The sequence below is a fragment of the Rhodopila globiformis genome (genome assembly GCF_002937115.1).
GTDB lineage: Bacteria > Pseudomonadota > Alphaproteobacteria > Acetobacterales > Acetobacteraceae > Rhodopila > Rhodopila globiformis.
The window spans coordinates 1-55,942 of the sequence record NZ_NHRY01000254.1; the positions used below are offsets into that span (position 1 = coordinate 1).

Here is a 55,942-nt window from a genome sequence, read left to right on the forward strand (position 1 = left end):
TGGGAGGCGTGGGGGCGTGACGGCTGGGTGAGGCTGGCAGGCGGTGGACTGAGCGGGCCTGGCGCGGCGGTGCGTTGGTTGCCTTGGCTTTGGGCTTCCTGTCCCGGGGACGAGTCCGCTGCGACGGCTGCGGGGCGGGGCGGTGCCTCAGCGGCGGGGACAGCCTGGTTGATGGCGTATTTTTGTTCGCACAGAGATGGACTGAGGGACGTGGAGGGCCGCAGGGGATCAGGGGGATGTCGCGCGGGCTGGTGTCGTCGTGGCAGGCCGGCTGGTTGATCCGGCTGGGGGGCGATGGCTGGGGCACTCAACCCATCGGCCGCCTCCGAAAGCGGAGTGCAGTCAAATTGGCTTTTTGACGCAGTCCCCCAGCCCGCCCGCGGGCACCACGATGGGGCCCGTGCGGAACCGGGCTCGCAATGGCCGGAAGCGGATTTCCTTTGGGATAATGAACTGGTCAACAGCGAGTCCTGTACAAGTCGGCTAGGGACAGCGGCGAAAGGCAGGAGTCTTTCACTGGATCAACGCAACAAGCAGGGAATCAGCCGATATGACACAAGTCGAAGCAACCACGTCGCATGCCCTGGAACTGTCCCCGGAGGATCTCGACAAGATCTCCGGAGGAAAGCCGAAGGTGGACCTCACGATCGGCGTCTCGACTCCGATCAACACCACCACCGGCCAGGTAACCGTGCAGCCGTCGGTGGGAATTACAATTCACTTCTAAACGTTCTTGCCGGGTAGCGATCAGTGTGGCCAGTCGAGCCTCGGGCGTTGACTTGTTTGAAGCCAGTGCGGCGGGCGGGTTGCCTTGCCTGGAATCCGATGCCTGGAAACCGGTGTTCAAGGCAATACGCTGCCGCAAAGATGCAAGCCAGGTCGACAATCGACAGGTGGCCGGCCGCCTTGATTGCCGCCCTGTGGGTAAATGGCCGGTCGTGGGCAATGCAAAGCGGCCGGCTGGCTTCCATTGCACAATCATATGGATCGCAACAACGTGGAGCAAAGGAACAGACAACATGTCCCAGGTGGAGCCCGCCTCGTCGCCCCGGATCGAACGCGCGAAGAAGCGCGAGCTTGAAGCGCCGTTGACACTGTCCGCCGAGGAACTCGAAGCAGTCGCCGGCGGAATGGCCCTTTCGGTGGCCCTGATCGACCGCAACACAGGCGCGACCCTCGGAGCGGTACCGCCGCCGCCGCCGCCGCCGCCCGTCTCGGCGAAGATGTAGTTGCATCCATCATCAGTGGCAAGCGCCACTGATGATGGCCGGCGCTCTGAAATCGGAAAATGGAAGCGTCACATGCAGAAGAACACTGTCGCACCGCCGCGGATAGATTGCCCGAGTGTGCAGGCGACGGCCGAGGGTGCGCAAATTTACGGTGTCGTCACCGGCAGCCCCGAGGCCCGGCGCGTGGCGTATCTGACCCGCCTCCGGCCGGTCACGCCAGAGCTTCTTGCGCTGACAGGGGCGGCAAAACCGGCCGAAATCTATCGGGCCGCCGCCCCGTGCATGAACGGAGGCTGCCGGCACTTCGCCGGGAACACCTGCACGCTGGCGGAGCGCATGGTCGCATTGATGGAGCCGGTGGTGGGCGCGCTGCCACAGTGCCGCATCAGGCGCACCTGCCGCTGGTTCCGTCAGGAAGGCAAGGCCGCGTGCCTGCGCTGCCCGCAGGTCGTTACGGAACGACGCGCCGCATCGGACCTCGAGCTGAGCGTTGCCGGCGAAACCCCTGGCTGAGAGTCTGAAAATCAATCGGCTTTCTGGCCGATTCTAGAAACTGATGCGATATTTCCCAGGAGGTTATGGCAAACCGCAGGCCGGTTGAGACGAACGTGCCGGATCGGCAGCGACAGGCTGCGGCGTTGGCGGCCGATCGGCGATGTCGTACTGGCGGAAAATCCGCGGATTTCACTACGGAGTTGGCCAGCCGGCGGCGCCGGCACCGCTACGGCGGAAAAGAGGCGAGAGGTCCGTTGCCCTTCCGATAGAGGTCGGGAAGTTTCCTTCCTGCCCGGTTTGATGAGCGGGGAGGGGAAAAAGGGTCGCACCAGCGATACCGCGCCTCTCCTCGACTCTACCGGCGAATTCTTCGTCAGATGAAACAAATATCGGCCTTTGGCCCGTCGCACGTTCAGAATACGCCCGCTTGCCCCGCAGCTCGCCTCGCATGGCCGTCGGCTCGCCCCGGAAGTCGCCGCGGAGCGTCCGGCAACCGGCGACGGATCATCACGGCGGCGATCCCTGGCAGTCATCCCCGCCCGGAAGCAGGTCCCGCAATCCATCGATAGACTCATCCAGCGCGCCATCAAGCTGGCGGTGCATGAAGGTCTGGAACGGACCCAGGTCATTCGTCAGCGACGCATGCGCCAGGGCATCGAGATACAGCTTCCGGTCCTCCGGCCGCACCGACACCGCAACATACCCGTTGCGCACCAGCAGCAGGTTCATCAGCAGCCGCGCGGCGCGGCCGTTAGCATCGCGGAACGGCGAGATCGCGGTCAGGCGAAAATGCGCGTCGAATGCGGCCATCGGCGTGGCCTCGGTGCGGTCGAGCTGACGGCACAGGTCGCCCATCATCTCGGGAATGCTCAGCGGATTCGGGAACGCCGCCAGCGGCTGGGCATCCGGGATGTGGCCGGGGCGCGCGCGGTCGGGGGCATAAACGCCGGCGATGTCGGGGTCGCTGTGCGCGACGATGCGCCGGTGCAGCTCGCGGATCACCGCCTCGGTCACCGGGATCGGCTGCGCGGCCTGCCGGCGCATCCACAGCACGGCATCGTGATGGCCGATGGCCTCCAGGTGCGGCTTCAGGCGCTTGCGGTTGATGGTGGCGCCGGCGCCGATGACCTCGGCGGTTTCCTGAAAGGTCAGCGGATTGCCCTCCAGCGCGTTGGAGGTGTAGGTCAGTTCGATGTCGGATTCCTTCTGCAGTTCCACCACGGCGGCGGGCGACAGCGGTCGCAACCGGTCGAGAAGCTGCTTCTTGTGCGCAATGGACTGCAGAAGCGCGTGCATGCGGGCCTAGACTTCCTCCACGTGATCGACGCCCGGCAGCGATTTCAGCGCCTGCGCCAGTCGCGGGGTGACATTGTATCCGCCTGGCAACGCAATTTCCACATCCTGTTCCGCATCGATCCGCGGCACCAATGTGACGCGGCCGCGGCCGCCGTGCTCGCGCGCCAGCACGTCGCGGATGTGCGGCACGGCGGCGGTTTCATGTAGCCAGACCCGGATGGAGGCCCCGACGGCGGCGGCGGCCTTGTCCAGCGGCGTGACGTTCAGCGCGGTGATTCGCACGGAATCGCCGTCCTTCTTCAGTTCGGCGTCGACCAGCACGTTCGATCCGGAGGTCAGCATCTCGCGCGCGCGGTTCAGCACCTCGCTGAAGCAGGTGACCTCGATCGAGCCGGCGGCATCCGAGACCCGCACCCAGGCCATGCGGCTGCCGGTGCGGGTGATACGTTCCTTGACAGCAACGACGGTGCCGGCGATTTTCACCTTGCCGACGCCGGCACTGGCGCGCGCCTCGACGTGCACCGTCTGAGTGACGCCGAGGCGTCTCAGCGCCTGGGCGTAGGTGTCCAGCGGATGCGCGGTCAGGTGGAAGCCGACGGCCTCGGCCTCGAACGCCAGGCGCTCCAGCGGCGGCCAATCGGGAACGTCCGGCAGGCGCAACGGCTCCGGCTTGCTGGCGGCGCCGCCAAAAAGGCCGATCTGGCCGGAGGATTTCTCTTCCTGGGTGGCCTGGGCGCGGCGCAGGATGGTTTCGGCGGCGGCGAAGATGCGGGCGCGGTTGTTGTCGATCGCGTCGAACACGCCGGCGCGCACCAGGTTCTCGATCTGCATCCGGTTAAGCTGCTTCGGGTCCACGCGCGCTGCAAAATCCGCGAGGCCGGTGAAGGGTTTTTCGCCACGCGCCGCGGCCACCGCTTCCATCGCGGAATAACCCACCTTCTTGATCGCGGCGAGCGCGTAACGGATCGCCAGGCGGCCGTCCTCCAGCCGCTCGACCGAGAAATCAGCGCCGGACCGGTTGATGTCGGGCGGCAGGATCTTGATCCCGCCGCGCTCGGCTTCCTGCTTCAGCGACGCCAGCCGATCGGTGTTGTTGATGCCCAGGCTCATGCAGGCGGCGAGGAACACTTCGGGATGGTTCGCCTTCAGCCAGGCGGTCTGGTAGGCGACCAGGGCGTAGGCGGCGGCGTGCGACTTGTTGAAGCCGTAGTCGGCGAATTTCGCCATCAGGTCGAAGACTTCCTTGGCCTTCGCCGGATCGACGCCGTGCTTGATCGCGCCCTCGGTGAAGATCGCGCGCTGTGCCTCCATTTCGGCGGCGATCTTCTTGCCCATGGCGCGGCGCAGCAGGTCCGCGCCGCCCAGGCTGTAGCCAGCCATCGTCTGGGCGATCTGCATCACCTGTTCCTGGTAGACCATGATGCCGTAGGTCTCGGACAGGATGTCGTGGATCATCGGGTGCGGCGGTTCCCACGCCTCGCCCTGCTTGCGCCGGCAATAGTCGGGGATGTTGGCCATCGGGCCGGGACGGTACAGCGCCACGGCGGCGATCAGGTCCTCGATCCGGTCGGGCTTCATCTGCCGCAGGCAGTCGCGCATGCCCTGGCCTTCGAACTGGAACACCCCGCCGGCGTCGCCCTTCTGCAGCATCTCGTAGGTTTTCGGGTCGTCCAGCGGCAGGTGCGCGAGGTCCACGGGCGTGCCGAGCCCTTCCAGGAAGTTCTCCGCGCGGCGCAGGATGGTCAGCGTGGTCAGGCCGAGGAAGTCGAACTTCACCAGGCCCGCCTGCTCGACGTACTTCATCGAGTACTGCGTGACCAGGAAGTCGGATTTCGGATCGCGGTACAGCGGCACCAGTTCCATCAGCGGCCGGTCGCCGATGACAACGCCGGCGGCGTGGGTGGAGGCGTGGCGGTACAGGCCCTCGACCCGCAGGGCGATTTCGATCAGGCGGGCGATGCCTTCGTCCTCGTCGCGCAGCGCCTGCAGCCGCGGCTCGCCGTCCACGGCCTGCTGCAAGGTCACCGGCTTGGCGGGGTTGTTCGGGATCAGCTCGGCCACCTTGTTGACCTGGCCGAACGGCAGGCCGAGCACGCGGCCGACGTCGCGCACCGCGGCGCGGGCCTGGAGCTTACCGAACGTAATGATCTGCGCCACCCGGTCGCCACCGTATTCGTTGCGGACGTAATCGATGACCTTGTCGCGGCCTTCCTGGCAGAAGTCGATATCGAAGTCCGGCATCGACACGCGCTCAGGGTTAAGAAAGCGCTCGAACAGCAGGCTGAAGCGCAGCGGGTCGAGGTCGGTGATGGTCAGCGCCCAGGCGGCAACCGACCCGGCGCCCGAGCCACGGCCTGGTCCCACCGGAATACCCTGCGCCTTGGACCACTGGATGAAGTCCGCGACAATCAGGAAGTAGCCGGAGAAGCCCATCTTGGCGATGATGGACATCTCGTATTCCAGCCGCTTGGCGTAGGTCGCGCGGGTTTCCGCGTCGGCGCCCATCGCGTCCAGGCGGCGCTGCAGGCCTTCCACCGCCATGGCGCGGACGGTTTCCTCCTCGGTGGCGCCTTCGCGCACCTTTGGGCAGACCGGCAGCAGCGGCTTGCGGGTTTCCGCCATCACCGCGCAGCGGCGGGCGATGGCCAGGGTGTTGTCGCACGCCTCCGGCAGGTCCGCGAACAAAGCGCGCATGTCGGCGGCGGGCTTGAACCAGTGCTCGGGCGTGACACGGCGGCGGTCGGGTTCGGCGAGCGTGCGGCCCTCGGCGATGCACAGCAGGGCGTCGTGTGCCTCGTGCATGTCGGGGGTGGCGAAGTAGCAGTCGTTGGTGGCGACCAGCGGGATGTCGCGCGCGTCGGCCAGGCTGATCAGGCCGGGCTCGATGGCGGCCTCGACGGGCAGGCCGTGGCGGTGCAGTTCCTGGATGGTGCGGCCGGGGAATGCCTCGGCCATGGCGTCCAGCAGGCGGTCCGCCTCCGGCTTCTGCCCCTCGGCCAGCAGCCGGCCGATCGGCCCGGTGGTGCCGCCGGTCAGCAGCAGCAGGCCCTGGGCGTGGGCGGCGACCCGGTCGAACGGCAGTTGCGGCTTCAGGGCGGGGTCGGTGTCGAGGAAGCCGAACGAGGACAGGCGCTGCAGGTTGGCGATGCCGGCGGCATCCTGCGCCAGCAGCACGACCGGGTCCGGCGGCAGGCGGGGGTTGTCGGCGCGCGTCAGCGACACCTGGCAGCCGATGATCGGCTGCACCCCCTTGCCGGAGCAGTACTGGGAAAATTCCAGCGCGCCGAACAGGTTGCCGGTGTCGGTGATCGCCGCCGCCGGCATGGCGCCGGCCTTGGCCAGGGCCGCGATCTTGTCGGCGCGGATCGCCCCCTCGCTGAGCGAATAGGCGGAATGGGTGCGGAGATGGACGAAATCGGCGTGCGGCATTTCGGCAGGCTACCAGATGCCGCCGAGTCTGGGCAGGATCGGATTGCGGCGGTGCGAACCGAGTGGTATATTTTGACCAGTCGGATCGACCAGTTGAAAGGTGCCGCCGTCATGCGCGAAGTCCAGGCCTCCGAGGCCAAGACCCATCTGCTCCAGTTGCTCGACCACGTCGAGCACGGGGAGACGATCGTCATTACCCGTCATGGTAAGCGAATTGCGCACCTTGTTCCGGATGCCGAGAGGCGACGGACCGACGCAGCCGCTGCGGTTGCGGAGATCAAGGCATTGCGCAAGGGAAACCCCAAGATCACGGTTGAGGAGTTGCTGTCGATGCGGGATGAAGGTCGACGATAGGCCATGGCTTTCGTCGTCGATGCGTCCGTATCGGCTTGTTGGGCTTTGGACGATGAAGACCACGTCACCGCGACTGCGGCTTTGGACCGGTCGAAGACCGACGGCATCATCGTCCCCAGCCTCTGGTGGTTTGAAATCCGCAATCTTCTCGTCGTGGCCGAGCGTCGGAAGCGCTTTACGGCCGCGAAGACAAACACGTTTCTGCGCTCGCTGAAGCGACTTGATCTCTCAATCGACAACTCGCCCAGTAACGAGGCCGTCATGGATCTGGCGCGTCGACACGGCCTGACCGTTTATGACAGCGGTTATCTTGAACTGGCTTTGCGGTACGGTCTGCCACTGGCGACTTTGGACAAGAAGCTTGCGGCAGCGGCCGCGCACGAAGGCACCGCTTTGATTGTATAAAATTGGCGGTTCCGATAAGAAAATCCAGGACTCGGCAAATGGCCGTATCCGCGGTCGTTGCCTTCAACGCCTGCGATATGGCTTTCCGTAGCCGGAGTGCAACAACGCCCTTGGAAAAACTGGAACGATATCGGCAATAATGGCCGGCTCTTGAAAGACGGAGACATCCATGCCGCGCATGACCACCGGCGAAGCCGTCATCGCCTCGCTGATCGCACACGGGATCGACACGTTGTTCGCCCTGCCGGGGGTGCACAACGACCCGCTGTTCGACGCCGCGCACAAGTCGTCCGACCGGATTCGCGTCATCCATCCGCGGCATGAGCAGACCGCCGCCTACATGGCGCTCGGCGCCGCGCTGGTCACCGGCAAGCCGCAGGTGTTCGCGGTGGTGCCGGGACCGGGCATCCTGAACGCCTCCGCCGCGCTGCTGCTGGCCTATGGCATGTGCGCGCCGGTGCTGGCGATCGCCGGGCAGATCCCGTCCTTCGCCATCGACCACGGCCACGGCCACCTGCACGAGATCCACGACCAGATCGGCCTGCTGCGCCACATCACGAAACAGGCCGCGCGCATCCGCTCGCCGCAGGAGGCATCGGCCCGGGTGGCGCAGGCGATCGCCGCGGCGACGACCGGACGGACCGGGCCGGTGGCGCTGGAATGCGCCATCGACACCTGGGCGCAGGCGGCCGAGGTCGCGCTGGCGCCGCCCATCGCCACCCCGCCGGACATCCCGGACCCGGAGGCCATCCGGACGGCGGCGGACATCCTGTGCCGGGCGAAGCGCCCGCTGATCGTCTGCGGCGGCGGCGCGCTGGACGCCGGGCCGGAGGTGCTGGCGATCGCCGAGCGGCTGCAGGCCCCGGTCTCGTCGTTCCGGCGGGGCAGGGGGGTGATCCCGACCGGCCATCCACTGGCGGTGTCGTTCACCGAAGGCCACGGCCTGTGGAAGACCGCCGACGCGGTGCTGGCGGTGGGCACGCGGCTGTACTGGCAACAGGCGAACTGGGGCGTGGACGAGGCGCTGCCGATCATACGGGTGGATGCAGACCCGGAGGCGATCGGGCGGTTCCGGCCGCCGGCGGTGGGGTTGCTCGGCGACGCCGCGGTGGTCCTGCGGGCGCTGGAAGCGGAACTGATGGCGCGCAGCCATGCCGGGCAGCCGACTCCGGCGCTGCCGGCCGTCCAGGCGGCATTCGCCGAGCGGCTGGCGCGGCACGAGCCGCCGATGAGCTTCCTCCGCGCGATCCGCGCCGCCCTGCCGCCGGACGGCATCTATGTGGAGGAGGTCACCCAGGTCGGCTTTGCCAGCCGGCTCGCCCTGCCGGTGCACGCGCCGCGGACGTTTCTTTCCCCCGGCTACCAGGACACGCTCGGCTGGGGCTACGGCACGGCACTGGGCGCGCAGGCCGCGGCGCCGGGGCGCAAGGTGGTGTTGGCGACGGGCGACGGCGGCTTCCTGTTCCAGGCGGGCGAACTCGCCACTGCCATGCACCACCGGCTGCCGGTGGTGGTCGTGGTGTTCGACGACGGCGCCTTCGGCAACGTCCGCCGCATCCAGGCGCAGCAATACGGCAACCGGCTGATCGCCAGCGACCTGACCAATCCCGACTTCGTGAAGTTCGCCGAGAGCTTCGGCATGGCGGCGTTCCGCGCCAAGACGCCCGAGGCGCTGGAGGAAGCCCTGCTCCAGGCCTTCGCCCTGGATGCGCCGGCCCTGGTGCACGTGCCGGTGGGCGAGATGCCAAGCCCCTGGGACATGATCCTGTTGCCGCGCATCCGCGGTCCGGCCGGACGGCCGCCGCTGCCCTGAGCGCTTGACGGCTGCCTCGGCGCCCCACCTTGATAGCAGGGGAGCAGAGGAAACGCGGCCATGACCGAAATCACCCACCGCTTCATCGACACCAACGCCATCCGCATGCACATCGCCGAGGCGGGCTCCGGCCCGCTGGTGCTGCTGTGCCACGGCTTTCCGGAGTCCTGGTACTCCTGGCGCCACCAGCTCGGCGCCCTGGCGGCGGCCGGCTTCCATGCCGTGGCGCCGGACATGCGCGGCTACGGCCAGACCGCCGCTCCGGACGAGATCGACCAGTACACGCTGCTGCACCTCGTCGGCGACATGGTCGGCCTGCTGGATGCGCTCGGCGCGGCGACGGCGGTGATCGCCGGGCACGACTGGGGCGCCCCGGTCGCCTGGCACGCGGCGCTGCTGCGGCCGGACCGGTTCCCGGCGGTGATTGGCCTCAGCGTGCCCTACCGCCCGCGCGGGCAGGTGCGGCCGACGACGGTCATGCCGCAGACCGAGGATGCGGTGTTCTACCAGCTGCACTTCCAGACCCCGGGCGTCGCGGAAGCGGAGTTCGAGCACGATGTCCGCGCCTCGATCCAGGGCACGCTGGTGCGGTTGTCCGGCGACGCCCCGCCCGGCACGCCCGCCTTCAGCATGGTGCCGCGCGTCGGCGGCCTGCGGGCGCGCGGGTATGCGCCGCTGCCGGCGACCCTGCCGGGGTGGCTGACCGAGGCCGACATCGACTATTACACCGGCGAGTTCAGCCGCACCGGGTTCCGTGGCGGCCTGAACTGGTACCGCAACATCGACCGCAACTGGGAGCTTCTCGCCCCGTTCGCTGGCGCCAGGGTCACCGTCCCCGCCCTGTATGTCGCCGGCGAGCGCGACCTGGTGCTGGCGTTTCCCGGGGCCAGGGACCTGGTCGCCAACCTGACGGCCTTCGTGCCGCATCTGCGCCAGACCATCATCCTGCCGGGCTGCGGCCACTGGACGCAACAGGAGCGCCCGGAGGCGGTGAACGCGGCAATGATCGATTTTCTGCGCGGGCTGTAGAGCGGATGGCGCTGACCGAGGACCGCGCGGCGCGCTTCGCCACGATCGCCCTTGGCCATGTCACGCGGGAGTATCCGCACGCGCTGACCCATGTGCTGGACGGACCGGGCGACGTGCAGACTCCGCGCAGCCTGCATCCGATCTTCTACGGCAGCTTCGACTGGCACTCCTGCGTGCATGCCACCTGGATGCTGGCGCGGCTGCTGCATCTGTATCCGGCCATGCCGCCCGCTGCCGGCATCCGGGCGCTGTTCGACGCACAGATCACCGCGAACGCAGTGGCGGCCGAATGCGCCTATCTGCTGCGTCCCGCGGCGCGCGGGTTCGAGCGGCCCTACGGCTGGGCCTGGTTCCTGAAGCTCGCTGAGGCGATGCGGCAGTTCCCGGATCAACCGTGGTCCGGCACGCTGGCGCCGCTGACCGCGGTCTTCGTCGGCCGGTTCATTGATTTCCTGCCGAAGGCGACCTACCCGGTGCGCGTCGGCACGCATACCAACACCGCTTTCGCCCTGGCGCTGGCGCACGACCATGCCGACGACGACCTGCGCGCCCTGTTCCGCCGCACGGCCGAGCGCTGGTATGGCGCCGATGCCGGCTGCCAGGCCTGGGAACCGGCGGGCGACGAGTTCCTCTCGCCGGCGCTGATCGAAGCGGAATGCATGCGCCGCCTGCTGCCGGCCGATCGCTTCCTGCCCTGGTTCGACCGCTTCCTGCCGGACATTGCGCAGCGGCGGCCTGCGGCCCTGTTCGTGCCGGCCAGCGTGAGCGACCGCAGCGACGGCAAGATCGCGCATCTCGACGGGCTGAACCTGAGCCGCGCCTGGTGCTGGCGGTCCCTGGCACAGGCGCTGCCGGCGGACGACGCCCGGCGGCCGGTGATGCTGCAGGCCGCGGCGGTGCACCTGGAGGCCGGGCTGCCGCATGTCGCCGGTGACTACATGGGTGAGCACTGGCTCGCCAGTTTCGCGGTGCTGGCGCTGGATGCCTGACCGGGCAGGCCGCTCTCCAAGTTACAGCAGACCGCAGGTCGGTTGGGACGCACAGGTGGCCTGTCCTCACCGCCATGGCCGGGCGTGTCCCTACGGGATGCACACATCTCGGAAACGGTCCGCCGCTGCGTTTCCCTTTCGTCATGGCCCGGCTTGTTCGGGCCACCTATTCCAGCACGTGTGCCGCGACAGGTGGCCCGGACGAGCCGGGCCATGACGATGAGGGAGCGCCGTTGCCCTGTCCCAACCGACCTGCGGTCTGCTGTAGCGCTTATGCGGCTCGTCCGGGCCATGACGACGGGGGTCGCGGCCGGCCGGCGGGATTTCCCCGTCCCGGGCATAAATCCAATGCGGTGAGCCACGATTATCATCAGCGCCGGCTGAGCCACCTATCGATCCATCAAAGCGCCGCTTTTGCGACTTGAATGGATACAGACAGATGACCAGACGCCTGTTCACCGTAAAGAATTTGATCCGAGCCGCCCTGACCGCTTTCAGCCTGACCCATATGGGCATCGCCCATGCGCAGGTCGCGAACCAGGCCGATATCACGATCGTCAGCTTCGTTGCCGCCTCGCCTGTCCGTTAAGGGTCCCCTTCCATGACCTTTCGCGAGGCGGCAACCTCTGACCGCTGTCCCCTCGCGTCTCAGGCCTGTTCGGTCGGCCCGAGGTTCAGGAACAACTCCTGCGACAAGTCATCGAGCGGTTGTTCGGGAAGCTGGCCGAACATGAAGGCGTTGCTCTCGCGGGCCAGGGCCGCATGGCAGTGCTCGCAGACAAAAACCGTGCGCTGATCATCGTGCGGGATGCCCAGCATGGCTTCGCCGACGGCGAAGGGCGATTCCGGAACCGGATCGTCCAGGTCGAGCTCTCCTGACAGAAACAGTGGGTGAAGATCAGCCGGGTCAGGATAGAGATGACTGGAAGGCATTTCAGTCTCCATGTGGATACGGACGCCTGACGCTCCCTGAGGCGCAGCAATGACATATGGCCTCATTGCGACGCAGCATTTTTTTCGTGGTGGCAGCCATGTGATCTTTTCAAAGGCTACCAACCGGTGTCCGGCCGGAACGGACGCGCACCGGCCTGTGTCTCGCGCACGGTTTCATTCGTCTCCGGTCGCCTCGCGCATCGCCGGGGCCGACAGGCTTGCGTTGTGGTGAAGCCCGGGCTGGTCGCGCGCCGGCAGGCGACAGGTGCCGGAGAGACGTTCGGCTTCCGGGCCTGTCGCCCTATCGCGGCAGCGCGCCGGCGGCCTGCATCAATATGGCGGCGGCGTCGCGGGCCTGCAGCGCGCCGGCTGGGTCATTTCTGATAAGCATTGACACGATAGCGCCTTCCAGCAGCAGCGCGATGTGGCCGGACAGCGCCTCGGGCTCGCCCGCGCCGGCCCGGGCGAGCAGGGCGGCGATGTGGCGGCGGCGCTGTTCCTTGTAATCGGCGGCAATGGCGCGGGCGGTTTTGCAGTCCTCGGCCAGTTCCGTGACGGCGTTGACGAAGGGGCAGCCGCGGAAGTCGCCGGCGGCGAAGCGGGCGTGCAACTGGTCGAACAGCGCCAGCACCTGCTGCGCGGGCGGGGCGTCGGATGGCGGCAGCGGCCGGATGCGCTGGCGCAGATAGGCCGCGACCAGCGCTTCTTTCGATGGAAACGTATCGTACAGCGAGCGCTTGCTGATCCCGGCCTCGGCGGCGACCGCATCCACTCCGACCGCGCGAATTCCCTTCCGGTAAAACAGCCGATCGGCTGCGGCCAGGATGCGATCGGCCATGGGCAGGCGGCGTGTCACGCGGATCAGTCCCTCGATGCGCGGTGGGATTTTAACTTGCGCAGGGCGGGTGCGCATCCCACCTTGCATTCCACACAGATCGGTGTGGAAAAGCCGATTGGCAAGAGGAGAGGATGCCATGGATGTCGTTTCGACGCTGCCGCAGGTGAGCGGGGCGGTTGTCTACCTGGCGAAGAGTGCGGAGCGGCCGCACACGTATACCTATGACCCACCGGCCGGGGTGGCGAAGAGCAACATCGTCGGCGAGCCGCATACCGTGCCGATCTTCGACATGCGGCCGATTGCCGATGGGCTGAATTTGGATGTGCAGGGATTTGCCCTGGTCGATGCGCCGACGTCGGTGCGGGATTTCTATGACCAGGCGGAACTGCGGGACGTCTATTATCGGGAAGCCGAGGACCTGGTGAAGCAGGCGACGGGCGCGAGCCGCGTGGTGGTGTTCGACCGCACGATCCGCCGGCGGGAACACGGGGTGGAGGACCGCACCCCCGGCACGCCCCGGCAGCCAGTGACGCGGATTCATGGCGACTACACCGAGGTTTCCGGCCCGCAGCGGGTGCGCGACCTGATGGGCACGGAGGCGGACGAGCTGCTGACGCGGCGCTTCGCCGTCGTCAACGTGTGGCGGCCGATCCGCGGGCCTTTGTGGGATGCGCCGCTGGCGGTGTGCGATGCACAGTCGGTGGCGGCGGGGGACCTGGTGGCGCAGGACCTGATCTATCGCGACCGGACGGGCGAGATCTACGGGCTGACGTACAATCCGGCACACCGCTGGTACTACGCGCCGGCGATGCGGGCGGATGAGGCGTTGTTGCTGAAGTGCTATGACTCGAAGACCGACGGGCGGGCGCGGTTCATGCCGCATACGTCGTTCGCGGACCCGAACGCGCCCGCGGATGCGCTGCCGCGGGAGAGCGTCGAGTTGCGGACGCTGGCTTTCTTTGATGATTGAGAGAGCAGGACCGGTTTGAGCAAGTAAGGATTGGAACCACAGATGAACGCAGATGCACACAGATAAATTTTTATGGCGGGACGCGCGGAACCACCTCGACGCAAATCCTATCTGTGTGCATCTGCGTGCATCTGTGGTTCCTTTTCCTGCTTGCGCACATCCAGGCTACGGCCTCACCCAGAACGTATTCGTCGCCCCAGCAACAAACCCCTGCTTCTGGTAAAGCGTCACCGCAGCCGTGTTGTCACGCACGACCTGCAGGCCGATCCAATCAACCCCCTGCTGGCCGGTCCAATGGGTCAACGCCTGCAGCACCGCGTTCGCCGCCCCTTGCCGCTGCGCCCGGGCGCTGGTGGCAACGCACTCGATCACCGCGCAGCCGTGGCCGATGACGCACAACGCCGTGGAAACGACCGCACATCCATCGCGATAGGCGAAGAACGCGTGCGGGGCGCGGATGTGGCGGATGATCTCGACGTTCACCACGCGGCGGTTCTGGGTGATGGCGTCCAGGTAGACCCCCAGCCATTCCTCGGACGGGTGGTCGTGGATTTCGACATCCGCGGGCATCTCGCTGCCGGGCTGCGGGTGGCGGAACATGGTCAGCGTCGGCTCGCCGTGCCGGTAGCCGCGGCGCTGCAGCACGTCCTTCAGCCCGGGCGGGGACGTTTCATCGAAGGTCTGGAATCGGGTGACCGCGCTGATGGCGTGGTAGCGGGCTTCGACCTCCCGCACCGCGTGCTCGACGTCCGTGCCGGTGAAATCGACGGTCGAGACCGAGTTGGCGCGCTGCGACCCGCCGCCGGACGACCGCCACAGCCAGCCGTCGATGTTTGCCGTGTTCAGCGCCGGCCAGGCCAGCACATGCGCACGCTCCATCCGCACGCGATCGAGATGGGTGATCCGCATTCATAACGCTCCAGACCTTGCCAGCCCGGATAGGCTGTCTCAGGATTGTCGCAATCATAGCAGGAGACAGTCCTTATGCCGAGATTTGATGTGGTTATTCGTGGCGGAACCGTGGTGGACGGCACCGGCAGCGCCCCGCGTGAGGCGGATGTCGGGATTATCGGCAACCGGATTGCCGCCGTGGGCACGGTCGGCGGCGGCGGGGCGGAGGAAATCGACGCCAGGGGCAAGCTGGTCACGCCCGGATTCGTCGACATCCACACCCATTATGACGCCCAGGCGGTGTGGGACAGCCACATGTCGCCATCATCGTCTCACGGCGTCACCACCGCGGTGATGGGCAATTGCGGCGTCGGCTTCGCCCCCTGCAAGCCCGCGGACCGCGAGCGGCTGATCGAACTGATGGAGGGCGTCGAGGACATCCCCGGCGCGGTGATGCACGAGGGGCTGCACTGGGAGTGGGAATCGTTCCCCGAGTACCTCGACGCGCTCGACCGCCGGCCGCGCGACATCGACGTCTGCGCGCTGCTGCCGCATGCGGCGGTGCGGGTGAACGTGATGGGGGACCGGGCGATCGCGCTGGAGAACGCCAACCAGGCGGACATCGCGCAGATGCGCGAGATCGCGCGGGAGGCGATGCAGGCGGGCGCGTTCGGCTTCTCGACCTCGCGCACGCTGTCGCACAAGACGCTGCGCGGCGACCCGACTCCGACGCTGCGGGCGCAGGAGGATGAATTGCGCGGCATCGCACTGGGCATGAAGGATGCCGGATCGGGGATGCTGGAGATGGTGTCGGAATGGGCGCCGGACCATCACGCCGAGTTCGCCATGCTGCGCCGGGTGGTGGAGGCGTCGGAGCGGCCGGCCGTGTTCACGCTGACGCAGCGGCACTCGCGGCCGGAGGTGTGGCGGGACCTGCTGCGCCATGCCGACAAGGCGGCGGCGGATGGTTTGCCGATCCGGCCGGTGGTGGCGCCGCGGGCGATTGGCGTGCTGCTGGGGCTGGCGGGGAGCCAGAACCCGTTCTCCGGCACGCCTTCATATAAGGAGATTGCCCTCCTGCCGGTGGCCGAGCGGGCGCGGCGGATGCAGGACCCGGCGGTGCGGGCGCGCATCCTGAACGAGGACCCGGCGGCGGGCAGCACCTTCCCGCTGTTTCACCGCATGTCGTACGAGTTCATGTTCCGCTTCGGCAATCCGCCGAACTACCAGCCCCGGATGGAGGACAGCATCGCCGCGATCGCCGCGCGGGAGGGGCGGAGCGCGCCCGAGGTCGCCTATGACATGCTGGTGGAGGACGACGGCGGCAACTTCATCTACCACCCGCTGGGCAACTACGCTTACGGCGATCTGTCGATGCCGGAGACGGTGCTGGACAACCGCAACTGCATCATGGGCCTAGGCGATGGCGGGGCGCATGTCGCGTTCATCCTGGATGCCGGCTACCAGACCTGGCTGCTGACACACTGGGGGCGGGAGACGCGGCGGTGGGACGTGGCGGAATTGATCCGGCGGCTGACCTCGGACACGGCGGCGGCAGCCGGATTGCATGACCGCGGCGTGCTGGCGGTGGGGAAGAAGGCGGATGTCAACGTGATCGACTGGGATCGCCTGGGATCTGGGGCACCGTATGTCGTCAACGACCTGCCGGCCGGCGGCAAGCGGCTGCTGCAGAAGGTCAGCGGGTATGAGGCGACGCTGGTCTCGGGGCGGGTGACGTTCCGCGGTGGCGAGGCGACGGGTGCGCTGCCCGGGCGACTGGTGCGCGGGCCGCAGATGGCGCTGGCGGCGTAGGGGGACCGCGGCGTTTTCGACCAGAGCGGGGCCCTTGCACTTTCGTCATGGCCAGGCTTGTCCCTACGGGATGCACACATCTCGGAAACGGTCCGCCGCTGCGTTTCCCTTTCGTCATGCCCCGGCTTGTCCGGGCCACCTATTGCCCCAGGGAGAACCCCCGGCTCTGCCGGGGTGGCTGTCAGAGTTCAACATTTCCGGGAGTATGTTCTTGGCCGTTTGGGCGCGCATCGCTTGCGTCTGTGCAGCGGCACTCTCTTGCGCCAGGGCCGGTTGCGAAAAGGCCCCTTTGAGGGGCCAGCAACCGTAAAGCCTTCGGCTCTGCCGGAGGATATTTACTCCAGCACTTGTGCCGCGACAGGTGGCCCGGACAAGCCGGGCCATGACGATGGGGGAACGCTCTTGGCGCCCAGGCAAGCACTTGATTTTACGGTCATTTCCGACTCTTTTCCAGGATATGTGCATTGCGTAGGGCTTGTCCCAGCCATCTACCCCAGCCACCGAAGCAGGGATAGGTGGACCAGGCCCCATTGGCACTGGAGCAGACCGCGGGTCAGTTGGGACAGGGCACCCTCATCGTCATGGCCGGCGCAGGCTGGCCATGACGATGAAGGAACGCCGTCGTCTCGTCCCAGCCGACCTGGATCTGCTGTAGCGCCCATGGGCACAAGCCCCGGCCGTGACGGTGGGGTCCTGGCGGATCACTTGCGGCCAAAGGCATCCAGCGCGGCCCGCAGCTCCGGATGCGCAACCGCATGCTCCGCCACCGGGATCCCGGCGGCGATTGCCTCCCACGCCTGGCGGATGCTGGCGGCACCCGCGGCCGGCCCCATCGGGTGCCCGAAAACCCCGCGCCCGGGGACGAAGCCGAAGTCGGTGCAGCCGACCTTACGGTAAACCCCCTCCAGCGTCGCCGCCGAATCGCTGCCACCGGGCACCGGCAAACACGGCGCGATCCGCCCCATCGGCTCCAGGCAGGCGCGCACGCAGTCCAGCACCTCCTGCTCGGGAGTCATCATGCGCGGGCCGAAACCGGGCATAATCACGACGTCGAACCCGGCCAGCCGCTGCAGCCGGGTCAGCACCCGCGAATGCACGCCATAGCCGGCCAGGCGGCTGAACGCGGCGATGAACGGGAAATGCGCGATCAGCGGCACCTTGGCGTGGCGGCGCAGCATCCGCACGCCGCTCAGGCCGACTGGCATGGCGTTGACCAGCAGGGCGTTGGCGCCTTTTGCCACCGCGAGGTCATGCAACTCCACCAGGCGATCGACCTCGTCGGTGATGTTGGCGAGGTAGATCTTCGGCACCCCGGTTTCCTCCTCGGCACGGCGGCGCGCCTCGCCCAGGGCGGCGGCGCGGTCCGCCAGCGGACACCACGGGATGTCGGCGAGCATCTCGTCGTCCTTGGCGATGTCGAGCCCGCCCAGCCAGCTCTGGTAGCCGAGCTCGGCGAAAGGCTCGGCCGGCAGCCCGATATTCGGCTTGATGACGCCAAAGAAGATCGGCCGATCATAGGCCTGCAGCCGGTCGCGCAGGCCGACGATGCCGAACTGCGGCCCCTGGAAGGCGGACAGGAAGGAGTCCGGGAAGCGAATGTCCTGCAGCCGGATCAGCGGGATGCCGGGGGCGAAGAACACGCCCTCGCCCAGCACCGCCGAGATCAGGTTGGGCAGGCGCGGGCCGAAATTGCCGTGCGGGTGGGCGATGGTGACGCGGCAGGCGTGCACCGGGCCACGCACGGCGCACTCTACCGGGATGCTGAAGCCGGACGGGCGGGGCTGCGACTCCAGGTCCAGCACCTTGGCGGCGAAGCGGGGGCGGAAATCCTCGTCGATGCCGACGCGGCGCCATTGTGCGGTGGATTGCTCGCTGCACAGGTGCGCCGCCGCCTCGCGCGGGTCGCCGGCGCACTCGAAGGTGAAGTCGAGCTCGATGTAGTCATCGAGATCAAGGTCGGTGCGCCGGGCGTGGAAGCCGGCGATGTCGTCCGGTGTCATGCGTTCAATCGTTTCCCAGGAGCTGCAGGTCGAGTCCCCGTCGCGGGCGCGGCCCGTCGAGCTCGATGAAGAAGATCGACTGCCACTCGCCCAGCATCGGCGCGCCGGCCGCCACCGGGATGGTCTCGGCGGTGTTCATGAACAGGCCGAGCAGGTGGGAATGGGCGTTGTCGCGGCCGTCGAGCGGGGCGAGGTTGTGCAGGTAGTCGCCGTCGCGCGGGACCAGGCGCTTGAGGAAGGTGACCATGTCGCGCTGCAGCTGCGCCTCGCGCTCGTTGACGTTGACCCGGGCGGTGGTGTGGGCCGAGATCAGGGTCAGCAGCCCGTCGGTGATGCCGCTTTGCGCGACCCAGGCGCGAACCGGGTCGGTGATGTCAATGATCTGGATCGGCTCGGCGGTTGCGAACTCGAGCCGGTAGCGGAGGATCTTCACGGCGGACACCTGCGGGTAGCGGACCCGGGGGGTCCGGGATCGGGGATGATTAGGTATCGTTTGGGCGCTGGCGTGGCAAACACCAAGATGGGGAACCGGCGACTCGGGATGCGGGCACGGTTCGCCTCGCCGGGCGGGTCGCCATCGGCGCCGGGAGCGCGCGGCGACGACTACGTTCGGCGGCGCGCTGCGCATGCGCCGCGTTCATGCCGCATCGATCGGGCGAAACCACCCGGACTGATTGTCCAGGCGGACGAGCCAAGGGTCAAGCAGGCATATTATTTCGCGTATCGAAATAATGCCGATCGCACGGGTGAGGACTTGATCCGATTGGGCGGCCGGTCGCCCGGTATATGTTGTTACTCAGATATTGTTGCTTCTTTCAGAGATATTCTTTGATTGACGTGCCGGCAGCCATTGCCGTTTGTTGCTGATGATTTCTTAACAATTTTTCTGGCGTTTACTGGCCGTGGATAGTACGTACCGATTTCTGTCTCGCTCCCCGCAAGGTTTCGCGGCACATCGCATGAGCCCGGCGCTATCATCCTTGGCAACATCCCGTCATCTGCGACTGCAGACTCTTTTCCAGTGTGGGCGGCGCTTCCGGTGGATGCGCGCCGTTCGCCTGCGGCTGCCGGTGACGGCGGTCCTGCTTCCCACGGCGATCCTGTTCGCAGCCGCAAGCCCGCATCTGCTGCCGCCCGGCTACGCGCGGCTGGCGCTGCCTCTGCTCGCGATCGCGGCGACTGCGCTGATCGCGGAACTGGTGGTCACCCTGCCATGGGGACGGCCCGTCGAGGCCGAGGCTGAAGAAGCGCCGGATGCCGGTCCGGCCGGCAGCGATGCCGTTCCGATCCCAAATCAGGCTGACGCCGCGCCGGCGCTGACCGAACTGCGCTACCGCGCCTTCTTCGACCACGCGGAAGACAGCCTGTGCGATATCGAAATCACGCCGGACGGCCGCTTCCTCTGCCTTGATATCAATCCGCATGCCGAAGCGGTCATCGGCAAGACCGCGGCCTCGATCCGCGGGCAGACGCCGGAGCAGATCCTGGGGCCGGAGGCGGGTGGGCGGATCGCCGCGGCGCTGCGGCGCTGCGTGGCACAGAACGGCCTGCGCTACGAGGAAATCTGGCAGACGGTCCGTGGCCCCCGGCTGACCGACACGATCATGGTGCCGCTGCGGGCGCCGGATGCGCCGTCCGGGCCGTATGCGCGCATCCTGTGCAGCATCCGCGACATCACCGACCGCCGCCAGTTGGAGACCCAGGTCGCGCAGGGGCAACGGCTCCAGGCCCTGGGGCAGCTGGCCGGCGGCATCGCGCATGACTTCAACAACGTGCTGCAGGCGGTCGAGGGCGCCGTGTCGCTGATCGAGCGCCGGGCCGGGGATGCCGAGTCGGTCCGGCGGCTGGCGCGCAGCGTGCTGGATGCCGCCGCGCGCGGATCGTCCATCACCCGCCGGCTGCTGACCTTCACCCGCGGCAACGAACTGCGGTCCGAGGCGTTCGGCGCGGCCGAGCTGGTCCGTGGGCTGCGGGAAGTGCTGGCCTCGACGCTGGAGGCCAACATCGCGGTGCGGATCGACCTGCCTGAGGATCTGCCCCTGGTCCAGGCCGACAAGAGCCTGGTCGAGACTGCGCTGGTCAACCTGGCGACCAACGCGCGCGACGCCATGCCGCGCGGCGGCACGCTGACGCTGGGCGCCTGGGCGGAAACCGTCGATGACGAAGCCCAGGCACCGCCGCCGCTGCGGCCCGGCGCCTATGTCCGCTTCGAGGTCAGCGACACCGGGCACGGGATGGACGCGGCGACGCTGGCGCACGCGACCGAGCCGTTCTTCACCACCAAGCCGCGCGGGCAGGGCACCGGCCTGGGCCTGTCCATCGCCCGCGGCTTCGCCGAGCAGTCCGGCGGCGCGCTGGCCATTGCCTCGGTGCGCGGGCAGGGCACGACGATCTCGATCTGGCTGCCGCAGGCACGGGCGGCGGGCGGCGCCGCACGAGCGGATGGCCCGGAAGCGGCCGAACCGCCGGCGCCCGCCGATGGTCGGCGCGTGCTGGTGGTGGACGACGATCCGCTGGTGTGCGAGACGGTCAGCGAGACGCTGCAGACGGCGGGCTATGTCGCCCTGTGCGCCGGGGACGCCGAGGCCGCCTTGCCGATGCTCCGGCGGACCGGGGAGGTTGACCTGCTGCTGACCGACTTCTCGATGCCCGGGATGAATGGCGTCGACCTGATCAAGGAAGCCCAGCGGCTGAATCCCGGGCTGCCGGCCATCGTGATGACCGGGTATGCCGGGGATGTGGAGGGCCTGTCCAGCGAGGCGACAGCGCATACCCGCTTCGTCCTGCTGCGCAAGCCGGTCTCGGCGCGGGCGCTGTTCGCCCAGCTCGCGACGCTGCTGCCGGAACCGGCGGCGCCGATGCGCTGACCGTGACCCTGGAGCAGGCCGATCGGCGGGTGGTTTCGTTGCGGGATGGGCGGGGCCGCCGGCGGCCGCGGCATGGGGCGCCGCGATGCCGCCGGGTGCTGCTGGCCATCGGCGCGGACGGGCGCGAGGCGTGGCGATCCCTGCTGCTGGCCGCCGGGCACCTTGTGGTCACGGTTGATGACGCCGAGGCCGCGCTGGACGCGCTGGCGGAGGACGCGTTCGACGTGTGCCTGCTGGACCTTGCGCTGCCGGAAGCGCTGGAGTCCGCCAGGCTGTACCGCTTCCTGTCGCTGGGCGACACGCCGGTGCCGCTTGTCGGGCTGACGGAGCGGATCGACGGGACGGCGGCGTGGCCTGGCGGGGCGCTGCGCGGCTGCCTGCCGCGCGACGGCGGCGCGGCCGCGCTGGCGGCGCTGGGATCGCTGCTGCCGGACCTGTTCCGCGCGGGTCCGGACCCGGGCGAGCCGATCCAGGTCGTCAGCTTTGCGACTTGGCGGCAGGCGCGGACGCCGCCGGGGTGAGGCGCCCGGAGCCGCGGGGCGCGCCATACCCCCCTCCTCATGGCCCGGCTTGTCCCTACGCAATGCACACATCTCGGAAACGGTCCGCCGCTGCGTTTCCCTTTCGTCATGGCCCGGCTCGTTCGGGCCACCTATTCCAGCACGTATGCCGCGACAGGTGGCCTGGACAAGCCGGGCCATGACGATGAAGACAGGCCGTCTGCGTCCCAACTAACCTGCGGTCTGCTGTAGCGCCCATGCGGACAAGCCGGGCCATGACGATCAGGGAAAGGCCGTTCTCCAACCGTCGCCCTATCCTGATACGCATGGGGACACGTCCGGCCATCACGAAGGGGAACGGCCTGGCCGTTGCCGTCAGGCGGTGGCGTCCAGCGCGGCGGGCAGGCGGCGGCTGCGGCGCTCCTGCGCGGCGGCGAGGCGTTCCATCTTGCGCACGTCGGCCTCGGTCAGCTGCAGCGCGGCCTCGACCCAGATGTCCACGACGTCCTGCAGTTCGGCATGGGTGACGGCCTGGACGCGGCGGCGGGCGCGGTAGAAGGCGACGTGGGCGTTGTGGCGGCGGCGCTTCTGGGCGATCAGGTCGCGCACCGCGGCTTCACCACAGCCGCTTTCGACCAGCAGGTCGACGGCGCCGAGGCGGTGCAACTCCTCGGCGGTGATGACGTCGCCGGAGAGGATCAGGCGCTCGGCCTCGACCGCGCCGATACGGCGGGACAGCAGGCTGAAGGCGCCCATGCCGGGGAACAGGTTGAACAGGATCTCCGGGAAGCCGAAGCGGGCACCTTTCTCGGCGACGATGATGTCGAACGACAGCGCGGCCTCGAACCCGCCGCCGAGCGCGTCGCCCTGGATCAGCGCGATGGTCACAACCGGCTGGTCGTAGGCCTGGAGGTTGGCGTACAGCGACGCGACGGTGGCGTAGGCGTAGCGGCGCAGGCTGGTGTCGTTTTTTGCCCGGATGCAGGCGGCGAAATGCGCCAGGTCGCCGCCGAGGTTGAACACGCCCGGGGTGCGCGAGGCCATGACGAAAAAACGGAACGGAGGCGCAGCGGGATCGTTTTGCTGTCGGAAGTTGTGGCGGAAGCCGTCCTGCATCGCGCCGAGGTCGCGCAGCATGTCGAGGGTGAAGCTGGGGCGGCCCTTGGGCTGCATGTGGCACCAGCACGCCTCGGTGGCGGGGTCGATCGTGACGTCGATTGTACTGAAGCTGGTCTGCGGGGCGGCGAGTGGCGAGGGGGCTTCTGACGTCGAGGCGCAGTATTCGCCGGACACGATACTATCGAGCGAGCCGGACTGGATAACCGAGCGGCGAAGCGCCAGGGCGTTCATATGGACCGTCACATCAACCTCCGTTGCTGCGCCACGCGGTGGCCTGCCGGCGGCTCTGGGGTCAGAGCGCCGCGCGATCATCGCCCGGGGCAGGCAGGGAAAAGAGCCAGGCCGTGCGATGACGACCAACTGGCGGCAGGGTAGGGGTGGGGTTACTCACAAACAAGTGAAAATTATGGATGCGGGTTCACGATTGGTTTCAGGGTGGAATATTATGGTGCCGATAGAAATAATTCGTTTCTGGCACATCAATGCCCTGTGGTGCAGGTTCTGGTCCCTGCATCCAACGAAACGGTGCAGGCGCCGCGCGATCGGGCAGGGCGTTGCGCCGGGATTGGTGTTGACTGGCGGAACGAAACCGCCGGCATTCCAGTCCGGATAGCCGCCCTGGCGAGCAGTGCGCCTGACGGGTTCAATCTGGTATCGCATCGGTCAGGCGGATGGCTTGTGGCACCCGCGGCCAGGCGGTTCAGGCCGGGAGGCCGCCGGCGTCAAGGAGGCGCCAATCCTGGACTGGCTCCGCGTCGCCATGCGGCTGCGGCACCTCGAGCAAATCGCCGGCGGTCTCCCGGCGGATGATCCGCCACGGGCGGCGAAGGCGGTGATCGTCACGGAGATCGACCGGCTGCACTGGCGGCTGTGGAACGGCAAAGCCCCATGCGTATCAGGATAGGGCGTCCGGCGGAGCAAGGTCTTCTCCCTCACCGTCATGGCCGGGCGTGTCCCGGCCATCTATCCCCCGCTGTCGAAGCGCAGATGGCCCGGACACGCCCGGCCATGACGGTGAGGCAACGGACCGGGTGCCAAATCCTTCTCCAACAGCCGCCCTATCCTGATAGCCATGCGGCAAAGCCAGGGACGCGCCGATCGGCAGCGATCGCGCCCGTGCGGGGATGCATCATTTTCGGGGCGAACAAGCTTGACGGAAGCCAGGCCCGGGGTTGTCCCAGTCAGCGAATCTGCACGCCGGAACCGCCCGCCGGATCGTCGCCGACGGGGGCGCCCGCCGCCGCCCCGCGCCAGAACGCCCCGAAGACACCGGCTTTGGTCCATTCCTGGAAGCGCCGGTGCGCTGACGAGCAGATCCGCGTCTCCTTCAGCGCATTCCATTGGCAGCCGGAACGCAGCACCAAGAAGATCGCATCCATGGCCGAGCGGTCGGGCACACGCGGATGGCGGCAACCCAGCTTGTGCCCGGGCCGCGGCGGCAGGCCAACGGGCATTCCCAATGCCGGTTGGCCCAACTTCCCGGGCGGCCCGCGGCCGCCCGTCCCACGCACGCAGCGTGCCGCCGCTACGCCGCCGCCCGCCGCAGCGCGATGTAATCGACGCAGCGCCGCACCGCCCTGTCCGCCGGAGCCAGGGCCGCCGCCCTGTGCGCCGCCGCTTCCGCCGCCGCCAGATCCCCACCCTGCAGATGCAGCTCCGCCAGCAGCTTATGCCCGGCCATCTCATGCGGCCGCCGCGCCACCGCCTTCTCCGCCCAGGCCAGCGCCGCCGCGTGGTCACCCCTGCGCGCCAGGCATTCGCTCATCCGGCGCATGAGGCCCGTATCCGCGGGCGCCAGGTCCAGGGCCTTGTGCAGCACCGCCTCGGCCTGCGGCAGGTCCCCGCAGCGCAGATACAGCGTGTGCAGATGATTGTAGCCGCCCGGATCCAGCGGACGCGTCGCCACCGCATGATTGGCCCAGTCAAAGGCCACGGCAATCTCGTCACGCTGCCACAGGATGTCGCTCAGCCGCAGCATCAGGAATGTGTCGTTTGGCAGTTGTTCCACGCCCCGTGCCATGGCCGCGACGGCGCCATTGACGTCGCCGCTGCGCAGGCAGACCTGCGCGAGCTGATTGTAGCCATGCGGATCATGCGGCCTGCCGGCGATCGCACGCTCGGCCCACGACAGGGCGGCGGCCGAGTCACCCTGCTGCGAGGCAACATCGCTGAGCCGCCGCATCAGCCGGGCATCGTCCGGGGTCAGTTCCAGCGCGCGCTCCAGCGCCTGCCGTGCCGCCGGCAGATCGCGGTTGTGCAAATATAATGACGCCAGGACATCACAGGCTGCCGGATCCCGTGGCCGCAGCGACTCGATGCGCCGGTGATGGTCCAGCGCCTGTTCCGTCTCGCCCCGCCGCGTCGCGACATCGACCATGTTGCGCAGCACCTGGAAATCCTCCGGCGCAAGCGCGAACGCTTCCCGCAGGCTGGTTTCCGCCGCCGCCAGGTCGGACTGCATGATCGACAGGCGGGCGCGATGCAGATGGTTCGCGGCCTGGTCGGGCTGCATCGCAATCGCCGAATCGGCCAACTCGAAGGCGCGCGCCGTATCCCCCTGGTGGAAGACAAGCTCGCTCAGGCGGCGGACATGTCCCGCATCCGCCGGGGCGCGTTCGTGCGCCTGGCGCTGTGCCGCCACCGCCGCCGCCCAGTCCCCGTTGATCTGGTGCACCAGGCCGAGGTTGAAATAGCTGACAGGATGATCCGGCGCCGCCTCGATCGCCCGCTGCGCCCATTCCAGCGCTCCGGCCATGTCGCCCCGCCGTGCCGCCACCTCGCTCATGCGGCGCAGCAGCCCGGCGTCATCGGGCGCGATGGCCAGCGCCTGCGCCGCCGCCTCGGCGGCCGCGGCCAGGTTGTTCTGCTCCTGGTACAGCTGGATCATCCGGTGGCGCAGGCCGAGATCCCCCGGCTTCGCCTCGATCGCCTTCTCCAGCCACGCCACCGCCGCATCATATTGCCCGCGCCATGCGGCGATATCGGCGCGCACGTGCAGCAACCCGGGATCCGCCGGATTGAAATCGAGCGCGAACCGGACCACCCGCTCCGCGTCGTCCAGGTCGCCCTGCCTCAGCCTCTCCCGCGCCGCGCGCACGGCGTCCTGCGGCCGAGTCGGATCGGCCAGGGTCTCCAGAATATCCGCCATTGTCGTCTCCTCAGGCCGCCGCGGCCAGGTCGGGTTCCGCCTTCGCCGCCTGCCAGTCCGTCCCCAGGTCCTCCTGCATGCGCAGCCGCGCCGATTCGATCACCGAGGACCAGTCATCCGCCACCAGGCTGAACGTCTCCGGCGACTGCGCCCGCTTCACATCCTCCGCCGGCCAGCCGGCCGCCTTCTTCGACAGGCTGTACACCAGCGCCCGCGCCACCCGCCGCGTGACCGCCCAGCCGGCGACGCTTCGGGCCACGCTGCGCATGCGTTCGTGGTTCAGCGCCGAGTCGAACTCCACCTCCAGTTGCGCCGCGACCGCCTGCACCGCCGGATATTGCAGGTTGACGAACAGCTGGTGCGAGGTCGGATAGAACTTTCCCGCCCGGCCGTTCAGGCCGCGTTCCTCGATCAGCGCCTCGTCATCCAGGCTGATGATTTCGGGCGGGCGCTCGAAATTCTTTTTCGGCGGCGGTGGCGGCGCCGGCGGCGTGGCGGGCTTCGTCTCCCCGGCCGGCTTTTCCGCCGGCGCCTTGGCCTCGGCCGGCTTGGGCGGCACCGCGCCCGGCGCCGGCTTGAACTCCGGCGCGATCTCCAGCTCCATCAGCAGCGTGCGCAGTTCGTCCTCGACCTCGCCGATGAACTGCTGCTGCTGCGGGCCGTGCGAGCGGATCACCGCCTTCAGCCAGCCGGGCAGGTAGGTCATCACCAGCTGGCCGAAATCGCGCAGGAACACCTGCCGCTGGTCGCCGCCGCGGAAGCGCAGGAACTGCCGGTAGGCCTCGGGGCGGACCAGGTAGTCGTCGGGCAGCTCGACGAACACCGAGCAGAACTTCGCGCCGAACGGGATGCCGTATGTCGGCGCGTCCAGCACCCAGCGGCTGCCGGTGCGCGGGTCGTAGATCTCGTTCTTGTAGACGATGCAGCCGATGGCGCCGGGGTGGCCGTGGCCGATGGCCGGCCGGCCGCCATCCTGCGCCTCCGGGTCGTAGCGGTAGTGGATGCGGATGCCACTGGGCGTCTCCACGACCTCGGACTGCGCCGCCAGCCGGACGAGGTCGTCCAGCGTCCGCAGCGTGCAGGGCGCCCCGCCGCCGGTGATCCCGGGCGACAGGCGGAGGGTCACCGCGGGCGGCGTGCGGAAGAAGCGCAGCAGCAGGGTGTCGAGCAGCCAGTCCGGCGCCATCCGCGGATTGCCGGCATAGGGGTCGACGACCGTGTTCTGCGCCGGCGACTGGCCGAACAGCACCACCTCGGTCCAGTCCTGCGACAGGTCGCAGCCCTCGGCGCGGCAGGCGGCGGTGACGTCGATCACCTCGATCGGGCTGCCGTCGGCGGCCTCGCCACGGCGCAGGCGGCCATAGACGCCGTCGCGCTGGCACATGATGACCTCGCTGGCGATGCCGTCCTTGCAGGAGCGATAGCGTAGCCCGTGCTTGTTCGACGGCAGCGAGGCGACCTTGGCGCCCATGCCGAAGTTGGCGTCGAGGCTGTTCTCCTTGTAGAGCGAAGAGGCAAGGTCGCAGATCCGGTCCAGCTCGGCCGCCGACATGCCGCGGCCGGTGTTGCGGACGCACAGCTTGGGCGCGCCGTCGATGGTGGCCGACGTGATGTCCACGACCTTGTCGGCTGTCGCGGTTGCCGCGGCTTCGATCGCATTCACCACAAGTTCACGAATCATCATGGTCTTTGGGCAGCGCTCGATCGTGCTGGACACGAGAAACGCTTCGTTGGCCACGCGCAGGGCGGCGACGGGGGCATGCACTGACATGGAAACTCCAGGCTGTGACGATCCTTCCGTAACAGGGTACGTACGGTTTAGCACTAATTTCGTGCAGGGCATGGGGAGAATTGCAATGCCTGTCGTTGATCGATACGGTTAGCGTCGTGGCCGGCGGCGGCGAGCGTGGCATTGGCGTCATCACGGGCACCGCCTTTGGCCGCCGGCGCAATGCAGGCTTGAACTGGATGATGGCGTCTTGCGTTTGTCCGCGTGTATGGCTACGCGAGCACCCTCTAAAAATGTGGACTCGCTGGTGCCGATGGCTGCGTGAGCGAGATCGTCTCCCTCTCCATCATGGCCTGGCGTGTCCCTATCGGACGCACACGCCTCGGGAATATCCGCAGGCCCGGACGATCGCCCGATGATCGAGGACGATCTTGTATCGTGATGGTCTGAGCAAGCCCGGCTGCCGGTCATGGCCTCGATCGCGGCAGGCGGCGGATGGCTGGCCATGAACTTGGCGTCTTGGCGTTTTATCGGTGCCATCCACCGCATGAACCACCGGCGGAGCGCACCCCTCCAGCGGAGCGCACCCGTCGCCGCCTGAACCGCTACGGCTTGGCATAGCCCCGGCCGGTGCCGGCATCATGGCTCAGCGGCGGCAGCGGCGCGATCTCGCCAACCACGAACAGATACACCGCCGCCCCCAGGACGCAGAACGCCCCCGCCACCACCAGCGGCACGACGAACGAACCGCTGGTGATCGTCAGCATGACGCCGGTGAACGTCGTCGTAACGATGCCGGCAAGGTTGGAGGCGAAGTTCTGGATGCCGCCGATGGAAGCGACATGGCCCGGTGTCGGCGCGACGTCGCCCGGCAGCGACCAGATGCTCGCCGCCGTGAACGCCAGGCTGCCATAGGCGATCGCGAAGCACAGCAGCGCCACGTAGACGTTCGGCGCGAACACTGAGAAGGTAATGACCGACGACATCAGCATGCCCCCGACCAGGCACGTCTTGCGCGCCGCCGTCAGGCTCCAGCCATGGCGGTACAGCCGATCGGAGACCAGCCCGCCGAGCCAGCCGCTGGGGATCGCCACCAGCCCGGGCAGCAGGCCCAGGGTGCCAAGCTGGGCCAGCGAAAAGCCCCGCGCCTTCACCAGGTACGTGGGAAACCAGGTGATGAAGAAGTAGATGACGAAATTCAGGCAGAAAAAGCCGATCATCATGCCCCAGATCGTCCGGTAGCGGAACAGGGAGCTCCAGGGGACATGCGCCTCCGCGGCGCCCTTTGCCCGGCGCTCGGCCTGCAGGCGCGCCAGTTGCTCCGGCGCCACCGAGGCATGCCGTTCGGGATCGCGGTAGATCAGGATCCAGGCCACCGCCCAGACGACGCCCAGTGCGCCAGTGACGACAAACGAGGTCTGCCAGCTGAACGCGCCGATGAGCCAGGCGACCAGCGGCAATGACAGGGCGGCGCCGATGCGCGAGCCGCTGTCGAAGATCGCGGACGCCAACCCGCGCTCGTTGCTGGGGAACCAGTTGGCCGCCACCTTGGCCATCGAGGGATAGGCCCCGGCCTCGCCCACGCCCAGCAGCAGCCGGCAGCCCAGCAGCGTCGCGGCGCTGCGGGCCGCTGACGTCAGCGCGGTGAAGACCGACCACCACAGCACCGCCACCGCCATCGAGATGCGCGCCCCGACCCTGTCGGCGAACCAGCCGAACGGCATCTGCATGAACGAATAGGTCCAGAAGAATCCGCTCAGGATGAGGCCCATCGTGGCCGCGTCGAGCCCCAGTTGCTGCTGCATCGTCGGCGCCGCGACGGCCAGGTTGGCGCGATCGATGTAATTGATCGTGTTCGCCAGGCAGCACATGATGATCATGATCCAGCGTGCTCTGGGCATGGGTTTCCGTCCCTTGGTTATTATTGCCGTGCCGGCTCATGCGCGGCCGGCCCCGAACGCGTCCGCGGCAAGGCTGCCGGACGCCTGAACGCGGCCTGGCATCATGCCGTTCCTGAACCATGAGATGGATATCCGCCAGCGCGCCGGACGGCAACGCCCTGGTCAGAACTCGCGCCCGCGCAGCAGATGCACCGGGATCGACACGCCGGCGCCAATGGCGAACAGGGTGAAGACGACATGCAGCACGGAGATCGTGCTGGTCACCAGCAGCGCCTCGGGGTTGACCGGATGGGCGCGGGTCAGTTCGAACATCTCCAGCAGCGCCTGGGCAAAAAAGGCGCCCGGGATCATCGGAATGCAGCCGGCGACAGCCACCGCCGGGGCCGCGGTGCCGAGCTGGCGGCGCAACAATCCGACGGCGCAGGCGGTGACCGCGGCCGACGCCACCAGCGACGCGGCTTCCAGGTTCCAGCCGGCATTGAGCGCGACGGTCCTGATGGCCAGCGCCATCGCGCCGCTCGCGGCGCACCAGAGCAGCGCCGCGCGGCCGAAATTGAACAGCACGCCGAAGCCGGCCGCGGCGATCCCGCCGAACGCCGCGTACTGCGCGACGTGCGCCAGCATCGGAGTCACAGCAGCAGCCCCAGTACGCCCTGGGCGGCGAAAATGCCAGTCGTGGTGAACACCATGACCATCAGCACCGACACCGCCCGGGCGCTGCCCATCGTCGGCAGGCCGTCCAGGATGTCTGCCTGGGCATTGGTGGCGGGAATGCCGGGCACCAGCAGCAGGGTCGATGCGATGGCGGCAAGATTCACCGTCCCGCTGCCGGCCAGCCGCGCCAGCGTGCCGCACAGGAAGGCGGCGGTGAACGCGGTCGTTACGATGGCAACGTAGGGATTGATGCCGCGCGCCAGCAGGCCGTGCCGCACGAACTGCCCGGCGCCGCTGGCCGCGAATACCGGCAGGAACGCCAGGCGGTCGACCCCCAGCAGGCCGCCGAACGCCACGCAGGCCAGGCCGACGGCGCCGACGACGACCCCCAGCGGATGGCGCGGCGAGGTCGTCACCGTGGCATCCAGCTGCGCCATGATATCCGCGGGCGGCACGGCGGATTGCGCCGCCGTCACCACCAGCCGGCGGACCGCCTGGTTCAGCCGGTGGTCCATGCCGTGGCGGTGCACCGTCACCATCCGGGTGATGGTGTTGGCGCCGCTGACCAGCGTCACGGTGATCGAGGCGTAGCCGACGCGCGTGCCCATGATCTCCACGCCCAGGCCGGTGGCGAGCAGCCGGCAGCATTCGTGCACGGTCATCGCCCGGCTGCCGGTTTCCATCAGCATCCGGGCACAGGCCAGACAGGCCATGGCGATCTGCTCGAGGTCGCGGTGGCGGTGATGGTGCGGATCGTGCACGTCCGGAATGGGTGGCGCGGCAGGCAGGGTCATGGATCAACCGTTTCGTGATGGTGCGGCGCCGGCGTGGCGCCGGCGGCGTCCTTCAAGCGGAGATCGTGCCGCCCTGTCCACCGCGCCGTGGCGCATCGCCCACCGGGTGGCCGCGCGGGTGGCTGTGCTGGAGGGCTCGGCTATGGTGGAACAAGCACAACGGCGTCATCATGCCGCGAGGCGTGGCTGTGATCCGTGTTCCGGCAACGGGAATCGGTCTATGGGTGTCAGGCTGTGGAGCACTGTGCCACAGGGCCGGAGGGCACGCCGCGATCGTCCAATGGCTTTCAACCCAATAAGAACAACACAGGAGGTCCAGTCATGCGAATTCCGTTCCTGCCCCTGCTTGCCGCCTGCGCCGTCGCCATTCCGCTGGCGGCACAAAGCCAGGCGCTCGACCAGGGCAACAAGACCAGCAAGATCGCGTTCACCTACACCGGCGAGATCCTGCCGGGGCAGGAGCAGGCCTTCAGGGAGACCGTGAAGAAGGTCATTGCGGCGGTGCATCGCGAGTCCGGAACGCTGGCCTATTACTGGAGCATGCGCGCGGACGGCAAGACCTTCGACGTCCTCGAGATGTACAAGAACTCAGATGCCGTGGTCGCGCATGTCAAGGACGTGCTGCCGCAGTTCGGCAAGGAACTCGGCGAGACGCAGAAGGAAATACGGTTCGTGGTCTATGGCGATCCGGACGCCGCGGCGAAAAAGGCGATCGAGCCGCTGCATCCCGACTATGAATCGCCGTTTGCCGGATTCATCCGCTGACGCTACGGCGGACTGTCATCAGCCCCGGACGCTGGCGACAGTCCGCCCGCTTCGGCCCGGGACGTTGCTGTGGGCGATTTGTGTTGCCAGGCGGCGCCGGGCTTCTATGGTCGTGCACGCGCGCGGAGGCAACCGGCTGGTGCCCGTCCGAACATCGGGCCCGCAGCATGATCGGCAAACACTCCGTTGCGTAAACAAAAAACAGGGGGAACATTCATGAACCAACGTGATTGGCTGCTTCGGGCACTGGCAGTCGCAGCCCTGCTGATCGGAACCGCCCCGTTGGCCAGGGCGGCCGAGCTGGACGGCAACGCGCTGCTCAAGGCCAACCAGGACCCGAATGACTGGGTGATGTACCACGGAAACTATAATTCCTGGCATTACAGCGCGCTGGATCAGATCAACAGCAGCAATGTCAAGCAACTGCAACTTGTTTGGATGCACAACCCGGGCGCCAGCCCGCACGGCGGCATCCAGTCCTTCCCGCTGGCGATCGACGGCACGATCTATTACACCACGGCCGGCAGCCAGATCTGGGCGATCAACGGCGCGACCGGCGAATTCCTCTGGACCTTCAAGCCGAAAATCAATGAGGACATTTCGACGGCCACGCCGTACAACCCGTACAACCGCGGCGTGGCGGCGGGCTACGGCAACCTCTATGTCGGCACCACCGACGGCCGGCTGATCGCGGTCGACATGAAGTCGGGCCAGCCGCAGTGGGATGTCAAGCTGATCGACGTCGCCAAGGGCGCCAAGGGCTTCACCGGCGCGCCGCTGGTGGTGAAGGACAAGGTGATCATCGGCGCCAACGGCGGCGAGCTGGCCGGCTGCTGCGGCCCGATCTTCGGCGTCGACGCCAAGTCCGGCAAGAAAGTCTGGCAGTTCGACACCATCGGCGGCGACGAGCGCTCCCGCGCAAGCTGGGGCAACGACAGCTGGAAGACCGGCGGTGGCGGCGGCTGGATGACCGGCACCTATGACCAGACCACCAACACCGTCTTCTGGGGCACGGCAAATCCCGCGCCGGACTACGACCTCGAGCGGCGGCCCGGCGACAATCTCTATACCTCGGGCGTTGTCGCGCTGGATCCCGACAGCGGCGCGCTGAAGTCGTTTTTCCAGGAAGTGCCGCATGACAGCTGGGATTTCGACGGCGCGGTGGGCGAGTTCGTCATGCTCGACCGTGGCGGCCAGCACTACGTCGTCCACCCCAACAAGGGCGGCTACATCTACGTCTACAACCGTGACATCGGCGAGGGACCGCTGAAGGTCGAGAACGTCTGGCATCTCGGCGAAACCTCCAACTTCGTGACGGGGGTCGATCCCCACACCGGCAAGCTGGAGGGGCGGAAGGACATCACCATTGGCAAGCACGACAATGTCTGCCCGGCAGTCGACGGCGCGATCAGCTGGAATTCCGGCGCCTACAGCCCCGACACCGGCCTGTACTACAAGATCGGCCAGGAATGGTGCCAGAACATGGAGGCGCAACGACTGCGCAAGCCGAACGACTACTCCGGCGAAGTGTACATGAGCGCCACCTACACGCCGATCGCGCCGCCCGGGCACGCGGCGGCGTATGGCCACATCAACGCCACCGACCCGATCACCGGCAAGAAAGTGTGGGAGGTCAACTACAAGTATCCGCCCATGGCCAGCCTGCTGGCGACCAAGGGCGACCTGCTGTTCGTGCCCGGCGCCGACGGCATGCTGGACGCGCTCGACGCCAAGACCGGGCAGAAGCTCTGGTCGCACAACGATGGCATCGGCCACGACGGCGGGATCATCACCTACGCGGTGAACGGCAAGCAGTACATCGCCGTGACGACCGGCTGGGGCTCCTATGTCTCGCAGAACCTGGCAATCCTGTTCGGCGAGCCGTTCAAGAGCATGCCGATGAACGGCGGCACGCTCAACGTCTACGCGCTGCCGTAGCGGCGCAGCGTGGCGGCCGGGGAACCCACGGTCATCCGGCCGTGGGTTTTTCGTTGCGGCATGACGGGGGTGGTGCGTTCGATCGGCATGTGCAACTACAGCATGCGGTGATACGGCCCGGCCGCCGCGGCAGCGGTGCCCACTGTTCTCCGGCGGTGCTTGCCGCACCGGCCGATTTTCAACACGGAGGGAGCGAAGGATTCACGGAAGGCCACGAAGACATTCCGGAAAAACAACACTCTCGGCCGGTTGGCTTCATGCGGCAATGCCGGGCGCTTCGCGCGAAGCGCAACGTTATTCTTCTCCGTGGCGCTTCGTGGACTCTTCGTTTTCTCCGTGTTGAAATGCGGTGTCAGCCACGCCCCGGCCCCATCTGGGTTGGCAAGCCGGCCCGGCCGAGCCTGCGGTGCGTCACCCCGCACATCCAGAACAGATATTAAATTATCCCAACAAACTGGAACAGCAACCCCACCCCTCACGCCTCCGACCGGATCCGCCGGAACGCCGTCAGCGCCCGTTCCCGCCCGGCGCCCAGGTCGACGACCGGTTCCGGATAGGTCTGGCCAAGCGTGATCCCGGCCTGCGATAGGACCGGCCGCGGCGCCTCCCACGGCGCATGGATGTGGCGCGCCTCCAGCCTGGCCAGCTCCGGCACCCAGCGGCGCACATAGTCGCCCTCGGGATCAAACTTGCGTCCTTGCAGCACCGGATTGAAGATGCGGAACCATGGCGAGGCGTCGGCGCCGCAGCCCGCCACCCACTGCCAGTTGCCGGCATTGTTCGCCAGGTCCGCGTCCACCAGCGTGTCCCAGAACCAGGCCTCGCCCTGCTGCCACGGGATCAGCAGGTGCTTCACCAGGAAGCTGCCGACGATCATGCGCACCCGGTTGTGCATCCAGCCGATCCGCCACAGCTGGCGCATCCCGGCATCGACGATCGGCACGCCGGTGCGGCCCTGCTGCCATGCCGCGAGGCCCGCCGGGTCGTCGCGCCAGGGCATGGCGGCAAACGCCGGCTTCAGCGGCGCGTCGGGCAGGATCGGGTGGTGCCACAGCAGGTTGGCGCAGAATTCCCGCCACAGCAGTTCCCGGATCAACAGCTCCCGGCCCTTGCCGCCGGGGCCGCGCTGCGCCATGTGCCACAGTTGCACGACCGAGATCTCGCCGAAATGCAGGTGCGGCGACAGCATCGAGGTGCCGTCGTCGGCCGGCCGATCGCGCGCGGCGGGATAGGCGCCAAGGCCGTGCCGCAGGAAGGCTTCGGCGCGCTCCAGGGCGCCATGCTCGCCCGGCGTCCAGGCCGCGCGCAGGCCCGCCGCCCAGTCGGGCTTCGCCGGCAGCAGGTCCCAGTCGCCGAGCCGCTCCGAGTCCCGCGCCGCGGCACGCAGGCTGCGCGGCGCCGGCAGCGGCGGCTTCGGGCCACCCAGCGCGAGGCAGGCGTTGGCGAACGGCGTATAGACGCCATAGGCGCCGCCGGCCTTGGTGCGGATCGACTCGGGATTGAACAGCGTGGTCGTGCGCATCCGGTGCAGGCGCGCGCCCTGGCTGCCCAGCGCCTCCGCCGCCGCCTGGTCGATCCGGCGCGCCCAGGGATCCGCCATGCCGCCGGTGAAGACGTCCGCCGCCCCGCTCTCGCCAACCAGGCCGGACAGGACCGCCACGCTGTCGCCGCGGCGCAGCACGAGCCGGGCGTCGAGCCCTTCCAGCGCCTGTCCCAGCGCCGCCAGGCTGTGGTGCAGCCACCAGCGCGCCGCGCCGCCGGGCTTCCAGGCGCCGGAGGCGGCATCGTCCAGGATGAACACCGGCAGGACCGGGCGTCCGGTCTCAACGGCGGCGTACAGTGCGGCGTGGTCGGCAAGGCGCAGGTCGTTGCGGAACCACAGGATGGCGGGTCGATCGGCGGCTTTGGTCATGGCTCCCATGTAGCGATGGTTCCGGCGGCGTCATCCGGAAATCGCGTCGGAGCCGCACCGCCCCAATCAGTCCGGATCGGGGCCGGTGACTGCGGCATAGCCGCTGCCGAAGGCCGCGTCGCGCTGCCGGAAGGCGTGCTTGACGCCGTGCTCGCGCATCGTCTCGCGGAAGGCGCGTGCCTTGGGGGCGAGATGGCCGCGGGCGTCGATCTCGGCGCCGATGCGCTGGGCGGTGCGCGCGCCCATCAGCTCCAGGCCCAGGTTGACGATCCGCTTGTTGGCCGACAACAGGTGCGGATCGACCAGGCCCATGCGGTTGGCCAGCCGCATCACCTCGGCCTGCAACTGGTCCGCCGGATAGGATTTCAGCGCCAGGCCGATGGCGGCGGCGTCCTTGCCGGTCAGGCTGTCGCCGGTCAGCAGCAGCCGCTTCGCCCATTGCGGGCCACAGTGATACAGCCACATCGAGCCGGGCGGCGTGCCGAGGTCGCGCGTCGGCGGAAAGCCGATGCGGGCATCGTCGGCGACGATGATCATGTCGCAGAACCAGGCCAGCTCGGTGCCGATGCCGATGCAGGTTCCATGCACCTGCGCAATGACCGGCTTGTGCATGTCGAAGATCTGGATGCGCAGCCGCTGGCCTTGCTCCAGCCGCCAGACGTCGTCGTCGATTTCCTGCCGCCCGCGATACTCCGGGCCGCGGCCGCTGGAGTATTCGGTCAGATCGGCGCCGGCGCAGAAATGCGGGCCGGCGCCGCGCAGCACGACGCAGTGCACCGCGTTGTGCTCGTCGGCCTCCAGCAGCGCGGCATTCAGTTCGCGCAGCAGCGCGCCGCTCAGGGCGTTGCGGCGCTCGGGCCGGTTCAGCGTGAGGATCGCGGTGGTGCCGCTGACCTCGTAGGTGATCTGCTCGAAATCCATGCTGTCCGTCCTCCGGTTGATTTTTTGCTGTGCCGATCTGTGTTGCTTCATGGCGGCGCCATCGGCGGTTGGCAAGGTTGGGCCGGCGATGCCGCGATGTCGAGGACGTGTCTTGGACCCGCGGCCTTGCATCACCACCATGAGAGCACGCGCATTCGGCAGGCTTTGTGGTCCGTGCCGATTGCGCCGGTGCCCGCCGGCCAAGGTCCTGGCTCGACCGCTGCGGGCGAAGAGTCAGTCGTTTCCGGAACGTCATCGGTTCCTGCCGCATCGGCGGAATCGCCGGAGACGGAGAGGCAAGAGGTGGCAAGATGAGCCGTGTTTTCCCGCGTCTGGCCGCGACCGTCCTGCTGGTGACGCTGACCGCGGGCTGCGCGGCCGGGGGGCCGTACGGCTATGGCTACGGTTACGGCTATGGCGCTCCCTACGGCTATGGCTATCCCTATGGCTATGGCTATCCCTATGGCTATGGCTATCCGTTCGGCCTCGGCTTTGGTTACGGGGTGTGGGGAGGGCGCTACTACGGCGGCTATTATCATCATTTCCATCCCGGTTTCGCCGGCCCGCGCGGCTACGGGCGCTTTGGCGGGTTCCATGGCGGCGAGTTCCATGGCGGCGGGTTCCACGGCGGTGGGTTCCACGGCGGTGGGTTCCACGGCGGCGGGTTCCACGGCGGCGGGTTCGGGGGGCACCACTGACCGGCATCGTCAGGCCGGTTGACGCGCGCGCTGTGCCTTCCGCTCCTGGCCCCGTGTGAACCGGCCGATATCCATCCTGCAGACGGCACGCCCCGCTGCGTTCCGTGCCCATGCTCACAGCATTGCGCACGATCATATAATTGACGGGGTCAACTATATGGCTAACCTCCATCCAGGGAGGGATCAGCATGCGCCGGCAGCCCGTTCCATCACCAACCGAAACGGTCGCGGCGGTGCGCGGGTTCAGCCGGTTCTACATGCGCCAACTTGGCCTGCTGGACGAAGGGCTGCTGCACAGCGGCTTCCAGCTGACCGAGGCCCGCATCCTGTATGAACTGGCCTGCGGCACCACGCTGACGGCAACGCAGCTTTGCCGCGATCTCGGGCTGGACGCGGGCTACCTCAGCCGCATCCTGAAATCATTCGAAATGCGGGGCCTGATCAGCCGATCGGCCGCGCCGCACGATGGCCGGCAGTCGGTCATCGCCCTGACCGAGGCCGGCCGTGCCGCATTCGCGCCGCTGGACCGCGCGTCGCAGCAGCAGGTCCTGTCGATGATCGGGCGCATGGCGCCGGCGCAGATGGCGGACCTGATCGGCGCCATGCAGACCGTCGAGCGGCTGATGCGTCACGACGCGCCGGCGCCGTGTGTGCTCCGGCCGCCGCGTCTCGGCGACATCGGCTGGATCATCCACCGGCAGGCGGTGCTGTACAACGCGGAATACGGCTGGGACGAAAGCTTCGAGGCGCTGCTCGCTCAGATCTTTGCCGAAATGATGCCGGCATTCGACCCGCGCCACGACGGCGGCTGGATCGTCGAGCAGGACGGCGCGGTCATGGGATCGGTCTTCGTCGTCCGCGTCTCCGACGCCGTGGCGAAGCTGCGGCTGCTGTATCTCGAACCGGCGGTGCGCGGAACCGGCCTCGGGCGGCGGCTGGTCGGGGAATGCATCCGTTTTGCCAAAGAAAAGGGATACCGGACCATCACGTTGTGGACAAACGATGTGCTGGTGCCGGCCCGGCGGATCTACCAGCAGGCCGGGTTCCGCTGCGTGGCGGCGGAACCGCAGCGCGCGTTCGGCCAGGACGTCGTCAGCGAGACCTGGGAACTGGCACTGTAATATCAACGATCCGGACCAGTGACCTGTCCTGGGTTGTGCCGCGGTGATCGGTTCGGGCCGCCCTGTCTGCATGACCAGTCCAGCACGATCATACCATTTGTGTTCATTCGTGGTCGATTTTCAAAACGATCTCAGCCCCGGTGTGGGTGTCTGGTTGCGGCATGAAAACAACCATAAATGTACACAAATGTTCTCCGGTTTCAACCGCTCTGCCCCGTAACGGACATTGGCCGGCGAGACCGGCTCCCGCCATGCCGAAGCGAAAGCCGCTGACGGTCCGGCCCTCAGTACGCCAGAACGGCGCGCCCCCACCGGGATGCGCGCCGCCCTTGCTGAATCGCCGCACCTTTTGCGGCTCCTTTCCCTCGACAGAACGGGCGCGGGTTCCGGCCGGCATCGCCTTCCCCGCGCCCCTCCCTCACGCCTCCACGGTCTGCTGCACCAGCACGCGCTCCGGATCACGCAGCACCACGTAGATCGCCGGGATCACCAGCACCGTCAGCAACGTTGACGACGCCAGCCCGAACAGCAACGAGATCGCCAGCCCCTGGAAGATCGGGTCGCTCAGGATCGTCGCCGCCCCGATCATCGCCGACAGCGCGGTCAGCAAAATCGGCTTGAAGCGGATCGCCCCGGCCTCCAGCACCACCTGCCGCAGCGTCATCCCGGCCTGCGGCGTGTGGCGGATGAAGTCGATCAGCAGGATCGAGTTACGCACGATAATCCCCGCCAGCGCGATGAAGCCGATCATCGAGGTCGCGGTGAACGGCGCGCCGAACAGCCAGTGGCCGAACACGATGCCGATCAGCGTCAATGGCACCGGCACCAGCACCAGCAGCGGCAACTTGAAGCTGCCGAACTGCGCCACCACCAGCACGTAGATCCCCACCAGCGCCACCATGAACGCCCCGCCCATGTCGCGGAAGGTGACGTAGGTGATCTCCCACTCGCCGTCCCACAGGATCGACGGCTTCGACTCGTCGTCCGGCTGGCCGCGCAAGGAAACCGTCGGCCGCGGCAGCTTGCCCCAGTCGTGCGCCTCGACCGCCTTGTCGACCGCCAGCATGCCGTAGATCGGCGCCTCGAACCGGCCGGCCAGCTCGGCCATCACCATGTCGGCGAAGTGCCCGTCGCGGCGGAACAGCACGCGGCTGCCCATCTCGTTCTTGGCCTGCACCACCTCGCCCAGTTCGACCACGCCGCGAGCACCCGGCAGGGTGTTGGCCGGCACCGGCGTGGAGGCAAGCTGCTCCGTCCAGCTCTGGTCGCGCTTCGGCAGGCCGACGACGATGTCCAGCGGATAGCGGTCCTCGCCGCGGTAGGAGTAGCCAACCGGCAGGCCACCGAACAGCGCCTGTATGGTGTCGTACACGTCGCTCTGCTCGACGCCGAAGTATTCCAGCCGGTCCTGGTCGATCGAGATGCGCAGCCGCGGCCGCGGATGGCCGAAGCTGTCATCGACATCGACGATGAACGGCACGCTGCGGAAGATCTTCTTCAGTTCCTGCGCGGTGGCCAGGCGGGTGGCTTCATCGGGGCCATACACCTCGGCCAGCAGCGTCGCCAGGACGGGCGGGCCGGGCGGCACTTCCACCACCTTGATCACGCTGCCCGCGGGCAGCTTCAATTCCGCGTCCAGGCGATGCCGCAGATCCAGCGCGATGGCATGGCTGCTGCGGTCGCGCTGTTCCTTCGGCTGCAACTGGACATGCAGCTCGCCCAGTTCCGGCGATTGCCGCAGGTAGTAGTGGCGCACCAGGCCGTTGAAGTCGAACGGCTGCGCGGTGCCGGCATAGGCCTGCATCTCGGTGACCTCCGGCAGTGCGCGGGCGACGCGGTCGGCGGCGAACAGCGCCTGTTCCGTCGTCTCCAGGCTGCTGCCTTCGGGCAGGTCCACCAGCACCGTCAGCTCCGACTTGTTGTCGAACGGCAGCAGCTTGACCGTCACCGCCTCGAAATAGAACGCCGAGCAGGCGACCAGCGTGGCGCCGCCGACGAGCAGCAGGAAGGTCCACGCCCGCTTGCGGCTGGCGACCAGCGGGGTGGCGACGAAGCGGTAGACCCGGCCGAACCAGCCCTTGTCATGCCGTCCCGCGTGGCCGTGCAGCGGCGTTTTCGGCGCCAGCTTCAGCATCATCCAGGGCGCGATCACCATGGCGACGACGAACGAGATCATCATCGCCGCCGAGGCGTTCGCCGGGATCGGCGCCATGTACGGCCCCATCAGCCCAGAGACGAACAGCATCGGCAACAGCGCCGCGACGACGGTCAGGGTGGCGACGACGGTCGGGTTGCCGACTTCCGCCACCGCCTCGATCGCCGCCTGGGCGCGGCCGCGTTTGTCGCCCATCGCCCAGTGGCGGGCGATGTTCTCCACCACCACGATGGCGTCGTCCACCAGGATACCGATCGAGAAGATCAGCGCGAACAGGCTGACGCGGTTGATCGTGTAGCCCATCGTCTTGGAGGCGAACATCGTCATCAAGATGGTGGTCGGGATCACCACCAACGTCACGACGCCCTCGCGCCAGCCGATGGCGAAGGCGATCAGCACGACGATCGAGACGGTCGCCAGCGCCAGGTGGAACAGCAGTTCGTTCGCCTTGTCGTTGGCGGTGGTGCCATAGTCGCGGGTGATGTTGACCGAGACGTCGGACGGCACCAGCGTCCCTTCCAGGGTCTTGAGCCGCTCGCGCACCGCCGCCGACATCACCACCGCGTTGGCGCCCGGGCGCTTGGCCAGCGCCAGGCTGACCGCCGGGGCGCGGTGCCAGGTGCCGGACTTGTCGCGGGTGATGTTCCAGACGCGCGCATCCACGGGACTCGTGCCCACCACCACGCGCGCCACGTCGCGCACATAGACCGGCCGCCCGTCGCGCGTGCCGATCAGCAGCAGGCCGATGTCGGGCACGCCCAGCAGGGTCTGGCCTGCGGCGACCGAGCGCTCCACCCCGGCGTCGCGCACGTGCCCGGCGACGAAGGAGCGGTTGGCGTCGCGCACCTTGGCGACCAGTTGCTGCAAGGTGACGCCGAACAGCGACAGCTTCTCGGGATCGGGCTCGACGCGGATTTCCTCGGGATCGTCGCCGGCAATGTAGGTGATCCCCATGTCCGGGATCTTCACCAGCTCGGTCTGCAGCTTCTGCGCCAGTTGCGTCAGGTCCGCCTGGGTCCAGCGATTGGCGGCGTCCGGCTTCGGCGACAGGGTCAGCACCATCACCGCGACGTCGTTGATGCCGCGGCCCACCACCAGCGGCCTTGGGATGCCGATGGGGATGCGGTCCAGGTTGTTGCCGATCTTGTTGTTCACGCGCAGGACGGCGTCGTCCTCGTTGGTGCCGACGACGAAGCGCGCCGTCACCATCACCTGGTCGTCCTGCGTCTGGCTGTAGATATGCTCGACGCCGGGGATGGCGGTCAGGATGGTTTCCAGCGGCTTTGTCACCAGCTCCGCCGCGTCGGCGGCATGCAGGCCGTTGGTGGACACCATCACGTCCACCATCGGCACGTGGATCTGCGGATCCTCCTCGCGCGGGATGGTCAGGATGGCGATCAGCCCGACGGCCAGCGCCGCGAGCAGAAACAATGGCGTCAGCGGCGAGCGGAGCGTCGCCTTCGTCAGCCGTCCGGAGAGACCGAGGTTCATGGCGCGACCAGTACGTCGCCGTTTTGCAGGCCGGAGAGGATTTCAACCCCGTCCGGCATCTGCGGCGTCGGCATGTCGCGGCCGCGCTGGACCGGGATCTCGATCACGGTGCCGTCGCTGGCGCGGCGGTTGACGTAGCTCAGGCCGAAGCGGCTGTGGATCAGGTGCTCGGGGATGACATAGCCCGGGCGGTCGCCGGCGTTGACCCAGACGCGGATGCGCTGGCCGACGAAGTAATGGCCGATGCCGGGCGCGGTGGCGTCGGCGATGACGCGGCCGTCCTGGATCTGCGGATAGACCAGCTCCACCGTACCGAACACCGGGCCTTCCGTGCCCAGGTCGGCGCCGTCGAGGCGGACCTTGTCATTGACATGGATGAACTTGGCATGCCGCTCCGGCACGCTGAGGCGCAGCACGTAGTTGGCCTCGGCGACGCGGGCGATCGTGTCGCCGGCCATCACCACGGTGCCCTGGGTCACCGGCACCTGCAGCACGCGCCCGTCCCTTGGCGCCAGCACCGCGCCCTCGCGCATCTGCTGCACCACCACGTCGCGCTCGGCGATGCGGGCGGCCAGCGAGCTGCTGGCCACGTCCAGCGCGGTGCGCGCCTGGTCGAGCGCCTGGCGCGAGCCGGCGCCGCTGCGCGCCAGGGATTCGGCGCGCCTGAAGTCAACCTGGCCCTCGGCGAGCTGCGCCCGCAGACCCTGGATCTGGGCATCCAGCGCGTGGATCTGCAGTTGCAGCTTCTGGTCGCCGACGACGGCGAGCTGCTGGCCCTCCTTCACTTCGTCGCCGTAATGCGCGGTCAGCTCGACGACGGTGCCGCCGATACGCGCGCGCGCCGGCACGACGTTGCGGCTTTCCACCGTCGCGAACACGGCTTTTTCGTCCGCCAGCGGACGCAGCGCGACGGTGAACGTCGTTTGCGCATGCGCCGCGGTGGCCAGCGCGAGCAGCGCGGCGGCGAGGCCAGTCAGCTTGAACATGGATGTCTCCCGGGGTGTGCCGTCAGCGCGTGGTCGGCAGTCCCGCGGCCTTCCACGCCGACAGTCCGCCACGCATGTGCGTGTTCACCGGCACGCCCGCCTGCCGGCAGCGCGACACCGCCATGGCCGAGCGCTTGCCGCCGAGGCAGGTCAGCACGACCTCGCCCTTCGGCAGCGCCTCCGGGTTGAACCGCGACAGCGGCATCGACTGGGCGCCGGGGATTCGCTCGGCGGCGATTTCGTTCGGCTCCCGCACATCGACCAGGATGATCTCGCCGCGCCCAAGCCGGGCATTCACCTCCGCGGGGTCGAGCTCGATCAGGCTGGGCTGCGACGAGGCGGACTTTTTCCAGAACATTACTTGGTCTCCGTAGGGGTCTTCGTTGGGGTCCTTTGGGCCGCCGCAGGCTCACGCAGCGGCGGTTTCGACTCCGCCGGGGCGGGCACCATGCCGCAGATCGGCGTCGGCGAGCAGTAGATCGCGAACAGCGTTTCCAGCACCTGCTGCGCCGGGCACGAGGCGATCGAGTAATAAATCGTCTGCGCCTCCCGCCGCGCCTGCACCAGGCCGTCTTTGCGCAGCAGGGCGAGATGCTGCGAGACGGTGGAATCGCGGGTCTTGAGGAATGCCGCCAGATCGCCTACGGAACGTTCCCCGTCGACGAGCTGGCACAGGATCAGCAGCCGATGGCGGTTGGCAAGCGACTTCAGCAATTCGCTTGCCTGCTCGGCTGCATTCTCCATGGCGTCTGGCTCTATTTTCATGGTTGCGAAGATACGCATCTTCGTATATAAGGTCAAGCATCAACTGCAACCCGGAGTGACTGACGCTCCGGGCAACATAGAGGGAAACGGAATATGGCGGATGTCGTGGTCCTGGGAGCCGGCCTTGGCGGCACGCTGATGGCCTATGAGCTCGTTCCGCAGCTCCGTGACGGCGATACGCTGACCCTGATCAACGACGGCAAGCACTATCATTTCGTGCCGTCCAACCCCTGGGTCGCCGTCGGCTGGCGGGAGCGCAAGCACCTGGAGATCGACCTGGAGGACATCATGCGGCGCAAGGGCGTGCGGCTGCTGCCGCAGGGCGCCGAGCGCGTGTTCCCGAAGGAGAACCGGATCGCCCTGCGCGACGGGAGTTCCGTACAGTACGACTACCTGGTGATCGCCACCGGCCCCGACCTGGCGTTCGACGAGATCCCGGGCTTCGGGCCGGAGGCGCACACCCAGTCGATCTGCCACATCGACCATGCCGAGCAGGCGTGGCAGGGGTTCCAGGAATTCTGCAAGAACCCGGGGCCGATCATTATTGGCGCGGCACCGGGGGCGTCGTGCTTCGGGCCGGCGTACGAGTTCGCCTACATCGTCGACCGCGAGCTCAGCCGGCGGAAGATGCGCGACCGGGTGCCGATGACGTTCGTCACGCCCGAGCCGTATATCGGCCACCTGGGCCTGGACGGCGTCGGCGACACCAAGGGCCTGATGGAAAGCGAGTTCCGCGAGCGGCACATCAAGTGGATCACCAACGCCCGCGTCACGGCGGTGGGCGAACACAGCGTCACGGTCGAGGAAGTCGACGAAGACGGCAAGCTGCGCAAGACGCACGAGCTGCCGTCGGGCTATACCATGCTGCTGCCGGCGTTCCGCGGCGTGGCGGCGGTGCGCGGCATCGACGGGCTGAGCAACCCGCGCGGCATGATCATCGTGGACCAGCACCAGGCCAACCCGACGTTCCAGAACGTCTTCGCCATCGGCGTCTGCGTGGCGATCCCGCCGACGGGGCCGACGCCGGTGCCGGTGGGCGTGCCGAAGACGGGTTTCATGATCGAATCGATGGTCACCGCCACGGCGCACAACATCGGGGCGCTGCTGCGTGGCCAGGCGCCGCGTGAGCAGGCCACCTGGAACGCGGTGTGCCTGGCCGACTTCGGCAACGGCGGCGTCGCCTTCGTGGCGCAGCCGCAGATCCCGCCGCGCAACTTCAACTGGTCCGGCCGCGGCACCTGGGTGCATTTCGCCAAGGTCGCGTTCGAGAAATACTTCCTGCACAAGGTGCGCACCGGCAACGCCGAGACGATGGCCGAGAAGGTCATGCTGCGGGTGCTCAATGTCGCCAAGCTGAAAGAGACGAAATTCGACCCCGTGTAACGAGCTGTATCATGACCAACGCCACCACTCTTGTCTGCCCGCACTGCGCCACGCTCAACCGCGTTCCGGCTGATCGGCCGGCGGCGCAGGCGAAGTGCGGGGGCTGCCACAAGGCGCTGTTCGAAGGCCAGCCCGTGCCGGTGGATGAGGCCGGGTTCGAGCGGCACCTGCAGCACGACGGCATCCCGATCCTGCTGGATGTGTGGGCGCCGTGGTGCGGGCCGTGCCGCTCGATGGCGCCGATGTTCCAGCGCGCCGCCGGCGTGCTGGAGCCCGGGGTGCGGCTGCTGAAGCTGAACTCGGATGAATCGCCGCGGGTGGCGACGCAGCTTGGGGTGCGCGGCATCCCGGCGCTGTACCTGTTCCACAACGGCCGCACGGTCGCGCAGACCGCGGGCGCCCGCGACACCAACGCCATTGTCGGCTGGGTTCGGCAGAACCTGGCCGGGACGAATGTTTGATAGGGGAAATCAATGACTCTGGACAATGCGGTGCTGAGTTTCGCCGGTACGGTCGTTCTGGTGGGCCTGGCGCTTGGCTGGTTCGTCAGCCCGTGGTGGCTGCTGCTGGTGGCGTTCGCCGGGCTGAACATGGTGCAGGCCGGTTTCACCGGGTTCTGCCCGGCGGCGATGATCTTCAAGCGCCTCGGCCTGAAGCCCGGCTGCGCCTTCAACTGATCCTGCCTGCGCGCCGCGCAGGTCAAACTGGAGACTGAGCATGGAAAAGAATATCGGCAAGACCGACCGGATTGTCCGCGCCGTCGTCGGCGTCGCCCTGATCCTCTGGGCGCTGACCGGCGGTCCGGTCTGGGCCTGGATCGGCATTGTGCCGCTCGCGACGGCGGGAATTTCGTTCTGCCCGGCGTACAAGCTGCTCGGCATGCACACCTGAGCGGGGATCGGTCATGCTGAACGACTGGGGCGCGATGGCGCGCGACTACTCGGTGCAACTGCGCGACGTGCGCGGTGGCCTTCCGGACGTGATGAAGGGCTTCTCGGCCACTGCGCAGGCGGCGCTGAAAGCGAATGCGTTGGATACCAAGACCAAGGAACTGCTGGCGCTGGGAATCGCTGTGGCGATCCGCTGCGATCCGTGCATCGCGTTCCATGCGGAAGCGGCGGTGAAGCAGGGGGCGACGCGCGAGGAAATTTTCGAGACCGTCGGCCTCGCCATCTACATGGGCGCCGGGCCGAGTGTGATGTACGCGGCCAAGGCGCTGGAAGCGTTCGACCAGTTCGCGTCGAAGACGGCGTGATGCGCGGCTGAGGTGGTTGCGCCCGGGGTGTCTGCGCCCCGGGCGCGTTCCTGTTGGGCGGGTGGCCGCGACAGGGCCTGCAGGCCTACAGATCTCGAAACGATCGAAGACCGGATACTGGCCAGGCAGCATGCCCCGTCCCAGCGCTTGAAGCTGGAAGATCTGGCTGAGGCAGTCCTGTCACCGCGGACAGGACGGTGCCTGCTGCACCGGCGGAGACTGATACGCATGACACCAATCTTCCGCTTCGCATCGACGGAAAATCACCCGATGCGCGGGCCGCGGCAACATTCCCCCAGTATATCGTATCGATATTTTACCGAATCCGCCAGATCGCGATGCCGGCATGGATTTTCGATTGCCTGGCCGTATCGGCCATCCCGGATCGGGCGAAGCGCCTTGCATCCGGTCGGCAATGCTCGCAGGATGGGCAAGGATAATTATCCCAACACGGGGAGGCTGCGCCACATGCCTATCCAGACCTATGCGCTGCATCCGGGCTTCGCGGCCGAGGCCAGCTATCGCGACCTGTCGGAACGGCTCGACGACACCGTCATTGCCGCCATCGGGGCGGCGCTTAAGACCTATCCGGTCCTTGTCTTCCGTGACCAGCACCTGACCGACGCCCAGCTGCGCGATTTCGCCCTGCGCTTCGGCCCGCTGGAAATCGGCCGCCCGGCGGCGCGGCCCGGGCGGCGGCGGCTGGCCATTCCGCAAATCGGCGACGTCTCCAATCTCGATGAAGACGGCAAGGTCCGAGCCCTGACCGACAAGCGGCGGCTCGACAGCCTGGGCAACCGGCTGTGGCACACCGACGCCTCCTACATGCCGGTGCCGGTCGTCTTCGGCTTTCTGCACGCGGTGACCCTGCCGCCGCCGTCTCCGTTCGGCAACGGCGAAACCGAGTTCGCCGACATGCGCGCCGCCTATGACGCCCTGCCGCAGGCCACGCGCGACGCCATCGATCCGCTGGTCGCCGAGCACGACATCTTCTGGTCGCGGGCGCAGATCGGCTTTACCGACTTCGAGCCAGGGGACCGGGAAAAGTATCCGCCGTCGCCCCAGCGCCTGGTGCGGCGGCATCCGGTGACGGGACGGAAGAATTTGTACCTGTCCGCGCACGCCTCGCACATCGTCGGCTGGCCGGTGGCCGACGGGCGCCTGCTGCTGCTGGACCTGACCAGCCACGCCACCCAGCCGGGCTTCGTCTACAGCCATGACTGGCGCGTCGGCGATTTGCTGATCTGGGACAATCGCTGCACCATGCATCGCGGCCGTCCGCACGACGAAATGCAGCCGCGCGACCTGCGCCGGGCCACGATGCTGGATACGGCATCGACGCTGGATGAGGCCGCCTGACGGCCGCGGGGGACGAGGCCGTCTGGCGGCCGGCGCGGCGGAAGGGAGGGGGAGAGCATGGGCCAGGCGTTAACCGGCATACGCGTCATCGACATGACCCACAACCAAGCCGGGCCGGCCTGCGCGCAGATCCTGGGCTTCCTCGGCGCCGACGTGATCAAGCTGGAGGAGCCGAAAGGCGGTGACGTCGCCCGCGTCAACATGCGCGACCGGCCGGACAGCGACAGCCTGTTCTTCCTGCTGCTGAACGCCAACAAGCGCAGCCTGACGCTGAACCTGAAATCCGCCGATGGCAAGGCGCTGTTCCGCAAACTGATCGCGGAGTCCGACGTGCTGCTGGAGAATTTCGGCCCCGGCGCGCTGGACCGCCTGGGGCTGGGGTACGAGACGCTGGCGAAACTGAATCCCCGGCTGGTCTACGCGACGATCAAGGGCTTCGGCACCTATGGCCCGTACAGCGGCTACAAGAGCTTCGAGCCGATCGCCCAGGCGATGGGCGGGGCGATGGCGGTGACGGGATTTCCCGAGAACCCGCCGACATACATGTTCCCCGCAATCGGCGATTCCGGCACCGGCATGCACATGGCCATCGGCATCCTCGCGGCGTTGCAGCAGCGGCATGCGACGGGGCAGGGGCAGCATGTCGAGGTTTCCATGCAGGATGCGGTGGTCAACCTGATCCGCGTCAGCCTGCGCGACCACCAGCGCTTCGGCCATCCGCCGCCGCGCACCGGCAACCAGCTCGGCCAGACTGTGCCCGGAACGACCTATCCGTGCGCGCCGGGCGGGCCGAACGACTACGTGTTCATCTACGCCCAGCCGCAGATGTGGAAACCGTTCCTTGAAGCGATCGAACAGCCGGCGCTGGCGGAGGATCCGCGGTTCGCGACGCCCGCGGAGCGGTGGCGGAATCGCGCGGCGCTGAACGCGATCATCGCCGCCTGGACGCGACGGCGCGGCAAGCACGATGTCATGCAGATACTCGGCGCGGCCGGCGTGCCGTGCGGCGCCTGCCAGGACACCGGCGAGGTGCTGGCCGATCCGCACCTGCGGGCGCGGGCGATGGTGGTGGACGTCGATTACCCGGCGCGCGGGACCTACCAGACCGCCGGCTGCCCGATCAAGCTGTCGGCGTCCCCGGCCGAGGTTACGCGTCCGCCGCAACTGGGCGAGCACACCGCCGAGGTGCTGGCGGCGCTGTGCGGCGTTGGGGCGGAGGAACTGGAGCGGCTGCGGCAGGATGGCGTGGTGTAGCGGCGATGCTTCGCGCTGCCCGCGGGGCGGCCTGCCGCGGCGTCAGTGCGGCAGCACCGGCAGCAGCACGCGGGCCGCAATCAGCAGCAGCACCAGCAGGACCGCCGCGCGGATCAGCCCGCCGAACATCCGCACCACCGTCACGACCAGCAACGCCGCCAGCGCCAGCATCAGCACCGTCTGCCACTCGGCCGGCACCCCCAGCGTCGTGAGTTGCGCGCGCAACCACAGCTCGACCGCCGTCAGGCCGGAAACCGCGGCGTCGCCAAGCCGGGCAAGAAGTTGCAACATCGAATTGACTATCTGGGTGAAGGCGCCCACACGACCCTCCTGCGCAACAAATGCGACCGTTCGGGGGATGCATACCAGCTTCTGCGGACCCTGTCGTCACCGGGCCGAGACGCTCGGGCCCCTACGACGGGGCCGGCATGGCGACCGCCAGATCCGCCGCCGCCGTGTGCAGCCGTTTGTCGCGCGTGAACAGGCGCGCGGCGGAAAGCCGGGCGGATGCCAGCAGATGCACGTCGATATAGCCAAGCCCGCCGCCGAACAGGGTATTCCGCTCGATCAGGTCCAGTACCTCGGCATTCCGCGCGACAACGGCTTGCGGCAGGCCATGCAGCGACCGCAGGATCGTGTCGCGCTGGCGCAGGTTCCCCGTTGCCAGTTCGCCGATGACGAACGGATGGCTCAGCACCCGCGCCTGCTGCAGCAGGTCAGCCAGAATCGCATCGCCCTGCCGCAGATGATCGATCCAGACGGACGTGTCGACCAGGATCAAGCCGCTTCGGACCGCCGCCGCGGCGCAACCGTCAGGTCCGGCTCGCTGCCACCGAGGCGGGCGAGGCGGCGGGCGCTTTCACGTTCGATCAGGGCCTTCAGTGCCTCCCGCACCAAGGTGGATTTCTCCTGTAAGCCGGTGAAGTGCTGGGCTTCCTGGACAAGTTCGTCGTCCAAGGCCAGGGTGGTGCGCATTGTGATCTCCTTTTGAGGCACATAATATAGCATCATCTGATGTCATATTCAATGCTTCTGCCGCGCCACGGTGACGCCCGCCGCCAATGGCGCTAAACGTCGCGGCAAAGCCGCCCAACAAACCGGAGGAAGCCCCGATGTCCGCCATCTCGATGAATTTCGCCTCGCCCCGCATGCTGCTGGTGGCCGGCGGCGCGGTGCGACAGCTTGCCGATGTGCTGGCGCGGTTCGGCCTGTCGCGGCCGCTGGTGGTGACCGATCCGTTCATGGTCGGCTCCGGCCATGTCCGCCACTGCCTGGAGCCGCTGGAGCGCGCCGGGCTGGCGATCGCCGTGTTCAGCGACACCGTGTCGGACCCGACCGACATCGTGGTCGAGGCCGGCGTCGAACGGCTGGAGGTCGGCGACTACGACTGCCTGATCGGCTTCGGCGGCGGCTCGCCGATCGACACCGCCAAGGCGATGGCGATCCTGGCGGCGGGCGGCGGCAAGATGCGCGACTACAAGGCGCCGTTCGCCGCCGACAAGGGCGCGCTGCCGGTTATCGCCGTGCCGACCACCGCGGGGACGGGCAGCGAGTGCACGCGGTTCACCGTGATCACCGATACCGAGCGCGACGAGAAGATGCTGATCGCCGGCCTGGGCGCGCTGCCGCTGGCTGCCGTCGTCGACTACGAGCTGACCTTCTCGGTGCCGCCGCGCACCACCGCCGATACCGGCATCGACAGCCTGACGCATGCGCTGGAAGCCTATGTCTCGAAGCGCGCCAACCCGATCTCGGACGCGCTGGCGCTGTCGGCGATGGCGCTGATCGGTGCCAACATCCGCACCGCCTATGCCGAACCGCACAACGCCGCGGCGCGCGAGGCGATGATGCTGGCGGCGACCGAGGCGGGGCTGGCGTTTTCCAACAGTTCGGTGGCGCTGGTGCACGGCATGTCGCGGCCCATCGGCGCACATTTCCACGTGCCGCACGGGCTGTCGAACGCCATGCTGCTGCCGGCAATCACGCGGTTTTCCGTGCCCGGCGCCGCGGCGCGCTATGCCGAGGCGGCGCGGCGCATCGGCTTCGCCCGGGACGGCGACAATGACGACACCGCGGCGGCGCGGCTGGTCAGCGGGCTGGAGGCGCTGAACCGCGACCTGTCGGTGCCGACGCCGGCGGCATACGGCATCGACGAGGCAGCCTGGACGGGCAAGATGGCGCTGATGGCCGAGCAGGCGCTGGCCTCGGGCAGTCCCGGGAACAATCCGCGGGTGCCCTCGGCCGAAGAGATCGTCGGCCTGTACCGGGAGGTGTGGACCGGGGCGGCGGCGAACCGGTAGCGGGCGGCCCGGCAGGGGCCGCCGCGCCGCGGCGCCCGCCAGGCGGCGTCCCCCTCAGTCCCGGAACACTACCGTACGTGTGCCGTTGATCAGCACCCGCCCGTCGAGCTGCCAGCGCAACGCCCGCGACAGCACCCGCCGCTCGATGTCGCGGCCCTGCCGGATCAGGTCGTCCGGCGAGGAGACATGGCTGATCCGCTCCACGTCCTGCTCGATGATCGGCCCTTCATCGAGCGCCGCGGTGACGTAGTGTGCCGTCGCGCCGATGATCTTCACGCCGCGGCGGTGCGCCTGGTGATACGGCTTGGCGCCCTTGAACCCGGGCAGGAAGGAGTGGTGGATGTTGATGCACCGCCCGTCCAGCTTCGCCGCCAGGTCGTCCGACAGCACCTGCATGTAGCGCGCCAGCACCACCACGTCGGTGTTGGTCTGCTGCACCAGGGCCCAGACCGCGGCTTCCTGTTCTGCCTTCGTTTCCTTGGTGACCGGCAGGTAGTGGAACGGGACGTCGCGCAGGTCGATGTGCTGGTAGGTCTCGCGCGGATGGTTGGAGACCACCGCGGCAATCTCCATCGGCAGTTCGCCGATGCGCCAGCGGTACAGGATGTCGGCCAGGCAGTGGTCGAATTTCGAGACCATCAGCATCACCCGCAGCAGCTGCGCCCGGTCGCGCAGCGTCCAGGTCATGCCGAATCGCCCGGCGATGGCGGCGAGGCCGGCGTGCAGCTTCGGCAGGTCGAGCCGGTTCTTCGGGTGGTCAAGGACGATTCGGGCGAAGAAGCGGCCGCTTTCGGTGTCGTCGAACTGCTGCGATTCGCGGACGTTGCCGCCGTGCTCAAAAATGCAGGTGGAAACCGCGGCGACGATGCCGGGACGGTTTTCGCAGGTCAGGGTATAAATGTACTGGATCACGGAACGGCGGGCTCCATCGGAAATTCGGCGCATGCGCCAATCGCCGCAGGCTATGGCATCGATTGCCGATGCGCCAGACGGGACGCACGGTCCGGTGAGGTCCGGGCACCGGCGGCGTCATCCCAGCCGCGCGGGCGCGGGGCATGCCGAATTGCGGCAACGATGCTCTTGCGTTGCGGCGCGGCAGGCTGTAGGAAGCCGGCCTCGTCACCCGAGGGATGGGCGCGTAGCTCAGCGGTAGAGCATCGCCTTCACACGGCGGGGGTCACAGGTTCAATCCCTGTCGCGCCCACCATCCTTCCAATCGATCGGCCTCGCCCTTCCCGTCGCGCTGCGGCGGGCGCCGCCTGTGCGTTGGGGGCCTCTCGCGCCGGTGGATTGCTGGTTCACGGAACGTTCGATGTGCTGGCGGTCCGGGCGGCGGTCCGGGCGGTGGTCCGGGCGGTGGTCCGGGCGGTGGTCCGTGTCCGGCAGGGCCGGTCGGCTTCGCTTGCTTGCCGGCGCGATGCGCGCGGACAAGAAATGAAACCGGAAGCAAAGCGCGTGCTTCCTTCACGCGCCGCCTGCGCCCATCCGCCTTGCAGTTTCGTTCGCCACATTTATCATTTTGGTTGCTTGCGATCCCACCGAGGCACTAGAAAGCGTCGCGATTCTGCAACGTCGATGCGGCAACCAATGCGATCCATACGACAATGGTGGAGTGCTCAGAAGCTCCAGTCCCGCTTCATGGCGATCACGGGCGCCGGTCTCGTGCTGATCGCGGCGGGCGGCGTCGCCGCCGTCGGCGAACTGGAGTCCCGCGGCATCGAACAGCGGCTGGAAACGCTTTCCCGCAACGAAATGGCCTCGATGCACGCCCTGGTCCTTGGCGTCATGGAACGCCGGATCAGCGACCGTGACAACGTCGCCATCGACGTCTTCAACAAGTGGTTTGAGCAAAGGAACAAGGATTATCCGGGCCGGCTGTGGAGCGTCTGGTCGCCGCAGGTGACCGCCTACATGCACCGCACCGCCCCCGGCCGTGCCGCCAAGCGTCCGCGTGACGCCATGGATGAAGCGGCCCTGCGGACCGGCAAGACCGTCGCGGGCTTCGTCGACGGCGCCTATCGCTACAGCTTTCCCATCGTGCTCGGCGTCACCGCCGGCGCCGACCAGACGATCTGCCGCGCCTGCCATGGGGCCGGAATGGGAATCAAGGACGGCCAAACGATCGCAGTGTTTTCCAGCAGTCTTCCGGCCGCGGCCGAATTCGCGCGGCTGCGCGCCAATCTTCTGGCGATCGGCGCAGGCGGATTCGTTGCGGTGGCCGTGCTGATGCTGGCAATCCGCATGGTGTTCGTCAGGGTCATCAGCCGCCGGCTGAACCGGATGAACGGCGCCATGCTGCGTCTTGCCGAGGGCGACCGCACCGTCGTCATACCGCCCCACGAGCACGACGACGAAATCGGCGCCATGGCCAGCGCGCTGGAAGTGTTCAAGGCACATGCCGAGGAGGCCGCCCGGCTGACCGTCGAGAAGGAACGCGCGCAACAACGCCGCGAGCAGCGGCGGGCGGTGATCGAACAGGAAACCGCCGCGTTCGGCGTGTCGGTGTCGCGCATCATGCAGGCTTTGCTGGCCTCGGCCGACATGATGCGCCGGGCGGCCGAGACCATGGACAAGGCGGCGGGCGGCGTGCAGCGGCACGCATCCGAAACCGCAACAAATGCCGCGGCCGTGTTCGGCAACCTCGATGCCGTCTCTGCCTCGGTGACGGCGATAACGGCAAGTTTCGGCGAGATTTCCACTGCGCTTGATACCACGGCGACGATGGCCCACCAGGTATCGAGCCAGGCCGACGCGAACCAGCGCACCATGCAGGACCTGGCGGACGCCGTCACGCAGATTGGCGCTGTCCTGCAGATCATCGGCGACGTTGCCGCGCGCACCAATCTTCTCGCGCTGAATGCAACGATCGAGGCCGCGCGCGCGGGCGAGGCGGGACGCGGTTTCGCCGTGGTCGCCGGCGAGGTCAAGGCGCTGGCCACCCAGACGTCGAGCGCAACGCAGCAGATCGAAACCGAAATCGCCATGGTGCGGCAGGCGGCGTCCGCGGCGGCCGGCGCGATGCATGCGGTCGACGAAAGCATTGGCCGGATCGACGATGCCGCCGGCGAGATCGCCCGCACGCTCAGCCGGCAGGCCGCGGCGACCGAGGGTGTCGCGCACAATGTCCAGGCGGTGACCGCGGCAACCGACAGGACCGCGCATGCCATGGAGGCCGTGGCCGGCGATGCGGCCGAAGCCAACCATGTCAGCCAGGAGGTCCTGCTGGTCGCCGCCGAAGTCCGGCGGCTGGCCGACGAGCTTCAGGGCGAAGTGGCGCGCTTCCTCGCCGCGGTGAGTGACGATGCGCAGCTTACGGCCCCGGGGCAGGCGGCATGAGCACCCACGGATCGAACCCGATGCAAGCCAGGAATGGCGATGATCGTTTTGGAGACATGTCATGCGCCTGAACGAGCCGATCACGGATCGTGAGGTCCTGGTTCCCGAGAACGAAACAATCGTCTCCCGCACCGATACCGGCGGCCGCATCACGTTCGTCAACAAAACGTTCTGCGAGGTAAGCGGCTTCCGCGAAGACGAACTGATCGGCAAGCCGCACAACATCGTCCGCCACCCGCACATGCCCAAGGAAGGCTTCGCCAACCTTTGGGCCACCATCAAGAGCGGGCAGCCCTGGGACGGCCTGGTCAAGAACCGTTGCAAGTCCGGCGACTTCTACTGGGTGCGGGCCAATGTCACGCCCGTCGTCGAGAATGGCGCGATCGTCGGCTATGTCTCGATCCGCGACCGCCCCTCGCGTGAGGAGATCGCGCAGGCCGAGGACGCCTATGCGCGGATCAGGTCGGGCCAAGGGCGCGGCCTTTCCCTGCGCAGTGGCGCGCTGATCACCGTATCGTTCCGGTCCCGGATGTCCGAGGCCTGGCAGGCGATCGGCACGCGGCTTGCGCTTCTGCTGCTTGCCGTGCTGCTGGGGCTGTGCACCACGGCGGCCGCCGGGCTTGTGGGCATGGCGGCGTCCGATGGGGTGTTGCGCCAGGCCTGCCGGTGGATCATCGTTTCGGGGGCGCCGCTATGCGCGGTTCTGGCTGTTGCGGCGGGCTGGGGGGTGCAAAGCGCGCTGAAACAGTCGTTGCGGCAGATGACGCGCGACCTGACGGCGATCGCCGCCGATGACGGCACGCACCAGATCGTTGCGCCCAAGGCACGGGAATTCTGGGCGGTGTCCCGCGTGGCCCGGGCCGTCCAGGCCAGGACCGCGTTCGCACGCCACGCCCAGGCCGAGACGCAGCGGGCGATCGAGGAGGCGCGGGCCGTCGCCACCCGCAGCATGGCCGAAACGGTCGAGCGCGAAAGCCTCGCCGCCGTGCAGCGTGTCGCGGTGCAGACCATCGAGGCATTGCAGAACGCCGACGCGGCCGTCGGCGCCGCCACGCGGGTCACCACGAACGCCGATCAGGTCAACGCCGCTGCCCGGTCGTCGCTGATG

The 55,942-nt window shown here is 67.9% G+C and carries 52 protein-coding genes, 1 tRNA gene and 1 pseudogene (1 of these 54 cut by a window edge); 29 read left to right on the forward strand and 25 right to left on the reverse strand.

Annotated elements, in window-relative coordinates:
• Positions 1-550 precede the first annotated feature (550 nt).
• From CCS01_RS33980 to CCS01_RS26590, 3 genes are all read left to right on the forward strand, one after another.
• Positions 551-727, forward strand: coding sequence for a hypothetical protein (locus CCS01_RS33980; RefSeq protein WP_158258617.1), 177 nt, complete (start codon positions 551-553; stop codon positions 725-727).
• Positions 728-779: 52 nt separating this feature from the next.
• The gene (locus tag CCS01_RS33230) at positions 780-1,229 is read left to right on the forward strand and encodes a hypothetical protein (RefSeq protein ID WP_146101977.1); all 450 of its coding nucleotides are present in this window, start codon (positions 780-782) and stop codon (positions 1,227-1,229) included.
• Between the two features lie 72 nt (positions 1,230-1,301).
• A complete protein-coding gene (locus CCS01_RS26590; RefSeq protein WP_104521793.1) occupies positions 1,302-1,742 on the forward strand; it encodes a hypothetical protein in 441 nt (146 codons plus the stop codon).
• A 489-nt stretch (positions 1,743-2,231) separates the two neighbouring features.
• On the opposite strand, the gene CCS01_RS26595 is transcribed toward CCS01_RS26590, so the two are convergent.
• A complete protein-coding gene (locus tag CCS01_RS26595) occupies positions 2,232-3,020 on the reverse strand; it encodes a Fic family protein (RefSeq protein WP_104521794.1) in 789 nt (262 codons plus the stop codon).
• A gap of 6 nt (positions 3,021-3,026) precedes the next feature.
• Entirely contained in the window at positions 3,027-6,449 is a 3,423-nt protein-coding gene (dnaE, locus tag CCS01_RS26600) for a DNA polymerase III subunit alpha (protein ID WP_104521795.1), read from the reverse strand.
• Here dnaE and CCS01_RS35490 point away from each other — a divergent pair.
• The 6 genes from CCS01_RS35490 (at position 6,426) to CCS01_RS33985 (ending at position 11,628) form a co-directional block, all read left to right on the forward strand.
• Positions 6,426-6,803, forward strand: a complete 378-nt coding sequence (locus CCS01_RS35490) for a type II toxin-antitoxin system Phd/YefM family antitoxin (RefSeq protein ID WP_239992413.1) — start codon at positions 6,426-6,428, stop codon at positions 6,801-6,803. The two genes, dnaE and CCS01_RS35490, sit on opposite strands and share 24 nt — an antisense overlap.
• Before the next feature lie 3 nt (positions 6,804-6,806).
• On the forward strand, positions 6,807-7,208 hold the full coding sequence (locus tag CCS01_RS26610; RefSeq protein ID WP_104521796.1) for a type II toxin-antitoxin system VapC family toxin: 402 nt from the start codon (positions 6,807-6,809) through the stop codon (positions 7,206-7,208).
• Between the two features lie 169 nt (positions 7,209-7,377).
• On the forward strand, positions 7,378-9,021 hold the full coding sequence (locus CCS01_RS26615) for a thiamine pyrophosphate-dependent enzyme (RefSeq protein ID WP_104521797.1): 1,644 nt from the start codon (positions 7,378-7,380) through the stop codon (positions 9,019-9,021).
• Positions 9,022-9,081: 60 nt separating this feature from the next.
• Positions 9,082-10,050, forward strand: coding sequence for an alpha/beta fold hydrolase (locus CCS01_RS26620; protein ID WP_104521798.1), 969 nt, complete (start codon positions 9,082-9,084; stop codon positions 10,048-10,050).
• A 5-nt stretch (positions 10,051-10,055) separates the two neighbouring features.
• Positions 10,056-11,039: a DUF2891 domain-containing protein gene (locus CCS01_RS26625; protein WP_104521799.1), complete on the forward strand. Its 984-nt coding sequence runs from the start codon at positions 10,056-10,058 to the stop codon at positions 11,037-11,039.
• Positions 11,040-11,478: 439 nt separating this feature from the next.
• A complete protein-coding gene (locus CCS01_RS33985; RefSeq protein ID WP_158258618.1) occupies positions 11,479-11,628 on the forward strand; it encodes a hypothetical protein in 150 nt (49 codons plus the stop codon).
• Between the two features lie 59 nt (positions 11,629-11,687).
• Here the strand turns inward: CCS01_RS33985 and CCS01_RS26630 are convergent, their stop codons facing one another.
• Together CCS01_RS26630 and CCS01_RS26635 are read right to left on the reverse strand one after the other, a co-directional pair.
• Positions 11,688-11,984, reverse strand: a complete 297-nt coding sequence (locus tag CCS01_RS26630; RefSeq protein WP_146101978.1) for a hypothetical protein — start codon at positions 11,982-11,984, stop codon at positions 11,688-11,690.
• A gap of 289 nt (positions 11,985-12,273) precedes the next feature.
• Positions 12,274-12,885 carry a TetR/AcrR family transcriptional regulator gene (locus CCS01_RS26635; protein WP_204848445.1) on the reverse strand — a complete coding sequence of 204 codons (612 nt, stop codon included), beginning with the start codon at positions 12,883-12,885 and terminating at the stop codon, positions 12,274-12,276.
• Between the two features lie 61 nt (positions 12,886-12,946).
• On the opposite strand from CCS01_RS26635, the gene CCS01_RS26640 reads away from it, so the two are divergent.
• Entirely contained in the window at positions 12,947-13,780 is an 834-nt protein-coding gene (locus CCS01_RS26640; RefSeq protein WP_104521801.1) for a CmcJ/NvfI family oxidoreductase, read from the forward strand.
• Positions 13,781-13,945: 165 nt separating this feature from the next.
• Here CCS01_RS26640 and CCS01_RS26645 read toward each other — a convergent pair whose 3' ends face one another.
• Positions 13,946-14,689 (reverse strand): GNAT family N-acetyltransferase, encoded by a 744-nt coding sequence (locus CCS01_RS26645; RefSeq protein WP_104521802.1) that lies wholly within the window; start codon positions 14,687-14,689, stop codon positions 13,946-13,948.
• A gap of 75 nt (positions 14,690-14,764) precedes the next feature.
• Between CCS01_RS26645 and CCS01_RS26650 the strand changes: the two genes are divergently transcribed.
• Positions 14,765-16,483, forward strand: a complete 1,719-nt coding sequence (locus CCS01_RS26650; protein ID WP_104521803.1) for an N-acyl-D-amino-acid deacylase family protein — start codon at positions 14,765-14,767, stop codon at positions 16,481-16,483.
• A 701-nt stretch (positions 16,484-17,184) separates the two neighbouring features.
• Here CCS01_RS26650 and CCS01_RS26655 read toward each other — a convergent pair.
• Complete coding sequence (locus tag CCS01_RS26655) at positions 17,185-18,483, reverse strand: RuBisCO large subunit C-terminal-like domain-containing protein (protein ID WP_104521804.1); 1,299 nt, start codon at positions 18,481-18,483, stop codon at positions 17,185-17,187.
• A 4-nt stretch (positions 18,484-18,487) separates the two neighbouring features.
• Positions 18,488-18,916 carry a secondary thiamine-phosphate synthase enzyme YjbQ gene (locus CCS01_RS26660; RefSeq protein WP_104521872.1) on the reverse strand — a complete coding sequence of 143 codons (429 nt, stop codon included), beginning with the start codon at positions 18,914-18,916 and terminating at the stop codon, positions 18,488-18,490.
• A gap of 610 nt (positions 18,917-19,526) precedes the next feature.
• On the opposite strand from CCS01_RS26660, the gene CCS01_RS26665 reads away from it, so the two are divergent.
• Together CCS01_RS26665 and CCS01_RS26670 are read left to right on the forward strand one after the other, a co-directional pair.
• Positions 19,527-21,350 (forward strand): ATP-binding protein, encoded by a 1,824-nt coding sequence (locus tag CCS01_RS26665; protein WP_158258619.1) that lies wholly within the window; start codon positions 19,527-19,529, stop codon positions 21,348-21,350.
• A 2-nt stretch (positions 21,351-21,352) separates the two neighbouring features.
• Positions 21,353-21,871, forward strand: coding sequence for a response regulator (locus CCS01_RS26670; protein WP_104521806.1), 519 nt, complete (start codon positions 21,353-21,355; stop codon positions 21,869-21,871).
• Between the two features lie 354 nt (positions 21,872-22,225).
• Here CCS01_RS26670 and CCS01_RS26675 read toward each other — a convergent pair whose 3' ends face one another.
• Positions 22,226-23,212, reverse strand: coding sequence for a crotonase/enoyl-CoA hydratase family protein (locus CCS01_RS26675; protein ID WP_158258620.1), 987 nt, complete (start codon positions 23,210-23,212; stop codon positions 22,226-22,228).
• A 433-nt stretch (positions 23,213-23,645) separates the two neighbouring features.
• Here CCS01_RS26675 and CCS01_RS26680 point away from each other — a divergent pair, with 433 nt between their 5' ends.
• Entirely contained in the window at positions 23,646-23,873 is a 228-nt protein-coding gene (locus CCS01_RS26680; protein ID WP_146101979.1) for a hypothetical protein, read from the forward strand.
• 343 nt (positions 23,874-24,216) lie between these two features.
• Here the strand turns inward: CCS01_RS26680 and CCS01_RS26685 are convergent.
• From CCS01_RS26685 to CCS01_RS26710, 6 genes and pseudogenes are all read right to left on the reverse strand, one after another.
• Positions 24,217-24,423 (reverse strand): annotated as a pseudogene (locus CCS01_RS26685) (transposase); the annotation flags it as partial.
• A gap of 71 nt (positions 24,424-24,494) precedes the next feature.
• Entirely contained in the window at positions 24,495-26,117 is a 1,623-nt protein-coding gene (locus CCS01_RS26690) for a tetratricopeptide repeat protein (protein WP_104521809.1), read from the reverse strand.
• A 10-nt stretch (positions 26,118-26,127) separates the two neighbouring features.
• Entirely contained in the window at positions 26,128-27,888 is a 1,761-nt protein-coding gene (locus CCS01_RS26695) for an ATP-binding protein (RefSeq protein WP_104521810.1), read from the reverse strand.
• Positions 27,889-28,451: 563 nt separating this feature from the next.
• Entirely contained in the window at positions 28,452-29,747 is a 1,296-nt protein-coding gene (locus tag CCS01_RS26700) for an MFS transporter (RefSeq protein ID WP_104521811.1), read from the reverse strand.
• Between the two features lie 162 nt (positions 29,748-29,909).
• Entirely contained in the window at positions 29,910-30,371 is a 462-nt protein-coding gene (locus tag CCS01_RS26705; RefSeq protein ID WP_104521812.1) for a threonine/serine exporter family protein, read from the reverse strand.
• 5 nt (positions 30,372-30,376) lie between these two features.
• On the reverse strand, positions 30,377-31,195 hold the full coding sequence (locus tag CCS01_RS26710) for a threonine/serine exporter family protein (protein ID WP_104521813.1): 819 nt from the start codon (positions 31,193-31,195) through the stop codon (positions 30,377-30,379).
• Between the two features lie 321 nt (positions 31,196-31,516).
• On the opposite strand from CCS01_RS26710, the gene CCS01_RS26715 reads away from it, so the two are divergent.
• The gene (locus tag CCS01_RS26715; protein ID WP_104521814.1) at positions 31,517-31,960 is read left to right on the forward strand and encodes a putative quinol monooxygenase; all 444 of its coding nucleotides are present in this window, start codon (positions 31,517-31,519) and stop codon (positions 31,958-31,960) included.
• A gap of 216 nt (positions 31,961-32,176) precedes the next feature.
• Positions 32,177-33,898 (forward strand): pyrroloquinoline quinone-dependent dehydrogenase, encoded by a 1,722-nt coding sequence (locus CCS01_RS26720; protein ID WP_104521815.1) that lies wholly within the window; start codon positions 32,177-32,179, stop codon positions 33,896-33,898.
• Between the two features lie 475 nt (positions 33,899-34,373).
• Here CCS01_RS26720 and CCS01_RS26725 read toward each other — a convergent pair whose 3' ends face one another.
• Together CCS01_RS26725 and CCS01_RS26730 are read right to left on the reverse strand one after the other, a co-directional pair.
• On the reverse strand, positions 34,374-35,810 hold the full coding sequence (locus CCS01_RS26725) for a cryptochrome/photolyase family protein (RefSeq protein WP_456307623.1): 1,437 nt from the start codon (positions 35,808-35,810) through the stop codon (positions 34,374-34,376).
• A gap of 66 nt (positions 35,811-35,876) precedes the next feature.
• Complete coding sequence (locus CCS01_RS26730; RefSeq protein ID WP_338050005.1) at positions 35,877-36,872, reverse strand: crotonase/enoyl-CoA hydratase family protein; 996 nt, start codon at positions 36,870-36,872, stop codon at positions 35,877-35,879.
• Positions 36,873-37,042: 170 nt separating this feature from the next.
• Between CCS01_RS26730 and CCS01_RS34465 the strand changes: the two genes are divergently transcribed.
• The gene (locus CCS01_RS34465) at positions 37,043-37,429 is read left to right on the forward strand and encodes a hypothetical protein (protein WP_193540171.1); all 387 of its coding nucleotides are present in this window, start codon (positions 37,043-37,045) and stop codon (positions 37,427-37,429) included.
• A 188-nt stretch (positions 37,430-37,617) separates the two neighbouring features.
• Positions 37,618-38,550 carry a bifunctional helix-turn-helix transcriptional regulator/GNAT family N-acetyltransferase gene (locus CCS01_RS26740; protein WP_104521818.1) on the forward strand — a complete coding sequence of 311 codons (933 nt, stop codon included), beginning with the start codon at positions 37,618-37,620 and terminating at the stop codon, positions 38,548-38,550.
• Between the two features lie 103 nt (positions 38,551-38,653).
• On the opposite strand, the gene CCS01_RS33235 is transcribed toward CCS01_RS26740, so the two are convergent.
• Genes CCS01_RS33235 through CCS01_RS26760 form a run of 5 tightly spaced genes read right to left on the reverse strand, consistent with a single transcriptional unit; the run spans position 38,654 to position 43,926 of the window.
• Positions 38,654-38,947: a hypothetical protein gene (locus CCS01_RS33235; protein WP_146101981.1), complete on the reverse strand. Its 294-nt coding sequence runs from the start codon at positions 38,945-38,947 to the stop codon at positions 38,654-38,656.
• A gap of 21 nt (positions 38,948-38,968) precedes the next feature.
• The gene (locus CCS01_RS26745; protein ID WP_104521819.1) at positions 38,969-42,196 is read right to left on the reverse strand and encodes an efflux RND transporter permease subunit; all 3,228 of its coding nucleotides are present in this window, start codon (positions 42,194-42,196) and stop codon (positions 38,969-38,971) included.
• Positions 42,193-43,182: an efflux RND transporter periplasmic adaptor subunit gene (locus CCS01_RS26750; protein WP_104521820.1), complete on the reverse strand. Its 990-nt coding sequence runs from the start codon at positions 43,180-43,182 to the stop codon at positions 42,193-42,195. The genes CCS01_RS26745 and CCS01_RS26750 overlap by 4 nt, the downstream gene beginning before the upstream one ends.
• Before the next feature lie 22 nt (positions 43,183-43,204).
• A complete protein-coding gene (locus CCS01_RS26755) occupies positions 43,205-43,540 on the reverse strand; it encodes a rhodanese-like domain-containing protein (protein ID WP_104521821.1) in 336 nt (111 codons plus the stop codon).
• Positions 43,540-43,926 carry an ArsR/SmtB family transcription factor gene (locus CCS01_RS26760; RefSeq protein ID WP_338050006.1) on the reverse strand — a complete coding sequence of 129 codons (387 nt, stop codon included), beginning with the start codon at positions 43,924-43,926 and terminating at the stop codon, positions 43,540-43,542. The genes CCS01_RS26755 and CCS01_RS26760 overlap by 1 nt, the downstream gene beginning before the upstream one ends.
• Before the next feature lie 114 nt (positions 43,927-44,040).
• On the opposite strand from CCS01_RS26760, the gene CCS01_RS26765 reads away from it, so the two are divergent.
• The 7 genes from CCS01_RS26765 to CCS01_RS26795 all read left to right on the forward strand — a co-directional run bounded on the left by CCS01_RS26765 (position 44,041) and on the right by CCS01_RS26795 (position 49,198).
• On the forward strand, positions 44,041-45,330 hold the full coding sequence (locus CCS01_RS26765; RefSeq protein ID WP_104521822.1) for an NAD(P)/FAD-dependent oxidoreductase: 1,290 nt from the start codon (positions 44,041-44,043) through the stop codon (positions 45,328-45,330).
• Between the two features lie 11 nt (positions 45,331-45,341).
• On the forward strand, positions 45,342-45,791 hold the full coding sequence (gene trxC / locus CCS01_RS26770) for a thioredoxin TrxC (protein WP_104521823.1): 450 nt from the start codon (positions 45,342-45,344) through the stop codon (positions 45,789-45,791).
• 12 nt (positions 45,792-45,803) lie between these two features.
• Positions 45,804-46,007 carry a YgaP family membrane protein gene (locus tag CCS01_RS26775; RefSeq protein ID WP_104521824.1) on the forward strand — a complete coding sequence of 68 codons (204 nt, stop codon included), beginning with the start codon at positions 45,804-45,806 and terminating at the stop codon, positions 46,005-46,007.
• Positions 46,008-46,047: 40 nt separating this feature from the next.
• Positions 46,048-46,221: a YgaP family membrane protein gene (locus tag CCS01_RS26780; RefSeq protein ID WP_104521825.1), complete on the forward strand. Its 174-nt coding sequence runs from the start codon at positions 46,048-46,050 to the stop codon at positions 46,219-46,221.
• A gap of 13 nt (positions 46,222-46,234) precedes the next feature.
• Complete coding sequence (locus CCS01_RS26785; RefSeq protein WP_104521826.1) at positions 46,235-46,585, forward strand: carboxymuconolactone decarboxylase family protein; 351 nt, start codon at positions 46,235-46,237, stop codon at positions 46,583-46,585.
• A gap of 468 nt (positions 46,586-47,053) precedes the next feature.
• Positions 47,054-47,944: a TauD/TfdA dioxygenase family protein gene (locus CCS01_RS26790; protein ID WP_158258621.1), complete on the forward strand. Its 891-nt coding sequence runs from the start codon at positions 47,054-47,056 to the stop codon at positions 47,942-47,944.
• Between the two features lie 57 nt (positions 47,945-48,001).
• Positions 48,002-49,198: a formyl-CoA transferase gene (locus CCS01_RS26795; RefSeq protein ID WP_104521828.1), complete on the forward strand. Its 1,197-nt coding sequence runs from the start codon at positions 48,002-48,004 to the stop codon at positions 49,196-49,198.
• Positions 49,199-49,240: 42 nt separating this feature from the next.
• Here the strand turns inward: CCS01_RS26795 and CCS01_RS26800 are convergent, their stop codons facing one another.
• The 3 genes from CCS01_RS26800 to CCS01_RS26810 all read right to left on the reverse strand — a co-directional run bounded on the left by CCS01_RS26800 (position 49,241) and on the right by CCS01_RS26810 (position 50,173).
• Complete coding sequence (locus CCS01_RS26800; protein WP_146101982.1) at positions 49,241-49,489, reverse strand: hypothetical protein; 249 nt, start codon at positions 49,487-49,489, stop codon at positions 49,241-49,243.
• A 121-nt stretch (positions 49,490-49,610) separates the two neighbouring features.
• Positions 49,611-49,979: a type II toxin-antitoxin system VapC family toxin gene (locus CCS01_RS26805; protein WP_104521830.1), complete on the reverse strand. Its 369-nt coding sequence runs from the start codon at positions 49,977-49,979 to the stop codon at positions 49,611-49,613.
• The gene (locus CCS01_RS26810; protein WP_104521831.1) at positions 49,976-50,173 is read right to left on the reverse strand and encodes a type II toxin-antitoxin system VapB family antitoxin; all 198 of its coding nucleotides are present in this window, start codon (positions 50,171-50,173) and stop codon (positions 49,976-49,978) included. Before CCS01_RS26810 ends, CCS01_RS26805 begins: the two co-directional genes overlap by 4 nt.
• A 137-nt stretch (positions 50,174-50,310) precedes the next feature.
• Between CCS01_RS26810 and CCS01_RS26815 the strand changes: the two genes are divergently transcribed.
• Positions 50,311-51,498 carry an iron-containing alcohol dehydrogenase gene (locus CCS01_RS26815; RefSeq protein ID WP_193540172.1) on the forward strand — a complete coding sequence of 396 codons (1,188 nt, stop codon included), beginning with the start codon at positions 50,311-50,313 and terminating at the stop codon, positions 51,496-51,498.
• Between the two features lie 54 nt (positions 51,499-51,552).
• Here the strand turns inward: CCS01_RS26815 and purU are convergent, their stop codons facing one another.
• Positions 51,553-52,443 (reverse strand): formyltetrahydrofolate deformylase, encoded by an 891-nt coding sequence (gene purU / locus CCS01_RS26820; RefSeq protein ID WP_104521832.1) that lies wholly within the window; start codon positions 52,441-52,443, stop codon positions 51,553-51,555.
• A gap of 187 nt (positions 52,444-52,630) precedes the next feature.
• Between purU and CCS01_RS26825 the strand changes: the two genes are divergently transcribed.
• From CCS01_RS26825 to CCS01_RS26835, 3 genes are all read left to right on the forward strand, one after another.
• Positions 52,631-52,705: transfer RNA gene (locus CCS01_RS26825), tRNA-Val, on the forward strand.
• A 380-nt stretch (positions 52,706-53,085) separates the two neighbouring features.
• Positions 53,086-54,834, forward strand: coding sequence for a methyl-accepting chemotaxis protein (locus CCS01_RS26830; protein ID WP_158258622.1), 1,749 nt, complete (start codon positions 53,086-53,088; stop codon positions 54,832-54,834).
• Between the two features lie 61 nt (positions 54,835-54,895).
• Positions 54,896-55,942 carry the 5' portion of a methyl-accepting chemotaxis protein gene (locus tag CCS01_RS26835; RefSeq protein WP_104521834.1) on the forward strand. It continues 1,017 nt past the right edge of the window, so only the first 1,047 of its 2,064 coding nucleotides appear in the window; it begins with the start codon at positions 54,896-54,898; its stop codon lies off the right edge, out of view.

Excerpts from the sequence above, each read along its gene's own strand:
- CCS01_RS26800 (WP_146101982.1), bottom strand. The coding sequence starts at position 49,489 with ATGTTGCAACTTCTTGCCCGGCTTGGCGACGCCGCGGTTTCCGGCCTG.
- CCS01_RS26615 (WP_104521797.1), top strand. The coding sequence starts at position 7,378 with ATGCCGCGCATGACCACCGGCGAAGCCGTCATCGCCTCGCTGATCGCA.
- CCS01_RS33980 (WP_158258617.1), top strand. The coding sequence starts at position 551 with ATGACACAAGTCGAAGCAACCACGTCGCATGCCCTGGAACTGTCCCCG.
- CCS01_RS26740 (WP_104521818.1), top strand. The coding sequence starts at position 37,618 with ATGCGCCGGCAGCCCGTTCCATCACCAACCGAAACGGTCGCGGCGGTG.
- CCS01_RS26650 (WP_104521803.1), top strand. The coding sequence starts at position 14,765 with ATGCCGAGATTTGATGTGGTTATTCGTGGCGGAACCGTGGTGGACGGC.
- CCS01_RS26760 (WP_338050006.1), bottom strand. The coding sequence starts at position 43,926 with ATGGAGAATGCAGCCGAGCAGGCAAGCGAATTGCTGAAGTCGCTTGCC.
- CCS01_RS26705 (WP_104521812.1), bottom strand. The coding sequence starts at position 30,371 with ATGCTGGCGCACGTCGCGCAGTACGCGGCGTTCGGCGGGATCGCCGCG.
- CCS01_RS26655 (WP_104521804.1), bottom strand. The coding sequence starts at position 18,483 with ATGACACCGGACGACATCGCCGGCTTCCACGCCCGGCGCACCGACCTT.
- CCS01_RS26790 (WP_158258621.1), top strand. The coding sequence starts at position 47,054 with ATGCCTATCCAGACCTATGCGCTGCATCCGGGCTTCGCGGCCGAGGCC.
- CCS01_RS26810 (WP_104521831.1), bottom strand. The coding sequence starts at position 50,173 with ATGCGCACCACCCTGGCCTTGGACGACGAACTTGTCCAGGAAGCCCAG.
- CCS01_RS26830 (WP_158258622.1), top strand. The coding sequence starts at position 53,086 with ATGCGATCCATACGACAATGGTGGAGTGCTCAGAAGCTCCAGTCCCGC.
- CCS01_RS26715 (WP_104521814.1), top strand. The coding sequence starts at position 31,517 with ATGCGAATTCCGTTCCTGCCCCTGCTTGCCGCCTGCGCCGTCGCCATT.
- dnaE (WP_104521795.1), bottom strand. The coding sequence starts at position 6,449 with ATGCCGCACGCCGATTTCGTCCATCTCCGCACCCATTCCGCCTATTCG.
- CCS01_RS33235 (WP_146101981.1), bottom strand. The coding sequence starts at position 38,947 with ATGCCGGCCGGAACCCGCGCCCGTTCTGTCGAGGGAAAGGAGCCGCAA.
- CCS01_RS35490 (WP_239992413.1), top strand. The coding sequence starts at position 6,426 with ATGGACGAAATCGGCGTGCGGCATTTCGGCAGGCTACCAGATGCCGCC.
- CCS01_RS26665 (WP_158258619.1), top strand. The coding sequence starts at position 19,527 with ATGCGCGCCGTTCGCCTGCGGCTGCCGGTGACGGCGGTCCTGCTTCCC.
- CCS01_RS26785 (WP_104521826.1), top strand. The coding sequence starts at position 46,235 with ATGCTGAACGACTGGGGCGCGATGGCGCGCGACTACTCGGTGCAACTG.
- CCS01_RS26690 (WP_104521809.1), bottom strand. The coding sequence starts at position 26,117 with ATGGCGGATATTCTGGAGACCCTGGCCGATCCGACTCGGCCGCAGGAC.
- CCS01_RS26720 (WP_104521815.1), top strand. The coding sequence starts at position 32,177 with ATGAACCAACGTGATTGGCTGCTTCGGGCACTGGCAGTCGCAGCCCTG.
- CCS01_RS26700 (WP_104521811.1), bottom strand. The coding sequence starts at position 29,747 with ATGCCCAGAGCACGCTGGATCATGATCATCATGTGCTGCCTGGCGAAC.
- CCS01_RS26635 (WP_204848445.1), bottom strand. The coding sequence starts at position 12,885 with ATGCGCACCCGCCCTGCGCAAGTTAAAATCCCACCGCGCATCGAGGGA.
- CCS01_RS34465 (WP_193540171.1), top strand. The coding sequence starts at position 37,043 with ATGAGCCGTGTTTTCCCGCGTCTGGCCGCGACCGTCCTGCTGGTGACG.
- CCS01_RS26620 (WP_104521798.1), top strand. The coding sequence starts at position 9,082 with ATGACCGAAATCACCCACCGCTTCATCGACACCAACGCCATCCGCATG.
- CCS01_RS26750 (WP_104521820.1), bottom strand. The coding sequence starts at position 43,182 with ATGTTCAAGCTGACTGGCCTCGCCGCCGCGCTGCTCGCGCTGGCCACC.
- CCS01_RS26610 (WP_104521796.1), top strand. The coding sequence starts at position 6,807 with ATGGCTTTCGTCGTCGATGCGTCCGTATCGGCTTGTTGGGCTTTGGAC.
- CCS01_RS26710 (WP_104521813.1), bottom strand. The coding sequence starts at position 31,195 with ATGACCCTGCCTGCCGCGCCACCCATTCCGGACGTGCACGATCCGCAC.
- CCS01_RS26725 (WP_456307623.1), bottom strand. The coding sequence starts at position 35,810 with ATGACCAAAGCCGCCGATCGACCCGCCATCCTGTGGTTCCGCAACGAC.
- purU (WP_104521832.1), bottom strand. The coding sequence starts at position 52,443 with ATGCGCCGAATTTCCGATGGAGCCCGCCGTTCCGTGATCCAGTACATT.
- CCS01_RS26780 (WP_104521825.1), top strand. The coding sequence starts at position 46,048 with ATGGAAAAGAATATCGGCAAGACCGACCGGATTGTCCGCGCCGTCGTC.
- CCS01_RS26645 (WP_104521802.1), bottom strand. The coding sequence starts at position 14,689 with ATGCGGATCACCCATCTCGATCGCGTGCGGATGGAGCGTGCGCATGTG.
- CCS01_RS26775 (WP_104521824.1), top strand. The coding sequence starts at position 45,804 with ATGACTCTGGACAATGCGGTGCTGAGTTTCGCCGGTACGGTCGTTCTG.
- CCS01_RS26630 (WP_146101978.1), bottom strand. The coding sequence starts at position 11,984 with ATGGAGACTGAAATGCCTTCCAGTCATCTCTATCCTGACCCGGCTGAT.
- trxC (WP_104521823.1), top strand. The coding sequence starts at position 45,342 with ATGACCAACGCCACCACTCTTGTCTGCCCGCACTGCGCCACGCTCAAC.
- CCS01_RS26795 (WP_104521828.1), top strand. The coding sequence starts at position 48,002 with ATGGGCCAGGCGTTAACCGGCATACGCGTCATCGACATGACCCACAAC.
- CCS01_RS26625 (WP_104521799.1), top strand. The coding sequence starts at position 10,056 with ATGGCGCTGACCGAGGACCGCGCGGCGCGCTTCGCCACGATCGCCCTT.
- CCS01_RS26730 (WP_338050005.1), bottom strand. The coding sequence starts at position 36,872 with ATGGTGGTGATGCAAGGCCGCGGGTCCAAGACACGTCCTCGACATCGC.
- CCS01_RS33985 (WP_158258618.1), top strand. The coding sequence starts at position 11,479 with ATGACCAGACGCCTGTTCACCGTAAAGAATTTGATCCGAGCCGCCCTG.
- CCS01_RS26595 (WP_104521794.1), bottom strand. The coding sequence starts at position 3,020 with ATGCACGCGCTTCTGCAGTCCATTGCGCACAAGAAGCAGCTTCTCGAC.
- CCS01_RS26695 (WP_104521810.1), bottom strand. The coding sequence starts at position 27,888 with ATGTCAGTGCATGCCCCCGTCGCCGCCCTGCGCGTGGCCAACGAAGCG.
- CCS01_RS26640 (WP_104521801.1), top strand. The coding sequence starts at position 12,947 with ATGGATGTCGTTTCGACGCTGCCGCAGGTGAGCGGGGCGGTTGTCTAC.
- CCS01_RS26765 (WP_104521822.1), top strand. The coding sequence starts at position 44,041 with ATGGCGGATGTCGTGGTCCTGGGAGCCGGCCTTGGCGGCACGCTGATG.
- CCS01_RS26815 (WP_193540172.1), top strand. The coding sequence starts at position 50,311 with ATGTCCGCCATCTCGATGAATTTCGCCTCGCCCCGCATGCTGCTGGTG.
- CCS01_RS26755 (WP_104521821.1), bottom strand. The coding sequence starts at position 43,540 with ATGTTCTGGAAAAAGTCCGCCTCGTCGCAGCCCAGCCTGATCGAGCTC.
- CCS01_RS26745 (WP_104521819.1), bottom strand. The coding sequence starts at position 42,196 with ATGAACCTCGGTCTCTCCGGACGGCTGACGAAGGCGACGCTCCGCTCG.
- CCS01_RS26590 (WP_104521793.1), top strand. The coding sequence starts at position 1,302 with ATGCAGAAGAACACTGTCGCACCGCCGCGGATAGATTGCCCGAGTGTG.